Here is a 57,671-nt window from a genome sequence, read left to right as displayed (position 1 = left end):
GTACGGAAGTTCCTGTTCTTGACTATGGCGTCGACGCCTCCCTCTATGATGTGAGAGCGACCGTCGCGGAAGAGGTCCCCGGCATTACGAAGCTGATCGTAAGCTCCAAGCAAAGTCCGGAAATCAAAAGCTTGTATCAGTTTAACTACAAACTGATGCCGGCAAGCGGGGATGAGGAACGGTTAATCGAATTGCCTATTCAAGCGGTTTCGGCGAGCGACTCTCAAGAGGAGCTTGGCAACACGGAGGATAAGGCGATTGATGGGAATTATAATACTTACTGGGGTGCAGAAGGCGACCAGTGGATTATGCTCGATTTGGGTGAAATGAAGCAGATCAACAGCGTGGGAATCGCGTTTTTGCGCGGCAATGAGCGCAGCTTTAAATTCGAGATCGAAACGTCAAAGGACGGCCTCACTTGGTATAAAGCATTCGCCGGCCAAAGCAGCGGAGAAAGCTTGGAGTCCGAAAAAACATATCTAAGACAGCACGACGCGCGGTATGTCCGGATTACCGGCCACGGCAACAGCGTGAGTCAGTGGAACTCTTACACTGAGCTTTATGTCTACCGGCTTGAGCCGGATGAGTCTGGCCCGCCATCGAACGGAGGCGGTACGGATGGCGGCGCCTCTAGCGCTTCGGTCGAAGGGAAGCATGTCATTAAGGCCGCTGCCGGAGGCACCGTTAACGACAGCGGCGTGAAAATTGTTGTTCCGGCCGGAGCGGCGTCATCGGATATTGCGATTCGAATTAACCAAGTGTCCAATACGGCCGCCTTACTGACGGACGACGTCCAGCTTCTTAGCCAAGTATTTGAGATCAAGAAGGATAAGGAAGGCGATTTCCTTAAAGCAATCACCATTACGCTGCCTTTCGACAAATCGAAATGGGACGCTGCGAAGTCGAACATATCGATTTACTGGTATGATGAAGAGTCCAAAAAGTGGGTCGAGCTGGATCGGCCTGAGGTGGATATGGAGCAAGGAGTTGTCACCGGCACCATCAACCATTTCACGAAGTTTGCTGTTCTGGCGACTAACGAGCAGAAGCCTTCCGAGCCCTCAGCCGATTTCCCGGACATACAGGGGCATTGGGCGGAAGAAGACATTCGGGAGTTTGTGAAATCCGGGGTTATGAACGGCTATCCGGATGGCACGTTCGCTCCGGAGAAGAAGATGACCCGCGCCGAATTCGCGGCGATTCTGGTCAAGGCGTTCAAGCTACAAGAGAAGAGCGGAACGGGCTTCGCGGATATCGAGAACCATTGGGCGAAGGCTTTCATTGATACGGCGGCGGGCAATGGCCTTATTACGGGATATAGCGCCCATTCCTTCGGACCTGACGACCTTATCACCCGCGAGCAAATGGCGGTCATGATCGTAAGGGCAGCCAGCCTGCCGTCGTCCTCCGGAGAAGCGTCCTTTACAGATCAGGCGGACATTTCCGGCTGGGCTGAAGCGGCGGTTGCGACTGCGGCGGCGGGCGGACTCATCGCCGGCTATGAGAACGGCAGCTTCAAGCCGCAAGCGCATGCTTCTCGGGCTGAAGCCGTAACGATTCTTTTGAGAGCCATGAATAAATAATCCATAGACGACCGTATGTGCGAACCCACGGTCAATGCCGGGTCCACCGCTTCCGGTATTGATGCGGCGTGATGCCCATATGCGACTTAAACAGTTTGCAGAAATAAGAGCTGTTCGTAAGCCCGATCTCCTCGGCGATGAGAGAGACGGGCTTATTCGTCGTGGTCAGCAGCAGCACGGATTGATGGACTCTGCGCGTGGCCATGTATTCGGAGATGCTGAGTCCCGTCGCCTCTTTGAACAAATGGGTCAAATAGAAGGGAGACAGATGCAGCGAGCGCGCCATCTCGTCCAAGGAATACGGCTCCGAATAACGGGCCTCGATCCAATTCAGAATATTCTCCACTTGGTGATTTTTGCGGCGGGGACGATAGGCGGCGGCATGCTCGTTCAAGCGGTCCCACTCCTGCTTCAGCGAACGGTAGAGGGGAAGCAGGAACAGCGATATTTCCTCATGCTTGTCCGTCTCTCTCAGCGAGCTTAGCCGATTGCTCATGTTTTTGAATAAACCGTCCAGCAGCTCGGCGTCTTGGAGCTCGTATAAGCATGGGGAAGGCAGCTGTCCCAGATAAATAAATTGGTAAAAGGAGTGCAGGGCCGGCCACTTCTCAAAGTAGGTCTCGAACATGGTCGGTTCGAAAATGGCCATGGAGCGCTCGAAGCTTTGACCGTCCGAATAATCGAGCGTCAAATGATGGAGCTGATTCGGCTGGAACATGCAGAGCATCCCCGGCTTGATCTCGTAGCTGGTGTTATTGACGATCAGCGTTCCTCTTCCCTGGTGAATGTATAGAATCTCAACACCCAGATGGGAATGGAACGTCTCTCTGTGCTCGTTATTTACGCTTAAGCGTTTGTAGGCGAAATACAAGGGCGTCTCGTTGAAATGGCTCGTCGATATCGGCAAGAGCTTCACCTTCCCATGGCTCAAGAAATGTATGCGATTCCAACTCTATACTCAATATAGCAAGGCGATCATGGCGATTCAAGGCAACAGCCCGATAAAAAGCGCAATCTAGCGTTATTTTTCCCTCCGCGTTGCGTCACAATCGGTCAGCCGCCTCGGTTAAGATACTTGTATAGGCACCAATTCAAGAGGAGGATAGAGCCGTGATCAAAGTAGCTATTATCGGTGCCGGAGCGATATCGTCCGCGCATATCGAAGGGTATTTGCAGTTCCGGGAACGTTGCCAAATCGTCGCCTTGTGCGACCTGTATCCCGAGAAAGCGGAAGCGAAGCGGGAGCAATTCGGATTAGACGCGATAGTCGTGAAAGACTACAAAGAACTGCTCGAAGACGGAATCGACCTCGTGTCCGTGTGCATGCCTCCGTTCGTGCACGCGCCCGTCACGATCGATTTCCTGAACGCCGGCAGCCATGTCATCGTCGAGAAGCCGATGGCCGCTTCCCTGGAGGAATGCGACGCGATGATCGATGCGGCGGACAGGAACGGGAAGATATTATCCGTCATCGCCCAGAACCGGTTCCGAAATCCGATCATGAAGCTGAAGAGCGTGCTGGACAGCGGTTTGGCCGGAAACATTCTTCATGCCCAGGTCGACTCCTTCTGGTGGCGGGGCCACTGCTATTACGACTTATGGTGGCGCGGCACTTGGGAGAAGGAGGGGGGCGGTCCTACGCTGAACCACGCGGTGCATCATATGGACGCGTTGCTGTGGATGCTCGGCACGCCAAGCGAGATTCAAGCGTACATGAGCAATGTCGCCCACGATAACGCGGAGGTGGAGGATCTCTCCATCGCGATGCTCCGATACCCGAACGGATCGCTCGGACAGATTACGAGCTCCGTCGTGCATCACGGCGAGGAACAGCAGCTTATTTTCCAAGGACAGAACGCGCGGGTCTCGGCGCCTTGGAAGGTGAGGGCTTCGGTATCGAAGTCGAACGGCTTCCCCGAACGGAACGAGGAGCTGGAGCAGCAGATACAAGATTTATATAATAGCCTGCCGGATTTGCCTTACGAGGGCCATACCGCGCAGATCGACAACGTGCTCGGCGCGATCGAGACCGGAACGCCGGTGCTGATCGACGGAGTAAGCGGACGATGCACGCTCGAGCTGATCATGAGCGTCTATAAATCCGCAAGCACGGGCAAGAGCGTTCAGCTCCCCTTGCAGCCGGACGATCCGTTCTATACGCAGGAAGGCGTCAAGCAGAACGTGCCTTACTTCTATCAGAAGAGCGCCAGCGTCGAGAACTTCTCGAATCAGAACATTACGACGGGCAGCTTTGCCGCAAAAAAATAAAACGGGGGTATGGGAAGATGCAGAAGCACGACGGCATGAATTACGCGCCGAAAGGTAAACCGAATCCGGTCGTGGGGCCGGGACAATTCATCATCGCCGCTATTGGACTGGACCACGGCCATATCTACGGCATGGTCAACGGTTTGATGGAAGCGGGGGCCACGCTGAAGTCGGTGTATGACCCCGATCTTGCGAAGGCCGAGAAATTCGCGAGCATCTATCCTGGGGTGAAGATTGCGTCGTCGGAAGAGGAAATTTTGGCGGATCCGGAGGTTTCCCTCGTGGCGGGCGCCGCCGTTACGTCGGAGCGCTGCGCGCTTGGCCTTCGGGTGATGGACGCGGGCAAAGATTATTTTACGGATAAAGCTCCGTTCACGACGCTCGAGCAACTGGAGTCTGCCCGCGCGAAGGTGCGCGAGACGGGTCGGAAGTACGCGGTCTATTACAGCGAACGACTCCATGTCGAAAGCGCCGTCTATGCCGGTCAGCTCATCGAACAAGGCGCGATCGGCAAGGTCATCCAAGTGACGGGCTTCGGTCCGCACCGCCTGAACGCGCCATCCCGGCCGCAATGGTTCTTCGAGAAGGAGAAATACGGCGGCATCCTCTGCGACATCGGCAGCCACCAGGTCGAACAGTTCCTGTTCTACGCCGGCTGCAAGAAGGCGGAGGTGCTGCACAGCAAAATCGGCAACTACGACAATCCGGACTATCCGGAGCTTGAAGATTTCGGGGATGCGACTCTTCTTGGCGACAATGGCGCCACGCAATATTTCCGCGTCGATTGGTTCACGCCCGATGGGCTCAGAACGTGGGGAGACGGCCGTACCCTTATCTTGGGGACGGAAGGGTACATCGAGGTCCGGAAATATATCGATATCGCCCGCGAGCCATCCAGCAATCATGTTTTCTTGGCCAATAAGGAAGGCGAATTCTACTTCAATGTGAGCGGTCAGGTCGGCTACCCGTTCTTCGGGGAATTGATTCTGGACTGCCTGAACCGGACCGAAAACGCGATGACGCAGGAGCATGCCTTCATGGCGGCCGAGCTGTGTTTGAAGGCTCAAGCGCAGGCAATTCGCATTACGCCTCAGCTTTCGGGCATTGTGTAGGAAGCCGTTTGCGAAATAAATTCTATCTGATAGCAAAAACAAAACTGGCGCGGATTCGCGCCAGTTTTGTTCATTTTGGCAGCTCGCCGCCCCTCCGATACTGGCTCGGGCTCACGCCCATCCACTTGCGGAACACCTGCCGGAAGTGCGCCAGGTCGCGATAGCCCGTGCTTTTGGCGATGTGATCGATCTTGTCGTCCGTCTCCAGAAGAAGCCGGCAGGCCAGATCTATCCGCTTGCGCTGGAGATAATCGGAGAAGCCCATGCCGGTCCATTGCCGGAACTTCCGGATGAAATGCCGGAGACTCATGCCGGCTTTCTCCGCCAAACGCTCCAGCGTCAACGGCTCGGTCAGATGCTCGTCGATATGGCCGAGTATCGCGGACATTTCCGAGCGTCTCCGTCCGGCGCCCGGCCCCGCACCACTTCCGCCTTCGGCCTTCCGCTCCGTTTCCAGCTGCCGCGCGATCTGCACCGTCAGCTGCAACAGAACGGATAACATGCTGGCTTCGTACCCTGGCTTTCTCTCCTCGAACTCTTGGTGAAGCTGCTCGAACACTCGCCCAAGCCGCATCGAATGATCCACTAACCGGATATGACTGCCCGGCGCGCCTTCGAAAACCGACCAGAGCTTGCCCCCGGCTCCATAGTCCCCTAACCAGCTCCTCAACTCGCCGATAAACGCTGGACGGATACAGAGGTTGTAGACGACGAGCTTCGTTTTGCCCGAGGCGCCGCTAGGGCGAAAAATATGGGAGGTACCGACCGGTAATACGTACAAGCAGCCTTTGAACGTTCTCTCCATGCTATCGCCGACATAGTGATAGCCTTCTCCCGACATCACGTATACCAGCTCCACGAAATCGTGGTCATGCTGCCGCAGCTCGAAGCCTTCCTGAAAGCGATTCACGAACAACGGGAAGGAGCCGCGGAAGTGCTCCGAGGCCGAAGAATGATGGGCAGCCGCCTTCCTCGCCTTAGGCTGTATTTTCTTATTAAGAATGTCATCATTCCCCATCACTTTTGGCAGAATCCCCTTCCCTGAAACGGATACAAATAGTATACAATCATACCCATAATAAGCGAAAGGGGACTCCTAATTTGGTGCAGCAATCGAGTCAACCAGCCGCGCTCTGGATCTGGTATCCGGGCGATTTCGAAATTCGGCTTCACGAGAAAATAGCGGTTAAGCGCAAGTCGAGAGGTGTCATGTATCCGGCGTTCTGGAGGCTGGACCGCCATTATTCGAACGTGATCTTCCGCTATACGTACGACCTCCCGCAAGAAGAGAGGATCAAAATCACGTCGGAAGGAACGTTCTCGCTTATCCTGGACGGCAAGGACAATTACCGTTCGAAGGATTCGGAGTTTACGCTTCCGGCCGGCAAGCATCAGATCACGGTATGCGTATTCAGCGACGTGGAGGCTCCGGCATTGCTGATCGAGGGAGCTCATGTACGGACAGGCTCAGACTGGGAGGCGAGCTCCTATCAGAACGACTGGCTGCCGGCGGGGTGCTGGACGTTCGATACGCCGGATCATCGCCCGTCGCGCTTCCGTCTGGCCGTTACGCCGCAGGAGCCGGCGACGGTGGAGCTTCGGGACGGTCGTCCGCTGCTCGACTTCGGGCGGGAGACGTTCGGCTACTTGCGCTTCCACAACCTGAAGGGTGAAGGCGCAGTGAACGTCTATTACGGCGAGTCGATGGCGGAGGTGTTGTCGCCCGAGGAATGCTACAGTCTTGACCGCTTCGACGCGGCGGAGGCCGGCGCGGCCGCGGAAGACGGGACTTACACGCTGGACGACGCCAAGGCGTTCCGCTTTGTCTGGATTCATGCCGACCCCGGCGTGAGCTGGGACCATGCGTCGATGCTGTACGAGTACGTTCCGCTTACCTACCAAGGCTCGTTCGAATGCTCCGATCCGAAGCTGAACCAGATTTACGAAATGGGGCTATACACGCTGCATCTCAATACGCGGGAATTTTTCCTCGACGGCATTAAGCGCGACTTCTGGGTTTGGTCCGGGGACGCTTATCAATCGTTCCTGATGAACTATTACAGCTTCTTCGATCTGGACGTGACGCGCAGAACGCTTGTCGCGCTTCGGGGCAAGGACCCGCTCGCCCGGCATATGAATACGATTCTGGATTACTCCCAGTACTGGTTTATTTCGCTGTACGATTATTATCTCTACACCGGCGATTTCGCCTTCATCCGGCAATATTACGACCGTGCCGTCACGCTGATGGACTTCTGCCTTCAGCAGAGAAGCGGGGAAGGGTTCCTCGAGGGCAGGCCGCAGGATTGGGTGTTCGTGGATTGGGCCGACTTCAACAATACGGGAGCGGTCAGCACGATTCAATTGCTGCTCGCGCGCAGCCTGGAGGCGATGAGCGCGTTCGCCGGGCTGCAAGGCGACCAGACGGCGGCCGATTCTTATGGAGAGCTTGCCGAAGCCATCAAAGCGAAGACGTTCGAACGGTTCTGGGACGAGGAGAAAGGCGGACTGCTGCATCACCGGGTCGACGGCGTCACGCAGCCCACGATGACTAAGCACGCCAGCCTATTCGCGATGACCTTCGGCTATCTGACGCCGGAGCAGCGCGAGAGCGTCACGCAGAACGTCTTGCTCCATCCGGACGTGCCGCAAATCCGCACGCCGTATATGCGGTTCCACGAGATGGCGGTGCTATGCGAAGCGGGGCAGCATGATCGGGTTCGGCAGGAGGTTCTCTCCTATTGGGGCGGCATGATCGAGCTCGGAGCGACGACGTTCTGGGAGGAGTACGATCCGACGCTGGCGGACGATGCCCATTACGGCATGTACGGGGTACCCTTCGGCAAGAGCCTATGCCATGCTTGGGGAGCGGGACCGGTCTACCTGTTCGGCAAATATTTCCTTGGGGTCACGCCGTCTTCCCCGGGTTACGAGACGTACCTCGTTCAGCCGAATCTTGGCGGTCTCGAACGGATGAAGGGAACGGTGCCGACGGGGAAAGGGCTGGTAAGCGTAGAGGCGGACGCCACGAGCCTTCGCATCCACGGCACCTACGGAACGGGAGTGCTTGCGTTCACCAGCGCGGAAATGCCTGAGTGCCAAGAAGGCGAAGTTCGCCCGCTCGGAGGAAACCGCTACGAAATCGCGATTGAAGCCGGGAGGACCTACTCCGTTTCCTATAAAGCGGTCATTTAACCAGCTGCGCAACGATACCGCGGATTCCGGGACACGGGGACCGCGGCTTCTTTGTGTAGCGACGGATTGACGGTGCAAGGCGTGAAACGCTATAATCCAATCGATTATTGGTAAGGGGGAGCCGGGGATGGACGTGCAAGCATATTTGGATCGAATCGGTTTCGCCGGGCGTCCGGATAACAGCGTCGAGACGCTTGGCAGGCTGCAGGAGCTGCATTTAACGACCGTGCCTTACGAGAATTTGGACATTATTCGGGGCGTTCCGCTGTCGCTGCGGGTAGAGGACATTTATGACAAAATCGTCGGGCGGGGCCGAGGCGGCTATTGCTTCGAGCTGAACGCGCTCTTCGGCTGGCTTCTCCGCGAGCTCGGCTATGATGTGCGGAGTTATTTCGCCCGATTCTGGCGGGACGAAGCGGACACGCCTCCGAAGCGCCGGCATCATGTCCTTCGGGTCGAAGCGGAGGGCTCCGTCTTCCTGTGCGACGTCGGGGTCGGGGGCGTCGTGCCGCGCAGGCCGCTTATGCTGGAGGAAGGTACAGAGCAGCCGCAGGGCGACGAGCTCTACCGTCTGGACCGGGATGCCGAATTCGGCTGGAGGCTGATGGAGAGCAAGAAGGACGGCTGGTTCCCCGTTTTTTCGTTCACGGAGGAGCCTCAGCTGCCCAAGGACTTCCTAATGGCCTCCTTCTGGTGCGAGCATGCGCCGGATTCGATATTCAAGAACAACCGGATTGTCGCGATTATGACCGAGGACGGACGCAACACGGTATGGAACGAGGAGTTCCGGCTGTTCTGGCCGGGCGGCGTTCATGCGTTTACGCCGGCATCGGAGGCGGAGGACCGGGAGGCGCTTCGGACGTATTTCGGCATCGTATTATAGTGGAAACGCGAGAAGCTTACTGCAGCAACTAGCATTATGCCATATCGTTCAGGCTTCGCTCTATATAAATTCCGGCATTGCGGCATCATAATAAAGCGTAGCAAAACAATTCTAAACGATGCGGAGGAAATCGAAATATGCCTTACACGGCTAACGAAAAACGCTATAATGGAATGATCTATAATCGCTGCGGCAAGAGCGGCATCAAGCTTCCCGCCATATCGCTCGGTTTGTGGCATAATTACGGCGGACAAGACGTGTTCGAGAACGGACGGGCGATCGCTCGCGCGGCGTTCGACGCCGGCATTACCCACTTCGATCTCGCGAACAACTACGGTCCGCCTTACGGCTCGGCGGAGGAATCCTTCGGCGCCATATTGAAGAAGGACCTCGCGCCTTACCGGGACGAGCTGCTGATCTCGACCAAGGCCGGCTACGACATGTGGCCGGGGCCATACGGAGACTGGGGCTCCAAGAAGTATCTCGTCGCCAGCTTGGACCAAAGTCTCCGCCGGATGGGACTTGATTACGTGGATATCTTCTACCATCATCGTCCCGATCCGAACACGCCGCTCGAAGAGACGATGGCGGCACTCGATCTCATTGTCCGCCAAGGTAAAGCGCTGTACGTCGGAATCTCGAATTACAGAGAGCCGGAGGCGCGCGAAGCCGCGGCTATTCTGAAGCGTTTGGGCACGCCTTGTCTCATCCATCAAGCCAGCTACTCCATTCTGGACCGCTGGATCGAAGACGGCTTGCTGAACGCGATGAACGAGGAAGGCGTCGGCATCATCGGCTTCGTGCCGCTTGCGCAAGGCGTCTTGACGAACAGATATTTAGACGGGATTCCCGCCGACTCCCGCGCTGCCGGGCATAGCCGCTTCCTGAACAAGGACAGCATCTCGGAATCGAAGCTGGCGATCGTGCGCAAGCTGAACGAGCTGGCGGCGCAGCGCGGCCAAAGCCTGGCGCAGATGGCTCTCGCATGGGTTGTGCGCGAAGGCGGCATCGCGTCCGCGCTCATCGGCGCCAGCAAGGTGAGCCAGATCGAGGAGAACGTCCGCGCGCTGGACAATCTGACGTTTACGGACGAGGAGCTGCAGCTGATCGACCGGATCTCCAGAGGAGACGGCGCTTAAGCGAGGCTCCATTCGAACAAGACCGCCAATGGGAATTCCCGGCGGTCTTTCCTCGTCTATTGGCGTTTAGGATACAATGCACGTAGAAAGGAGCGGCCGCGATGTTCGAATTTTTGCCTCCCAACCTGCACCAGCTTGATCTTCACCTCATCCAGTTCGGCATGGAGCAATGCGAGCCGAATCATACGGTTGGACCCGGCGTGAGGGACTACTATAAAATCCATTGCATTCTGGAGGGAGAAGGAGACTTCGAGATCGCGGGTAACGCATACCGTCTGGGCCCGGGAGATGGCTTCTTGATTACCCCCGGCGAGGTGGCGCGTTACGCGGCAGACGGGACGCGTCCTTGGCGCTACTGCTGGATCGGCTTCGACGGCATCAAAGCCGCGACCTTGCTTGGACAGGCCGGGCTCTCGCACGAGAGTCCGGTGTTCAGCGCCGCCGACGCAGCGTACTATGAGGGCATGATCGAGAGGATGGAGCGGACCGGTTCGATGAAAGCCGGCAGGGTCATTCGGTTAACGGGCCTTCTGTACGAATGGCTGTCCGCCATCGTCGAAGCTCAGGCGGGCGAGCCCGCCTTCTCCGAGCCGCGCTCGCGAGACCGATATGTCGCGCAGGTGGTCCATTTGATCGAAACGAATTATGCCAGTCGTCTCGCGGTTGCCGATATCGCCCGGTTCGTCGGCTTGCAGAGGAGCTATTTGAACGCCTTGTTCCAGGAGGTGATGGGCTGCAGCATTCAACAGCATCTCATCGCTTACCGAATGAGGCGAGCAGGCGACCTGCTCGTCACCACGCAGCTCTCCGTCGGAGACATCGCGCGTTCCGTCGGCTACGACGATCCCCTTCTCTTCTCCAAGATGTTCCGCAAGACGATGGGAGCTTCGCCGACGGACTACAGAGCGAGATCCTCGCACGGCGGTTGATGTAGCGGAACGGAAAGCCCTTATTTCGGATATTTCCGCTATTTTTCTGTGTTAGCGGAACTGAGCGACGCTATTGCCCTGCTTTTAGGTCGAATTTGTTCCAATCAAGAGTAATAAAGGCGCACAGTTCCGCTAGCCCCCCAAAAGCCTCATTTCTCGTAAAATAACGCCTCTCATTTCCGTTACTCCTCCAGTAGCCCCGCATTTCGGATAGCCCTAATACCGTTCGTCAGGGAATTGTCACGGCCTTCGCTTCCGTCAACGATTGCTCTATGGCGAGAGCGAGCCTGACATCGGCCAATGCTTCGACCAAGGAGTAGAAGGGAACGCCGTCGCGAATGAAGCGATCCATCTTCAGCAGCGCTTCGGCGATGCCGAGCTCTTCGTCGGACAGAGGATGCGGCGTGAACGGATTCCGGTACAGCGTCTCTGCTCCGGCCCGGATCTCGAGGAGAGACAGAGGCGCTAAGCTGCCTTCTTGTCCGCTCTGGACGCGTTCGAACCGGACGTTCTCGAATCGGCCGGCCCCTAGCTTGCGTACCGCGTCATTGTCCCGGATTTCGCCATGCGTGCCGCGGATCAGAATCCGATTGCTCCGAATCGGGGAGAAATATTGCGACCGCGAGAAATCCAGCAGCGCGCTCTTGCCCGAGCCGAACTGAAGTATCGCGATCTCCTGCTGCTCGATGCCTTCGCGGTCATCCGAGACGTCTTGGTCGCGGTAAGGCACATCCGCGATCGGCATGGTTAATTTCCTGCCGATGATTTCGCAGGATTCCGCCGGGTCGATGGACAACCATTTCCGGATGAGGCTGATGCCGTGATAGCCATGTCCCGCGGATGCTTGCACATGATGAACGCCGCCGATCTTGCCAGCTTGCGCATAAGCCGTACGGGCTTGATGATGGGGCAGCAGCGGATATTGTTCGGCGACCTGGATAGAGGGCTTGGACGCGGCGATGGCGGTCAACCGTTCATATTCGGCGAGGCTGACGGCGGGCGGCGTTTCCGCCAGCACGGGAATGCCCGCCTCGGCGAGCTCCGCGATCCGGGAGGCCGCGGCGGTTTTGGATACCGCGAGCACCAGGAAGTCGCATTCTTTGGCAAGCGCATCGGCCGACGAATAGACGGGGACGTTCCACTTCGCGAGCAGCTCGCTATACTTCTCGGGGCTGCGCAGCAGGATGCCGCTCACGCGGAATTGATGGGGCAGCATGGCCGCAATGCGGAGATAGAAGGCCGCCCGCCAGCCTCCTCCGATTAAGCCGAATCGTATTTGCCGTTGCATGAAGATTCCTCGCATTCTTGGTTGTTTTCTTTTATTGAAGCAGGACGCAGGGTGAAATTCAACTTAATGATTTTTTTATATTGAAAACACTGACATACAGATGTCAAAGTTAACCGACTATCCTGAGATTATCAAATAAACGATAAATCGCAGGAGGATGTTGAACATGGCAAAAGTATTAATGGTGAAAGCGAATGACCGATCGGCTGAACAATCCGTAAGCGTTAAGATGTACGAAGCGTTTTTGCAGACCTACCGGGAGGCTAATCCGGAAGATCAAATCGAAGAGCTTCATCTATATGAAGCGGAGCTTCCGTACTATGGCGACAAGGCCATTAGCGGACTTTACAAGCAGGCGCAGGGAATGGAGCTGTCCCCGGATGAAGAAAAGGCGGCAAGCCTGGCGAACCGGTATATGGATCAATTTCTCGATAGCGATAAAATCGTGTTCGCTTTTCCGTTATGGAACTGCACGATTCCGGCTCCATTGATTACCTATTTGTCTTATTTGACTCAGGCGGGCAAGACCTTCCGTTTCACATCGCAAGGACCGGTTGGATTAGTCGGCGACAAAAAGGTGGTGCTGCTCAACGCGCGCGGCGGCAATTATTCGAACGAGTTTATGGCGCCGTTTGAGATGGCAGTGACGTACATGCGGAATATGCTAGGAATGTGGGGGATCCACAACCCGGAGACCGTCATCATCGAAGGGCATAACCAACATGACGATAATCCCGCCGACATCATTGAAGCCGGGATTAGGAATACCGTAGCGTTAGCATCTGGCTTCTAAGGGATTCTGAAAAATAGTCGAACATACAAAGCAGCCGGTCATCGACGATCGGCTGCCATTTCAATGAGCTATCAGGAGGTGCAACCAACCGCAGGTTGGGGACGTTGAAGTTATGCTGCGGTTTCGGGAGCGGCCATAACGTTGGAAAGCAGGTGCGGCATGTTAGAAAGGATCCATTCGGAATCGTGAGCTGCAAGAATAGTCGAGCTCTGCTCATAGTTATTAGTCCGGCTAATCAAGATAATCGAAAAACCTTATGCCTATTTTTGCCAATCCTATGTTATGCTCGAATAAATCCCAGTTTTCATACCTGATAAGGATGTGATTGGATGCTTCTATCCGAGCGGCTGCCGTTGGCAGCAAGTTTATATGCGGAAGCGCCTGCGCTAGTAAGACATGGTCAATCGATTCAATATGGCGAACTTCACTACCTCGCGAATCAGCTTGGAAGCGTCCTCTTTCAAGAGGGTCTCCGGGCAGGTGATCGAATCGCGTTTATCGGCGATCCTGATCCTCAGATGGTTGTTGCGCTTTATGCTGCCGTTGGGATCGGTGCTATACCAACTGTGGTGTCGCCTTTGCTGACGGCTCCGGAAATGGCGGCTATTCTAGATGACGCCGAACCCAAAATCGTAGTCCATGATAAACGCCGCGCTGAAGCGGTTTACACCGCAACAAACCGAATAGCCAGCACACCCTTGCTGTTTGCCACGGAAGACGGTTCGAATTCATGTTCGCTCCGTTCCTTGCTGCAAAAAGATCTTCCACCCCCTCCTGGAGAGGCGTGTGATCGTCAAATGGATGACATTGCCGCCATTATCTATACGGGAGGCACGACGGGCAGACCTAAGGGAGTTATGCATTCCCATCGAGGAATGGCCGCCTGGAATCAATTCACGCCTTCCGCAGGCTTCGGCTACGATAGGGGGCGGAAAGTGCTGGTGTTAAACCTATCGCACTTAGTCGGACAATTCCAACTGTGGGCCACCATGGCCGCCGGCGGATGTCTGGTTTTTCTGGACGAATATCCGGCTAACGCTTATAGCATCATGGAGGCGGTTGAACGCGAGCGGATAACACATTTAAGCACTGTTGGGCCTTTGCTGCACGACCTGACGATCGAGGCTTCCGCTGCCGGCAGAGAGCTTCGAAGCCTCAAGGTTATAGGGTGCGGCGGTTCCGTCATCTCGCCGCATACCATGGAGAAGGCGATCGCGCAGTTCCCAGGGGCGCTGCTCGTCAACAATTATTCGCAGGCGGAATGCGGAATGGCGATCAGCCGGCTCCTGCCCATACATCATCTGGAAGATCCGACTCGGCTTCGGTCGGTAGGGCGTCCTGAAGATCTTGCTTCCTTTGGGGAACAAGCTTTTCAGGTGCGAATTATGAATAGCGAAGGGCATGAGGCAGCGGTGAATGAACCGGGAGAAATCGTTGTTCGGGGCGCTCAGATGATGATGGGGTATTGGAGGCAACCGGAAGCGACTGACGAAACGATCGACGATGGATGGATTCGAACAGGCGACGCGGGCTGTATAGATGCCGAAGGTTATTTATACCTATTGGACCGTCTGAAGGATATGGTTATCGTTGGAGGATCTAACGTGTTCTGTCCGGAAGTGGAGCAAGTGATTGCGGAGTTGGAACAAGTAGCCGAAGCGGCTGTGATCGGTCTCCCTCTTCCCGGCGAAGGCGAGGAGATCGCTGCCTGCGTCGTATTACGAGACGGAACAACCTTGGAATTAGAGCAGCTGCGGGAATTATGCGAACCTAGCCTGGCACGGCACAAATGGCCGGCCAAGCTGTTTATTCTCGATAAGCTGCCACGGACGGCCGTAGACAAGGTTGACAAAAGGAGGATCCGGGAGCAATTGCAAAGTATCGTTTAAAAGGTTTATTCCCTCCTTCAACCGATTGAACGATGCTATAATGACCCTAACGAGCCAGCTTAAAAACTTTGGACCGGAGGGGGACCATGACGGATGACTTGAAACCGGATGTGGCCATAAGCGACATCGAGAACGTACTTAGTAAACATCTCGGACCCGGAGCGGCCGAAATTGCGCCGCTTGCCGGAGGCAACTTGAGCAACGTGTTTTCATTCACCCACGCAGGCAAAAGCTATGTCGTTAAATTCAGCGATCTCGATGGCGCGTACGAGACGGAGCGTTATGTGTCGCAATTACTTACGGACAGGGGCATTCCTTTCCCCGGAATTATAGCGCTGGGCCGGATTGGACGATTGGCTTATGTCATCATGGATCGGATGGAAGGACATCTTTTATCCGATTGCACGCTGGATGAACAAACCCGTCATTTGCCGGAATTGATCGGCATCCTGAAGAAGCTTGCTGACGCGGATATCCGGAAGACGAACGGGTACGGGTGGATTGGTCCTGACGGAAACGCGCCCTACGCGTCTTGGAGAGACTTCGTCGTTGCAGCTAACGCGGAAGATCAGACGGGAACGTTCTGGGAGAATTGGCATGAGCTCTATCGCACGTCCTGCTTGGAGAGAGATGTTTTCGAAGAAATCTATAGTCGACTGATGACATTCGTGCCGTATAACGAGCCGCATAGGGCCTTTATCCACGGCGATTTTCATCAATGGAATATATTAACGGACGGTAATCGAATAACCGGCATCATTGACGGCAACTGCCTGTACGGCGACTTCCTCGTGGACCTTGCCGTTCTCGATCGGCATATGCCGCGCTGCGGAGTCATTCAAGCGTATCAAGACTACCAGGAGAAAGCGGGCATCGCGATTCCCAACTTCAAAGAGCGGTTGATGGGGGCCTATTATTTCAAAGGACTCGACGGTCTGCGATTTTACGCGAAGATGGGATGGGAAGACGCCTATATCGAAACAAGGAACTTCCTTCTTCGTTTGGAATGCGGGAATTGATCCATCCATACAACTAAGCATTCGGTTCTTCCTAGTAGAAGGACCGTTTTTTTATTTTCCGGCATCAAGTTACCAAAAAAGGTCATCGCTCTACCCTACCTATAGGCGGCACCAGCTTTTACAATGGGGGAGAAGACAAAGATACGTTGATGGAGGGATATGCAGGATGGAGCTTTCGCTTAGCATGTGGAGCGTTCACCGCACGGTGCGGGAGAAGGGATGGACGGTGCTCGATTTTCTCTCCTTCTGCAAGGACGAGGGGATCCGGCAGGTCGAGCTGCTGGATGTATTCTGGAAGGACGCAGAGCGCGAGCTTCCGCAGGCAGTCGCATTCGCGGCCGAGCATGGCATCAAGGTGTCGAGCTATGCGGTCGGCAACGATTTGGTGAAGGCGTCCGAGGAGGAGCGGGCGAGAGAGCTGCAGGTCATCACGAATGCTTTTCCCATTGCGAAGGCGCTTGGCACCTCGACCATCCGCGTGTTCTCCGGCAACCTGAGCGCCATCGCGACCTTCGATGAGGCGCTGGATTGGATCGTCGACGGCCTGGGTTCGGCCGCAAGGAAGGCGGAAGCCGAAGGCTTGGTGCTCTGTCTCGAAAATCACGGGCAGTTGGCGGGAAGCGGCAAGCAGGTGCAGACGATCATCGACAGGGTGAATTCCCCGTCGCTCCGCTCCACGTTCGATACGGGCAATTTCCTGCTGGTGGACGAGAATCCATCGGCCGCGCTTGATATTCTGCTGCCTTATATCGCTCATGTTCATTTGAAGGATTTCGCGCAGCGGGACGACGGCCGCTACAAGTCGCTCGGAGGGAAGGCGTTCGAAGGCGCCAATCTGGGCTTTGGAGACGTAGAAGTGAAAGCCATTCTGGACAGGCTGGCTAACAACGGCTACCAGGGCGCGATCGTCCTGGAATACGAAGGAGTAGGAAGCGAAGCGGAGGGCATCCGTCGCAGCTACGAATACTTCAATCAAACTATTGCTTGAACCAAAGTCAAAACCAAACGCGAGGAGATTAGCCATGCAACGAATAGCAGAAGCCGACATCGTCATTATCGGAGGAGGCACCGGCGGCGTTGCCGCCGCGCTGACGGCGGCGAAGTCGGGCAAAACCGTCATTCTGACGGAAGAGACGGATTGGATCGGCGGCCAGTTGACCAGCCAGGCCGTGCCGCCCGACGAGCATCCCTGGATCGAATCTTTCGGCTGTACGAGAAGCTACCGCCAGTTCCGCGACGGCATCCGCGCGTACTACCGCGATTACTTCCCGCTGACGGCGGAGGCGCGTTCTAATCCGCGGCTTAATCCAGGCGGTGGATCGGTCAGCCGTCTGTGCCACGAGCCCCGGGCGGCGCTTGCCGTGCTGGAGAGCCAGCTGGCTCCTTATGTTCACAGCGGCCGGCTGACATTATGGAAGCGTCATATTCCGGTCAGCGCCGAAACGGCCGGCGACGAGATCGTCTCCGTGACGGTACGCAGTCTCGATACCGGACAAACCGCCGTACTGAAAGCTCCCTTCTTCCTGGACGCGACCGAATGCGGCGATCTGCTGCCGCTGGCCGGAGTCGAATACGTGACGGGAGCCGAGTCGCGGCAGGAGACCGGAGAGCCGCACGCCGTCGACGGAGACGCGCTTCCGCAGGATATGCAAGGCTTCACGCATTGCTTCGCCATCGACTATCTGGAAGGCGAAGACCATACGATAGAGAAGCCGGAGCGCTATGAGTTCTGGCGAGAGTACAAGGCCGAATTTTGGCCGGACCGCCTGCTGAGCTGGACCGGCGTCAAGCCCGCGACGAACGAGCCCGTCACTTACGAGCTGTTCCCCGGCACGGGCAGATTCTCGCTGTTCCAATACCGGCAGATCGCGAATCGCGATCATTTCGAGCCCGGCGTCTACCGCAGCTCGATCTCGTTGGTGAACTGGCCGCAGAACGACTACTGGCTCGGCTCCGTCATCGACGTTACCCCGGAGGAGCGCCAGCGCCATCTCGAGGACGCGAAGCAGCTCAGCCTCTCGTTGCTGTATTGGCTGCAGACCGAAGCGCCGCGCCCCGACGGCGGGAAGGGCTACCCGGGCATCAGGCTGCGTCCCGACGTCGTCGGCACGGAGGACGGACTCGCGAAGTACCCGTACATTCGGGAATCCCGGCGAATCAAGGCGGCGTTTACGGTGCTCGAGCAGCATGTCGCGACGGACTGCCGTCCGGACGGTAAGGCCGAACGGTTCGATGATTCCGTCGGCATCGGCTGCTACCGGATCGACCTGCATCCGAGCACGGCGGGCCGTCCGTACATCGACATCTCGTCGCTGCCGTTCCAAATTCCGCTGGGCAGCTTGATTCCGGTCCGGGTGAACAACCTGCTGGCGGCGTGCAAAAACATCGGCGTAACCCATATTACGAACGGCTGCTACCGGCTGCATCCCGTGGAATGGAACATCGGCGAGGCAGCGGGCTATTGCGCAAGCTATTGTCTGGACCGCGGTCTGATGCCGCGGGATGTTCGCGATACGGCGAGCGAGCTGGACGGCTTCCAGAAGCTGCTGACGGCGGAAGGCATCGAGCTGTCGTGGCCCGAGCTTCGCCCGGTTTAACCATCCCACCAAATCGAATAACGAGGTGACTATTCCATGAGCCAATCGATCAGAATCGGCGTCATCGGCGCGGGCTCCATTTCGGAGATGCATTTCGGTTCCTATAACAAGAACGACGATGCGGTCATCGTCGCCGTCTGCGATCTTAACGAGGAGCGGGCGAAGGCCAAAGCGGAGAAATATAACATTCCCCACGTCTACACGGATTACCGCGAGCTGCTGGAGAATCCGGACATCGACGCGGTCAGCGTCTGTACGTGGAACAATTCCCACGCGGAGATCAGCGCCGCGGCGCTGCGGGCCGGCAAGCACGTGCTGTGCGAGAAGCCGCTGAGCAAGACGGTCGAGGAGGCGCTCGCGGTGGAGCAGGCCGTGTTGGAATCGGGCAAGACGCTCCAGGTCGGCTTCGTCCGCCGCTATGCGTCCAATACGAGAATCGTCAAAGCCTTTATGGACAATAACGAGCTTGGGCCTATCTATTACGCCAAGGCGTCCTGCATCCGCAAGCTCGGCAATCCCGGCGGCTGGTTCTCGGACAAGGAGCGCTCCGGGGGCGGTCCGTTGATCGACATCGGCGTTCACGTGATCGATCTGTGCTGGTACCTTATGGGCAGACCAAAGGTGAAATCCATAAGCGGCAACACGTACAATCGTCTCGGCAATCGCTCCAATGTAAAAAATCTGAAGTTCTACAAGGCCGCGGACTACAACGCCGAGCTGAATTCCGTCGAGGATATGGCCAACGCGCTGATCCGCTTCGAGAACGGCGCTTCGCTGCTGGTGGACGTCAGCTTCACGCTACATGCCAAAGAGGATGAGCTGACCGTCAAGCTGTACGGCGAGAAGGGCGGCGTCGAGCTCGAGCCGGAGCTGACGCTGATCATGGAGAAATACGATACGATTCTGAACGCGACGCCGCAGATCGACAATCTGTCGTTCGAATTCGTGCAAGGCTTCCAAGACGAAATTAACTATTTCATCGAGGTATGCCAAGGCAACAAGGAAACGTTAAGCCCGGTGCAGGACGGCGTGGAAATGATGAAAATCTTGTGCGGCGTATACGAATCCGCCTCGCAGGGCAAGGAAATTCGGGTCGACTAGGCAGCTGCCGCGGACCCCCTAGAAGCAAGCCAACCATCCCGTAAGGAAGCAGAGTACCTGTTTCTTTACGGGCTATTGCCGTTCAAGCGGATTTCCCTGCATGAAAGTTATTGCTACATTATGTATCTGTTAATAAAATATAAATACAGTCGATGAAGGAGGACATCGAACATGGACGATCAATCGGTAACCCGGCTGGACAAGTACGACGAGCATATGAGGAGGAGCTCAGTCGCTGAGGGACAAGAGGGAGCATCGGATCTTATCTGGCATGACCCCGGCAGCGAGCCGTTTCGGCTATCGGGTTTTCCATGGTTTCGGCAGGATCGCCGCTATCGACGGCTGCCGCTGCAGCCGAGCGAGCCGATCCCGGAGGCCGTCGATTGGCTGGCTAATTGCACGGCCGGCGGGCAGATTCGTTTTATGACGGACTCGGACGTGGTGTATATCCGCGCGACGCTTAAGGGAAGCGCCGACATGTACCATATGGCGCCGGCCGGGCAATGCGGGTTCGATGCCTATACGGGCGGCTTCGGAGAGCAGCTATTCGCGGGGACGGCGGTATTCGCTCCGCGCGATACGGAGTACTCGGCCTTGCTGCACCGGGATGATCGCCGCCGGCTCCGCTTGGTGACCATCCATTTCCCGCTGTACCAAGCCGTAGAGGAGGCTGCCGTCGGCCTAAGGTCCGGCGCGGTGCTGCAAGAGCCTCCGCCGTATGCGCATGACGGAAAAGTGATCGTATACGGAACGTCCATCACCCAGGGAGCTTGCGCCTCGCGGCCGGGGATGGCCTATCCCAACCAGCTTAGCCGATGCGTGAATCTGGAGTTTGTCAACTTGGGCTTCTCGGGCAGCGGGAAGGGAGAGCCGGAGATGGCCCGCATCATTGCGCAGATTGACAGTCCCGCTTGCCTGGTGCTGGATTACGAAGCCAATTGCGGGGGACTGAGCAGTCTGCAGGAGACGCTGCCGGTCTTTATCCGAACGTATCGTCAGACGCATCCGAAGGTGCCGATTCTGCTCCTGACCCGAATCTTGCCGCCGGGCATCGACGGGGACGAGGAGCTGAAGCGGAGCCTGGAGGAGAGGCGGTCGTACCAGCGAACGCTGGCGGAGGAGCTGAAGCGGCAGGGCGACGATCGGCTTTATTTTGCGGATGGCAGCACCTTTCTCGGCTCCCGGTACGGCGACAGCACGGTCGACGGCATTCATCCCACCGACTACGGCTTCGTCCTGATGGCGGACGCGATTCTGCCGGAGCTTCGCAGATGTCTGGGGGACGGGGAGGGCGGCACTTAAGCCGACTGCATCATCCGGGCCTATAACTTAATAGAGGTTGTTCAAAAAGTCCACTTTTGATCACGAGGCATATCAGGAAGCGGATTCGACATCGAATATTGAATTCAGTCGGAACTTCCGGTGCTCACGTAGCTTTCACTACGCTCCGCTCCTCATTTCCTAGCTTCATTCAATCTTCTCGGTGCTGAAAACCGGACTTGTTGAACTCGAACTAATAGTTGGAGGGAGCTTATGAAGCGTAACAAAATGATTTTTGTGCATGCTTTGATCATGACGACTTCCCTGGTTGCCGCCGGCTGCGAGCCGCTGGAGAAGGAGGCGTCGGCCGAGCAGAGCCGCGTCTCGGTCTCCATGGTCATTAACGACCTCGGCATGATATTCCCCGAAGGCCTGGATGAGAACGACAATCCCTATATTCATTACATAGAAGAAGAAACCGGACTGGATCTGCGGGTGAGCATCCCGCCCCAGGAGGTGTACGAGGAGAAGCTGAACGTCATCATGGCGTCCCGCAATCTCCCGGATCTGATTCACAGCTACAATCCCGTATGGTACGACGAATACGTCAAGAAAGGCGCGATTGTCCCGCTGGACGACTATATCGATCAATATGGACCGGATCTGAAGAAATACATTCCCGAAGAAGCCTGGGAGCGAATGCGCTACAACGGCAAAATATACGCGATTCCCAGCCTGACGGAGGTGCCGGGCATCGAGCTGATGTACGTGCGCAAGGACTGGCTGGACCGGCTGGGGCTGAAGCCTCCGACAACGCTGGACGACTATTACGAGGTGATCAAAGCGTTCGCCAAGAACGACCCCGACCGCAACGGACTGCATGATACAATGGGCCTTATTTTGACGGAAAACATGGGGCGCACCGCTCCGTTCTTCGGCGCGTTCGGCGTGCAGCTGAATTCGTGGCTCGAGCGGGACGGCAAGCTGGTGAACGGAAGCACGCTGGAAGGGACGAAGGAGGCGCTCGGCTTTCTTGCGAAGCTGTATCGCGAGGGGCTGGTAGACCCGGAATTTCCGCTCAATCGCAACAGCGTCTTTATCGAAAAAATCGAAAACGGCCGGGTCGGAATGTTCTCCGCCGCCTGGTACGATACGCGCGGTCCCATCGCGCTGAACAAGAAAAAGGATCCGAACGCGGAATGGATCGCCCTCGAATATCCGGTCGGCCCCGAAGGGCACAGCGGGGTGTACGACAGCGACCTCATTCGCGGCTTCAATGTCGTTCCCGCCGGGACAAGCCATCCCGAGGAAGTGATCAAGCTGCTGAATTTCATCGCGGGCGAAGGACGGAAAACGCTGAAGCTCGGGTTCGAAAACGAGATTTGGTCGATGCAGGACGGCAAGATGGTGACCAATTTCGCGGAGCACGACAAGCATCTGTACCGCGGCATTTACCAAGCGCTCGTGGACGTCGTCGACCCCGAGATCGCCAAGGCGCGGCTTGATTCGCTCGGCGATTTCCATTTATACGAGAACCTGCAGATGATTGAACAAAACGTGATTCGCAATCAGTTCTACGGCACGCCGACGCCAGCCATGAGCAAGCATGCCGGACATTTGGAGGAGCTCCAAAACGTTTTTACGGAGATCGTGATGGGCATCGTTCCGTTGGACGAATTCGACGCGTTCGTGGAGCGGTGGTACCGGGAAGGAGGGGCGGAGATTACCGAGGAAGTGAACAAGTGGTATGAAGGGCGCCTGCAGGAAGGGGGGATCGCGGCCCCATGAGAAATCCCGTGCGGTCCTTCCGCGACCTGTTCTCGCGCCGAATCCAGTTTCGGCTTACCTGTTATTTTCTGCTGATCCTGCTCCCGCTCGTGCTTGTCAGCCTGTTCGCCGTGGACCGCTCGCGGAGCATCCTGCACGATCAAGCGGTGGAACGGTCGGAGACGGTGCTCGGCTCGGCCATGGATTATATTGATCTGACGCTGCAGAACGTGGAGGAGATTTCGACGCTGATCGCTACGGATCCGGCGTTTATCGAGCTTCTCGCGGGGAGCGGAGAGGAGCTGTCTCCGAGGTCCATCGTCGAGTTCTCGCGGCTGCTCGAGCAGCTGTCCAACGTCAATTCCATCAATCATATCGTGTCGCAAATATCGCTGTACCACCAGCCCTCCCATATGATGATTTCCACGCATTACGGAGGACGCAGGCTGACCTCGGCGGAGCAGCAGCAATGGCTGGAAAATACGGCGATTACAAGCGGAACGGAAATTACGTACGTGCTTGCCGAGGATCCGATCGCGGGCGAGGGGACGTTCGGCAGTATGGTCCACACCGACAGCGTATCGCTCATGCGCACGATGGATCTGTACAACAACAACCGCAGGGCCGATGTCGTCATCATTACGCTGGACAAGAGCAAGCTGACGAAAATGATGAAGTCGCTGCTTCCCTCCCCGTCGGCCGCCATCTACCTGCACAGCGACTATGGCAAGCCGATAGCAGGCACGGGCAATCAGAGCGGCGCGGATCATGCCCTGGCTTACGGGGAGAGCGAGCCGGGCTTGCCGGTTACCAGGGACGGGATGCTGACGGTAGCGCTCGACTCGCCTTATTCCAAGTGGCGTCTGACGCTCGTTCAGCCCGTGAAGGAGCTGTATGCCCAGACCGATCAGCTGCAGCTGTACACGGTAGGCATTATCGCCATCAGCGTACTGCTCGCCGTTGGTATCTCGTGGATCGTCTATATCGGGATCGCTTCCCCGGTCGATAAGCTGTACAAAGGGATGAAGAGGATCAGCATCGGCAATATGAACGTGCAGCTGGAGAACAAGCGGGAGGACGAGCTCGGTTATTTGACGGAAGCGTTCAACCGGATGGTGGTGGACCAGCGCCGCCTGATCGAGGAGCATTACGAGCAGCAGCTGAGGCTGGCCAAGACGGAGCTGAAGTTTCTGCAGACGCAGATCAACCCCCATTTCCTATACAATACGCTGGATTCGATCAACTGGACGGCCAAAAATTACGAAGCGGACGAGATCAGCGAAATGGTGCTGAATTTGTCCCGTTTCTTCCGGCTCAGCCTCAACAAAGGCAAGGAAGTGTTCACGGTCGACGAAAGCTTGTCCCATCTTCACTACTACATTCGCATTCAGCAAATCCGCTTTCTGGACAGCTTCACGGTGAGATACGACATCCAGGAGGAGAGCCGGCCGGTGCCGATCATGAAGCTGCTGCTACAGCCGCTGGTGGAGAACGCGATTCTGCACGGCATGGAGGGCAAAACCGAAGGCGGCTTGCTGGTCATCTCCAGCTGGATCGAGGACGGGGAGACGCTCCATATCGGAGTGAGGGACAACGGTCCCGGCATGAGCGAGGAGCGCGCGTCGTACGTGAGGCAGGAGCTGGAGCGTCTGAGCAGGCGCGACGACGACCTGTTCTCGCCGGAGGAGGAGTACAAGGATCTGTTCGGGCTCCGCAACGTGCTGTCGCGACTCAAGCTGTATTACGGGAAAGGCGCTGCGCTGACCATCGATACGGTCCCCGGCGAAGGGACCTCGGTCGTCATTACGCTGCCGCTGGCAGGATGCAAGGAAAGCCTCGGTTCGCCGGTTCACCATACTTGGGATAAAGGGGAGAGGTCCGCATGAATTTGATGATCGTGGAGGATGAGCTGCGTCTGCGCCAAGGACTGGCGAACAACATTCCATGGGAGGAGCACGGCATCGAGGTAGTGGGATTGGCCGCGAACGGCGTGGAGGCGCTGCGTCTCGCGGAGCGGAAGAGGCCGGATATTATGCTGATCGACGTGCAGATGCCGGAGATGGACGGGCTGACGCTGGTACGCAAGCTGCGGGAGCGGCCGGATGGCGGCGCCATGATGAAGCTGATCATTCTGAGCGGCCATGACGATTTCGCTTACGCGCAGGAAGCCATGTCCTACGGCGTATCGCAATATTTGCTCAAGCCGGCGGCGGAGGACGAGATTCTGGAGGCCGTGCTGGAAGCGGCCGGACAGCTTCGGGCCGAGCTGGAGCGATGGAGGGAGCAGTCGGAGCTGAAGGTCAAGTGGCAGGAGCATCTGCCGCATCTGCAGAGCGGCTTCTTCCAGCAATGGACGGCGGGCGTCTATGACGATGGCGAAGTGCTGCGCAAATGCAAGGAATATCAGATCGCGCTTTCGGAGAGCGACCGGATCGCCGTCGCGGTGGTCGATGTCGACCCCATCCCGCAGGGAGACGGGCGTATCAAGGCAGAGGATTCGCCGATGTGGCATTTCTCGCTTCAATGCCTAGCTAAGGAGCTGCTGCCCGCCCCCTCCTGCTGGGTTTGTCCCGATCGGCAAGGGTATACGCTGCTCGTCTTTGCGCTGCCGCCGGATGATCAGCCCGAGGATTCCAACCTAAGAGTGCAAGCCTCAGTCGTGCAGCTGCTTGCGCGAGCGAGGGAGACGCTTGGCTTAACCGCGAGCGCCGGCATATGCGCGGGCGCCGGAAGCATCGGCGAGATGAGCGAGCTGTACGCCCAGGCCTGCCGCGCTCTGCAGGAGAGAATCGTGTACGGGCATGATATCGCCATTCCTTACCGCGAGCAGGAGCGGAAGCAGCAGGGCGTTCAGGCACAGCCGGGGCTGGAGAAGGCGCTTGAGATCGCGCTGGAACTAGGCGACGAGGACAAAGCGCTGGAAGCGCTGCGGGGGTTGTGGGACAAGAGTCTCGAGCCCGTCGAATCCGCCGACGAGATGCACGAGGCCGTGCTGTATTTGAGCAGCTTGTTCATCCGCATTATTCAGAAGCAGGGTTGGATGATCCGCGACGTGGCGGGCGACGACATGGCGTACTTCCAGAACGTCAGGCTGCTGACCAGCAAGGAGCAGACGCGCGCCTGGCTGGCGCGGAACGTGGGCCATATCTGCGCTTACTTGCAGCGGCAGCGGCGCAGGACCAGCAACGGACTGGTCCGCTCTATCCTGGCCATCGTCGATCAGGAGCTGGACCGCGACATTACGCTGCACACGGTGGCCGACCGGCTGTTCGTCAATTCCTCCTATGTGAGCCGCTTGTTCAAGCAGGAGACGGGCGTTTCGTTCTCCGCTTACGTGCTGGAGCGGAAGATGGAGCAGGCCAAGACCGTCCTTCAGGACGGGGGCAAGGTGTACGACGCGGCGCGGCTCGTCGGCTACCGGGACGTCAGCTACTTTACGAAGGTGTTCCGGAAGTATTGGGGAGTTACCCCGGGCGGGGTGAAGGCTTGATGTTAAGCGCAGCGGCGGAACGTGGTGCAGTAGCGATACGTGAGGTCATTATCGCTATGTTAGAGTAACTAGTTTGCTCAATAGCGACCGGAGGTGTCGTTACTGGTGGCGAGATTGGCGGTGCGTGGTAGAGTAGCGATACGTGGGATCGTTATCGCTATGTTAGAGTAACTAGTTTGCTCGATAACGATCGGAGGTGTCGTTACTGGCGCGAACACGGCGGTGCGTGGCGGAGTAGCGATACGTGGGATCGTTATCGCTATGTTAGAGTAACTAGTTTGCCCAATAGCGACCGGAGGTGTCGTTACTGGCGCGAGAACGGCGGTGCGTGGCGCAGCAACGATACGTGGGATCGTTACCGCCCTGCCGGAGTAGCTAGTTTGCTGGATAGCGATCGCCGGTGTCGTTACAGGTGCGAGAACGGCGGTGCGTGGCACAGCAGCGACACGGGAGATCGTTATCGCCTTGCCAGAGTAACTAATTTGCTCAAGAGCGATCGAAGGTGTCGTTATTCGTGCGAGATCGGCGGTGCGTGGCGCAGCGCGATACGTGAGGTCGTTATCGCCTCGCAGGAATAACTAGTTTGCTTGATAGCGACTAGAGGTATCGTTACTTGTGCGAGAACGGTGGTGCGTGGCGGCGTAGCGATCCGTGATATCGTTATTGTTCGATGAGAATAAAGTATTAGACTGGAGTTGTTGATCTTGCGGGGTTTATGAATTGAAGGGTCGTCAGCTTTTGAAAAATAAGTTTTAGACTGAACCATTTATATAAAGCAGCGGCAGTTCAGACCTGATAAATAAAGTCCTGCCGCTGTTGTCATTCAACTAACGTTCTCCGATAGCGAGAAGGGCATGATTTAATATCCCATTGTTCTTTGAAGTAAACTGTCCCTTCGCTTAACGACAACAGGAGCAGTTGCCACGGCGGCAAACTGCTCCTGGATGGCTGAACTAACGTTCCCTGTTGGCTGAGTTGTAATTTTTTTTACTTAAGAACATGAAAGCAATAGCAACAAAGTGAAGTATTATTAGAAAAGGACCAATGGTAAAATACAAACAAGCAGGAATGAGCCAAATAAATGCAATTGTATTTATAAATGGTTTGTTAAACATTGATCCGATCAGTGCAAGTAAAGATGGTAATAGAAAGAGGTACAACATAAAATCCGTAATTCCGTTTTCAAAAAAGCGACTTCCATATACCGCTAACGAAAAACAAATTATTGAAAATAAGACCCCAATAATTTGACCAATTTTTTTACTCAAGACTATCCTCACCTCTATATGCGAGTTACGTAGACTTTCAATTGACTATTATAGTGTTTCCATCCTGTCCGTCAATTGCAATTCCTTGGCGAACAGCCCTGTGGTCGTTGCTCAAAAATTAAACTATCAGTTCAGGTACCCAGTAAAAGTCATCCAGTTACACTGATCGTTGTGACCAGCTGCTGAAGGGATTCATTCAGCTAACGTCTCCAGTTAGATCAATCGGTTAGGGAATATCTGCTGAATATCGCCTTTCCAATCAACTAACTCTAGGAGGTCCTTACGAAGTAAACACCATTCAATTATGATTATAACGAATCCAGGCGTAATAACATTATCATCCCAATACGGAGTCAGAACTCTTACCCAACCTTGTCGATAATAATTTTCTAACCCTCCAAATTCGATACCCTTTACCACAATAAAAGGTGGGCTATCATTATTTGATTGTCCTACATGGTAAGATAGAATAAACTTCTTATCTTCAGAAACGATACTAAGGTTGGTTAGTCCGTAATCCTCTGGATCTTGTTGGACATTCCAATAATATGTTCTACCTCTATGCACTAACTTTCTTTTCCCTTTTGAATTAACCCCCATAACTCGATTCCTCTCATTCCATGCGTCTTCTCTTTTCTTCAATTCTAGGGGCTAATTTTTTCCTGCCCTGTAGCAAAAGAAATGACAGCCGCTGGCCGACTGCCGTCATGTAGCATTGAGCTATTGTCTCCCGTTAGTTCAAAGAATTTTATGTAATATAAATCAAGATTTTCTATGAACATAGGTTCTTATTTTCAGTGTATTTCTGTCTTTAGCCGGCAACCAATTTTCAAAGTAGATTTGACTACACCAATATTCAACCGATGCATGGTATCTGAGATCATTCTCGTCTACAAAATCAACTTTAGACCAAAAAGCATTTATCCGTCCAATTGCCTCTTCAATAGTAATATTGAATTGTTCATGCATTTCTTTAGCGATCAACGAGCACAGGATCTCTGATTCATCATTAGTTTTAAAATTAAACACTAAATCCCCCTAATGCTTTGTAATAAAGCATGTATTAATCTCCTCTTGTACCGAGCTCAAATACCAAGGTAAATCATTTTATATTCACCCGACTCCACCATGATTGAAAATTCAATCATCCTACTTAGAGTATCAAGAACTTCTTTTCTACTAAATGACAGTTTGTCATATGCCCCAGTTGTTCGTGGGTCCTCATCTTCAACCCACATATACCATCCCGTTAAAATTATTTCTTCAGGAGCTTCTGAAAACATAAGATACCAGGCTTTCATGAGCTTCGTTAATTTTACTGCTCCCGTTTTTTCAATTATTGACCTTCCATAGTAATTAAATCCCAAAGCACTTTCGTTTTTGTCAGGATTTATGGTTTCTATCCATTTCAATGAATCTTGCATGTAACCAAACATGTCATCATGTAATTGAACAACATTTTCTTGATTACTGTCCTTGTAATTAAAGATCCCACTTAAAGAAATCTCTTCAAACTTTCGGCTTGAAATAAGTATGAAGTCATGAACTAAAGCTATAATGATGTCCTCCTTTTGCAAAATAAATCCTTATGTCTGTATTACCATGAATTGGAACTATCTTGCCCTTTAGTTCAACGATACACTGCGGCCGATCGAGTGGCCGACCGCCGCTGAGTCAAGATTAAGCAATCGCTTCCTGTTAATTCAACCGATTGTATTGGGGTCACACTTATACTTATGAGGTATTAACTCTAGTCCACTTTCAGACAGATAATTATGAGTAATTAAAAATTTTGATATATTTCTCATGTAATCATCACACAATGAAAAGTACTCTACATGACTCAAGTTTTTCTGATTTAATATAGAAATCTCGTCATCTGCTCGTTTAAAGAATAGTGCAACATCATCATACGATTCACTAATAAACAAACTTATCGAATTTTTAATATACGAAATAAGTGGGTAGTGAACCGAATTTCGTTTGAGACCAGAATCGGGAAGAGATCCTCTTTTCTTTAACTGTTTTATTTTTGCCATCATTAAATCGTTTTTCACTCACATTCACCTCAACCTATTATACAATAGGTACCACATATTGGAACTATCCTGCTAAATAGCTTAACAAGGCTGCCGATTTTTCGGCAGCCTCGTCGTGGTTGTTTATGGAACAAAAGTTTCTCATTAGGAACCGAGCTTTACCTACCAATCAAGAATAGTTTCTCCCCAAGATACAACTGGTAATGTTCAAAGGTGGATGAATCGGCGAATAAATCTAAAAAGTGATTTTCCTCAAATTGGATAATTAAGTCGCCTGTCTCAAAGTAGTGTATGTTGGTAATCGATTTGGAAATTAAACGATCTTTCAAGATAGATGAAAAGTCTGTTTCCTTTTTTTCATTAATACCAATCAGAATAACGGTAGCTAAGCGCAATCTCCAAGAACACTCAACGTTAATAATTCCATTCTCCAATTTCAGGTCAAGTAATTCGAGTCCTACTGAGAATATTTCTAATACTTTCTGTCCGAGAAATCCAGTAAAATCAATTTCTTTCGAGCTGTTCGAATAGTTCATTAAACTCACCTCAATTACAAGATTCCACTGTAAATTAAGAAACTCCTTTATTGCGCTATCCTGCCTGCTTAAGGGGGCGTCGCCAGTCTTTTCTTTAAACAGTTATCGCCATGTAAGAGTAACAAGTTTGCTCGATAACGATCGGAGGTGTCGCTATTGGTGTGAGAACGGCGCTGCATGGCGCAGCAGCGATACGTGAGATCGTTATCGCCTCGCCGGAGTAACTAGTTTGCTCGATAACGATCAGAGGTGTCGCAAATGGTGCGAGAACGGCGGTGCGTGGCACAGCAGCGACACGGGAGATCGTTATTGCTCACCCCGCATGAAATGACCAGAATATTAACTTTCAAACAGGCTGCTAATCGCAGTCTGTTTTTTTATGTCCGACCGTTCCCCTAATGAGCTCCCCCTCCGGCAACGCTGCTAACAAGTCATTCGCCAATCCCGACATCAAAGTACCAAAAAGAGTAATGGCTGTACCCTATAATCCCTACCGAATCCGAACTAAAATTTTGGTATAGAGGTTGTTCAAAAAGTCCACTTTTGATCACGAAGCTATATCAGGAAGTTAACTCGACGTCGAATATCTTCTGTTACCCACGAAAGTGAAGTGAAGCTTCGAAGCTTATTCCGATTACTTTCGCGGGGCCCGGTTCCAGCCGAAACAGCTTATGCTTTCGATGTGTGTTTCCTCCGGAAACACTGCAGGTGCTCACGTAGCTTTCACTACGCTCCGCTCCTCAGTTTCTAGCTTCATCGGATCTACGCGTTTTTGGAAAAAACGCAGCAGCGGAAGCATAGGCCAAGGTGCTGAAAACTGGACTTTTTGAACACGCACTTAAAGTTAGCAACGAATACGAGGGGGGATGCGGATGAAAAGCGAGACGGCGTCACCGCCCGGAACGACTCCGGCGACTCCGATCAAACGCGGCTTTTTCGCCAAGCTGGCGGCCGATATTAGACGGGACTGGGATTTGTACGCGCTGCTAATCCCCGGATTATCGCTACTTCTGTTGTTCAAGTACGCCCCGATGTACGGGATCACGATCGCGTTCAAGGACTTCAACATCTTCGACGGCTACGCCGCGAGTCCATGGGTCGGATGGAAGCACTTCGCCAAACTGTTCAGCGCTCCCGACTTCCTGCACGTGTTCGAGAACACGGTGATCATCAGCTTCCTCAAGATCGGCATTCTGTTCCCGCTGCCGATCATCATCGCCCTCATGCTGAACGAGCTGAGGCTCATGCTGTTCAAGCGCGTCGTGCAGACGGTCATCTACCTGCCGCACTTCTTGTCCTGGGTTATCGTCAGCGGCTTGTTCATCGATCTGCTGTCGAGCAACGGCGGTCTCGTAAACAAAGCTCTCTCTTCGCTCGGCATGGAGCCGATCTCGTTCTTCCTCGACAACAGCGTCTTCCGCGGCGTGCTGATCACCTCGGCGGGATGGAAGGAGACGGGCTGGAGCACGATCGTCTACCTGGCGGCTTTCGCCACCATCGATCCCGGTTTGTACGAAGCGGCGAAGATCGACGGAGCGGGCCGAATGAGACAGCTCTGGCATATTACGCTTCCCGGCATCGCCCCCATCATTCTGCTAATGTTCATCCTGCGGCTCGGCAACATCCTGGAGGCCGGCACGGAGCAAATTCTCGTCATGTACAACCCGACCGTGTACAAAGTAGCCGATGTCATCGGAACGTACGTGTACCGGATGGGGATCGGCAACCAAGACTACAGCTTCACGACCGCCGTCGGCGTGTTCGAATCGATTATCGCGTTTACGCTCGTGATAGCAGGCAATGCGCTCAGCCGCAAATATTTGCAGCGGGGCATCTGGTGAGGGAGGGGGAGCGACCGTGAAACAAACGGTTTCGGAAAAGCTGTTCAACGTCTTCAACTGTACGTTCTTCGTCCTGCTCGGGCTGACGACGCTGCTGCCCTTCATTAACCTCATCGCCAAGTCGTTCAGCAGCGAATCGGCCGTCATCTCCGGCAAGGTGAACCTGCTGCCCATCGGCTTCCAGACCGGAACGTACCTGTACGTACTCCAAAACGACATGTTCCTGAACGCGCTCAAGACGTCCGTCATCCTCGCCATCGTCGGAACCGCGGTCGGCTTGTTCGTCACCACCCTTACGGCTTATCCGCTGTCGCGCATTCAACTCCGGGGGAGAAAATGGATTCTGCTGCTATTCATCTTCACGATGCTGTTCAGCGGCGGCCTCATCCCCACTTACCTGCTGATGCAGGCGCTGGGCCTCATCAACGAGCTGCCCGTGCTATTCCTGCCCGCGGCCATCAACGTGTTCAACATGCTCATTATCAAAAATTATTTCGAGGAGCTCCCGGACGGCCTCGAGGAGTCCGCGAAGCTGGACGGCGCCAGCAACGTCCGCATCCTGTTCTCCATCGTGCTGCCGCTCTCCTTGCCAGTGCTTGCGACGATTGCCCTCTTCTTCGCCGTCGCCTTCTGGAACGACTATTTCACGGCGATGATCTACATTACCGATCAGGAGCTGAAGCCGCTGCAGCTGTTCCTGAAGGAGCTGCTGGTCGCGTCGAGCGGCGAGTTTCTGAAGGACAACGTGGATGCGGCGCTCAACACGACGCCGCAGTCGATTCAAGCCGCTTCGATCCTGCTCGCGACGCTTCCGATCCTGTTCGTGTATCCGTTCTTGCAGAAGTATTTTGTGAAAGGCGTGCTCGTCGGTTCGGTGAAAGGCTGAATGAAAGCTCATGAAGGGCGGTGATGCTACCCGAGGTAATTCCGGCCTAGGCGGTTATTGCCGGATGAAGCAGTTGGCTTCTCCATTTTAGAAAAACGGGAGGTTCTTCTATGAGAAAAAGGTCCGTATTCGCCATGATCGCCGCTTCTACTCTAACCCTTGCCGCATGCAGCGGCAATAACGCGCCGCCGCCGTCGTCTTCGCCATCGGCAAGCGCGAGCTCGGAAGCAACCGCAACGCCAAGCAGCGATACCGGAGGCGGCGAGAAGCCGGAGATGACGATGCTGATGCAGTACGGCTTGTTCGATCCGAACGCGGATCCGGTGAGCAAAGCGATCGAAGAGGCGACCGGCTATAAAACGAAATACGAGATGCTGCCGGCCGAGAACGCCGACGAGAAGCTGAACCTGATGGTCGCGAACAAACAAAACTTCGACATCATGAAGCTCGGCTCCGCCCAGTTCTACAAGCTGGCGACCGCCGGCGCGCTGGAGCCGCTTGACGAGCTGATCGAGCAGCACGGCCCGAACATCAAGGCTGCCCTCAAGGAAGATTCCTGGAAGAGCGCCACGATCGACGGCAAAATATACGCCATTCCGGAGACCGGCTCCGGCATCAGCGTCGGCGAAGAGCTGGTCGTCCGTCAGGACTGGATGGATGAGCTCGGGCTTCAGCATCCGACGAATCCCGACGAGCTGTACGAGGTGCTGAAAGCGATTAAGGAAGCGAAAGGCATCGTTCCGCTCACGGGAACGAAGGACTCGATCTACGGCGATATCGCGACGGCCTTCGGCGTCATCAACGAATGGACGGATATCGACGGCACGCTGGTTCATAAGGCGGAGCTGCCGCAGATGAAGGATTTCCTGACCTACATGAACAAGCTGTACAGCGAAGGACTGCTTGATTCGGAGATGCCGATCAACACGAGCGCGAAGGCGATCGAGAAATTCGCGAGCGGCAACGCGGCGATGTATAAGCTGGCTTGGTGGAGCGCGTCGAGCGCGGAAGCCGCCCTCGTCAAGAACTTCCCGGAAGCGAAAATCGGCATCATTCCTTATCTGAAAAACAAGGACGGCCAAGCGTCGGTAGGCGTTAACTTGGCTACAACCTGGTTCATCGCGGTGCCGAAGGTTTCCAAGCTGAAGGAAGACGCGATCAAGCTAATCGACGCCAAGCTCGAGAAGGAGACGTTCAAGAAGCTGGCAATCGGCGAGGAAGGCGTTCACCACGAGTTCAAGGAAGAGAAGTATTATCCGATCCTGCCGAAATTCAACGACGACCTGACGAACGCAAGCGTGTACATGACAGGCGTCGACGAGCACAACTACCCGACGTACTGGCAAGCGCGCGTCCGCAAGGATCCGGTGCTGCAATCGTATTATGAAGCGTTCCAAGCGAATGCGGCCAACACGAATATCGTCGTGGATCCGATGTCCGTCGCGCCGCCGATCGACGCGGTGTCCAAGAATAAGCAGAAGCTGACGAAGCTGCTCGACGATCAGGTGCTGATGTACATCGCCGGCTCGGAGAACATCGCGGATTACGATACGTTCCTCGCCAGATGGATGTCGGAGGGCGGAGCGGACGCGATCAAGGAAGCGAACGAGTGGTATAAATCGACGAAATAAACGTGCAAGTCATCCTAGAGCAATTCGGCGAACAAGCGGCCGCGCGACGCGGACTGCTTGTTTGCCAATCGACCGATCCCAATTCATTAAAGGATGGTGGATGATTTGAGCAAGCGATTTTTCAGAAGATGCAGCCAGTGGCTGGTCGCCGCTTTGTTGGTCACCTCGTTGCCGCAGTTTGCCATGGCGACGAGCGGAGACGTCCAGCCGGCCGGGGGCGAACCTGTGACATTGGCAGCTAGCGGAGCCGTCACACTCGTGTCGGAAGACGGTGCTACGCAGCTCGCCGTGCAGCATGTGAATATTAACGTGGACGCGCCGCCGCAGAAGAGCAATTATATTTCTTTATTTACGAGCGGCGCGGGCGTGAGCAACACCGACAACGTGAACGAAATATTCGTGAAGCAAGGCAATCTGGCGCTGGAGGTGAACGGTGACGGGCAAATCGCAAAGGTGCACGGACCGAGCCCGGAGCTGGGCGGCAACGGTAAGCCAGTTAGCTTTGAAGCCAGCCATCGGGTGACGATTCCGGAAGGCGGATACGTCGTGCTCGCCAGCGATGCCGACTGGACGACGTCGCAATACCGGAAGCCGGTTTACGAGCATTTCAAGACGGGGGATGTTATGACGCTGATGAGAGACGGAGCGGAGGTAACGGCCGAAGATTTCCTGAACGTGCAGCCGGGACTTGCCTTGACGTCTCCAGCCGCCGATGCGGAGACTGTGACGGTTCCCGTATACGAGCTGAAGGGCACGGTCCTGCATTACAAGGCAAACGATGGTCTCAGGGTCACGGTGAACGATGCCGACGTTCCGCTTAGCGGCACGGGCGCATTCGCGCTTACGTTATCTTTGGTCCAAGGAGCCAATGAGGCGGCGGTGAAGCTGTGGAGGGAGCAGACGGAGCTGGCGGCGAAGACGGTTGTTATTACGTACGACAACTCCGGCCAAGTCGGGGATTACATCGAGGTCGAAGCGGCTCCGATCGATATTACGATCTCTCTGGAAGGTCCGCGCAAGCAATTGACCGTTATGGACGTGCCACCGGCGGAAGCGGGCGTGACGGACTTCGTCGGCTTATACACGCGCAATTATGGAACGTCGCTGACCGTGCCGATGACAAGCGTAGCGGTGCAGGTCGGACCGGACGGCAAAGTGACGCGCGTCGTCAACCCGTCCATCGGCGGCAACCCGCCGGTCTGGACCGGGCCGACGGAGCTGGATATTCCGGCTGGCGGCTATGTGCTGTACGCGCAGGATTCCTCGTACGCGAACAATATGATCAAACGCTATCTCGCCACCTATTTCGAGGTGGGCGACGCCATCAAGCTGCGCAAAAACGGGAATGTGGTCTCTTTGACCGAGCTGATGGGCGACAACGGCTTGTTGGTGAGGCTGAGCCTGGACAATTACGACATGTATACCGTAACGGACGATTCGACTGCCATTACCGGCAAGCTTAGCAACCTCGAACAAGGCGCCGAGACGGTCTTAACCGTGAACGAGGCGGAAGTGCCTTACGCGGCCGACGGCTCTTTCTCCTATGAGCTCGCGCTGGAGGAGGGCATCAATTATGCCAAGGTCACGGTCACCAAAAACGGCATTTTGCAAAAAGAAGAAAATCTGGTCATCTACGCGCGTCCCGGCTTTGCGGGCGAGAAGCAGGTCATTCTGTGGGTCGACCAGGCGTCCAACGCGAAGAAGTTCCAGACCAGCGACAACGTGTATCAGTTCCTGAAGAAAGCCAAGGACAGCGGCATTACGGATATCGCCTTCGACGTTAAGGGCGTAGAGGGATTTGTTTCCTACAAAAAAGCGACGTTGACCGATAGGCCGTATGTCAGCGAAATTACGGCTCCGGGCAAAGCGGGCGCGAGCCCGAATCTCGATCTGCTGCAAGAGTTCGTCGAGCACGGACATGCGCTGGGACTGAAGGTACATGCGGCGATCAACGATTTTGCGGAGGGCTCCATTGCTAGCGGGGAGTACGCGGTGCTGGATGATCATCTGGACTGGGAGGAGCGGGTATACAAGCACCAGGACGGCGGCGTCATCAAGAGGCTGCGCGAAAGCTCGGCCCAAGGGCTGGTGGCGTTCGTCAATCCCGCGAACGATGACGTGAGAGCGTTCCAGATGGACACGTACCGGGAAGTCATCGAGAATTACGACGTGGACGGCGTTATTCACGACCGCGGCCGATACGACAACGAAACGGCGGATTTCTCCGACGTGACGCGCGCGAAGTTCGAGGCATATTTGGCCGACAGGGGCAAAACGCTGACGCAGTGGCCGCAGGATGTGTTCCGCTACGAAGGCACGACGCGCGTGGACGGTCCGCTGATCAACGAATGGTGGGCGTTCCGCGCAAGCGTCATCACAAGCTATTTTGATGAAGTGAAGGACATGGTCGACGCGTTCGAGACGGAGTCGGGGAGAACGATCGAAGTATCCTCTTACGTCGGCTCCTGGTTCGAAACCTACTACCTGAACGGCGTCCATTGGGGAAGCCCGAACTTCCGCTATGACGAGCGTCTGGGTCTGGGCAATCCGCAAGTGTATACCGACGATTATTACGAGAATGGCTACATCGAGCATATCGACTTCCTCATGATCGGCGCCTATCAGGAGACGGGACCGGAAGTGGAGAAATACATTACGCTCGGCAACATCGTGACGAACGGCGAAATTCCGCTGTACGCGGGCATCGCGATGAACAACGTGCAGCAGCCGGAGAAGCAGAGGGAGATCTTCCAGTCCGGTTTGCGGAATTCGAACGGTCTCATGCTGTTCGACGCGTCGCAGGTGAACTGGCCGGTCGTCGCCGCTTCGCTGCAGGATAAAGTGTATGTCAAGGACTACCAGCTGGGCCTCAGCCTGCCGGGACAGCCGGAGCAATTCCTGGAAGCCGACTATTTGGATATTAACCTGGTCGAGGGAGACATCAACGTCTATTCCGAGAGCTATGGAGCCACAACCGGCGGCGGCAGATACAACGTCGAGGTCGTCGTGGACGCGGACGGCGTCGTAACGAAGATGCCGAACCGGACGCAAGCGGTCAATTGGAGCTGGGGAACGACCGACGATACGAACAGCGCCATTCCCGCGGGCGGTTTCGTCATCTCGACGCTGGATCCTTCCGGAACGCGGACGAATCGCCAGCTTGTCGCGAATGCCTACCAGATCGGCGATATCGCGAAGGCGGCGGTGCTGAGGGGCTATATGCAATACGAAGGCATGCAGACGACAAGCGCCCAAGTTGAACTGCGCGGGCAAGCGGAAGTCATCGGCAACGGCGAGGCGGAGGTTATCGTGAACGGCGTGAAGCTGGCGGCGTTGTCGGACGAAGGTCTTTTCTCGACAACCGTTCCTCTTGCGCTTGGCGCGAATACGGTGACGATCGAAGTTTTCGTGGATGGCTACAAGACGAACGAGAAGTCGGTTGTCATGACGAGGAATGCGGGCGGCGGCGGTTCGACAGGCGGAAGCTACACTCCTCCGCAGCCTGAACGCGTGAAGCTCGAGTGGGAGACCGGAGCGGACGGAGAGCGCACGGCTGTTCTTCAGGTGAATAAGGAGAGCATGCTGAAGGAGCTGTCGCAGCTGAAGGGTAAGCCGGCATCCGATCAGGTGCTTGGCTATATGGTCAGCGCGGATGACTTCGAAGAGGCTTCGGGTGTCAAAGCCGTGCTTCCGGTAGAGGGAATGCTTCAGGCGCTGAACGACATTCCGAGTGGCATGATCGAGCTGGTTACGCCTGTTGGAACCTTCCGCCTGTCGGTGAGAGGATGGGCGGAGGCGCTTGAAGACGCGGAAGCGGGCAGCGAATTGGTTATTGGTCTTGGCGCGGCGGAGCTGTCGTCCGATGCTTCGGAGCTGCTCGCCGAGCAGGGCGGCCGCTTGTCGGGGGAACATGTGCTCGAGCTGCAGCTGGAGCTGGTGTCCGCCGATGGCCAAACAACGGAAGCTGTAGAGGGCTTTATCGCTCAGCTCATCCTCCATGCCGGCCAGGAACGTTCGGTTAGCGTGGCAAGCTCGGGAGGAAGCTCGGCGCGGTTAACCGCGATCTTGCTGGATGCGGAGACGGGTGAGCCAGGCTTTGTTCCGGCTCGATTCGTTAAGGATGAAGACGACGTTTTGGCCGAATTGCGCATCTCTGGTAACGGCGCGTACGGTCTTGCCGTCATCGAGAAGAGCTTTGCGGATCTGCAGGGCCATTGGGCGGAGGAAGACGTGACGCTGCTCGCGAGCAAGCTGCTAGTGGAGGGCTCGCCGGAAGGTCTGTACCATCCTGAAGCGGAAGTATCGCGCGCCGAGTTCGCGGCCTTGCTGACGCGGGCGCTGGGACTGCGCTCCGTGGACGTGGATGATGCGCCGTCGTTCAGCGACGTGTCGCCTGGCGACTGGTTCGCCGACGAGGTTGCGGCAGCCGCCGAAGCCGGCCTGATCCTCGGCTTCGAGAACGGCGAGTTCCGTCCGGACGCCGCCATTACCCGCGAGGAAATGAGCGTTATGCTTCTGCGGGCCTTGCAAGCGGCTGGCAAGGACACGGTATCGATGATTGAAGAAGCCGCCGGTCTGAACGAAGCATTGGGTATCGCCGACTGGGCTTACGTCTCGGATTGGGCAATCGACGCAGTTGCCGTCTCTATGGATTCGAAGCTGATGAACGGCCGCACGGACGGACGCTTCGACCCGCAGGCCTTGGCTAGCCGCGCCGAAGCCGCCGTCGTGCTGAAGCGACTGCTGCAATACGTGGAGTATATCGATTAGTCGCCGACGTCGGGCCGGTTTTGAAGTTATCATGAGGAATTTGAATGAGCTTGAAAGGATTGGAAAGTCGCCAGAGTCGCCAGAGTCGCCCTTATGGGGCGGCTCTTTTTTGTCCTCCGCTAGGAGAAGCGTAATAAGTGGGCGAGACCGACTTAAAGGAGCGGAAAAGGACCGGCCAAGTGAAATAAGCCGATGAGACGACTTTGACCTGCAGAAAATGCATTGACAAAATTAATAGTAGTAATTACTATTAATAATCGAAAAGATTACGGATAAGCGAGTCGTAAATTTCATTATAGCGGGAAAAGGAGATTATCGTTCATGTTGAAGAAAAAGGTAGCGAGTCAAGTTGTTTTGATCATGATGATGCTTATGCTGGCGGCTTGCGGCGGCAATACGGGTAACGCCGATAACGCTACAGAGGAGCCCTCAGCGGGGCAGTCGGCGTCCCCGGCGGCGGAGGAGACGGCGTCGCCATCGCCGGAGGCGGGCGCAGAGCCTTCCTTCGAACCCGTGACGGCAACCGACGTGACGGGCGTATCCGTTACGGTTGACAAACCCGTCCAGAAGGTGGCGTGCGTCGTCTCCCTGTGCGTAGACGTGCTGGCTGAGCTCGGCATGAAGCCGGCCGCGATCGCGGAGAGCGGCGTTCGCACCATCGCCAGCGCGCCGGAATTTTACGGAAGCGAAGGCGAGTCGTTCCCATCAATCGGCGGCAGCTTCTTCGAGCCGAGTCTGGAGGATCTCGTGACCGCGGCGCCGGATCTCGTCATCGGCCTGTCCGGCGTGCACGACTCGCTCCGGGAAGGCTTGAACGGAGTTGCGCCGCTCTTCCTGGGCAATCCGAAGAGCTATGAGGAGGCGATCGCGTTCCTCGAGACGATCGGCGAGCTGACAGGCAGAACGGAGGAGGCGGCTGCGGCTAAGAAGCGATTCCTCGACAAGCTGGAAGCGGCTCGTGAGCAGGCTCCGAAGGACAAGAAGGCTTTAATTATTTACGGCTCCGACGTCAACTTCTCGGTCATTACGGACAGCGGACTTGGCGGCACCGTCATGAAGGAAATTTCCGACTATCCTTGGAAGGTCGAGAATCCAGAGGACGATCCTTATGGGGAAGGCAGCGTGCCTTATTCCCTGGAGAAGCTGCTGGTCGAGAATCCCGATGTCATCTTCGTGGAGAGCTACTCTTACAGCCCGGGGACGAAGCTGATTTCGGAGCAACTGGCCGAATCGCCGCTGTGGAGCAAGCTGAAGGCGGTAGAGAACGGTCAGGTGCACGAGGTGCGATCGCCGATTTGGGGGGATGGCCGGGGAACTCGCTCGTTGTCGATTATGATGGACGAGGCGCTGGCAATTCTGTACCCGGACCTGTATTAGGAGGCTGGCCGTACACATGTCGAATCGGAACCCCATCATGAAGACCGGAAGAACCCTTATTCTTCCGGTCTTTGCTTTAGCAGCCGTCCTTGCGGCGACCTTCGCGGCGGGAATGAAATACGGCACTCCCGTAATCGACTGGAATGTCGTCTGGTCTGCCGTGCTCGCCCCGGGAGGGGAGGAGCTGGAGCATATTCTTGTAAGCGAAATCCGACTGCCTCGCTACATTATCGGACTAATGACCGGCGCTCTTCTGGGCGCTTCCGGCACGCTGATGCAAGGCGCGCTGAATAATCGGTTGGCAGGTCCCGAGCTGCTCGGCATATCCGCGGGCGCTTCGCTCGTCATAGCGGCCGTGACGGTGCTGCGGCTGCCGGTGCCGTTCCAACTGCAGCCCCTGCTAGCGCTTGCCGGGGGACTGGCGGGCGGAGCGATCGTCGTGCTTGCGTCCAGGGGCAGCCGGGGCGTCGCGGGCATGCTGCTAGTCGGCATGTCCGTGTCCGCCATGCTGAACGGTCTATTGGTCGTGCTCATCGCCCTTGGGACCAGCAACGATGTCAATCTGCTGTATATCTATTTGCTAGGCTCACTGGCCAACCGCAGCTGGGAGCATGTCGATCGCCTCATCCCTTGGTTCGCCGTGATGCTTCCTGTCGCCATGCTGCTCGCTCGTTCCGTCAATCTGCTGCAGCTCGGCGACGATGCGGCAACGGGACTCGGCATGAAGGTCGGACGTACCCGGATGCTGCTCCTTGTGACCTGCGCCTTGCTTGTCGCGGTTACCGTGGCGCAATGCGGACCCATCGGCTATATCTCGCTGCTGGCGCCTCATCTGACCCGGGCTATGCTTCGCACGACGGATGCCAGGCTTGTCCTGCCCGTCTCCGCGATTTGCGGAGCGGCGCTTCTGTCGGCGGCCGATGGATTCGCCAGGCTAATGTTCGCTCCTATGGAAATCCCGGTCGGCGTATGGACGACGCTGCTCGGCGGAAGCGTCTTCCTGCTGTACGTGCTGATTCGGAGAGGAGGCGGACCCGTTGGCTAAAGGAATGTTCGGCAGAGAACGCGGTTCGTTCCGCGCTTCCTATATTCTCGTACTGGCTGTGCTGGCCGCGCTGCTTGCGGCGATGCTCGTGCTCCATATCGCGTTCGGTCGCACCTCCTTCTCCATAGCGGAGGTAGCGAAGGCGCTGCTTGGCGTATCGAAGGATGCCGGCACTCGGCATATTGTATGGAACTTGCGACTACCCCGTGTTCTGGTGGCGATGGCGGCGGGCGCCATGCTGGGCCTGGCCGGAGCGATTCTTCAGGTCGTGATGCGCAATCCGCTGGTGGAGCCGGGGCTTATCGGCGTATCCGCGGGCGCCGTGCTGTCCGTTGTGCTTGCCATGCAATGGTGGCCGGGCGCGGCTCCGACAAGCGGCGGGCTGTCGTGGGCGGCGCTGGCAGGCGGCATGGCGGCGGTCGTCCTCATTTATTTGCTGAACGGCAGAAGGGGCAACAGCGGCGCCAGGCTGGCTCTTACGGGAATAGTGGCTACCTCGGTCATTCAGTCGGCGACATCGCTACTGCTTCTGCGCAATCAGGAGGGACTGTCCTCCGTCCTGCTGTGGAATTTCGGATCGCTGAACGGCAGAGTATGGATGCATTGGAGCCATATATGGCCATGGGGACTGGCGCTGTTCGGGCTTGCTATGCTGCTCGCTCGGCATGCGTCGCTCCTTCGGCTCGGCGACGAAACGGCCGCAGGACTAGGTCTTGCCGTGAACCGGATGAAGCTGCTGCTGCTTCTCGCCGCGGCCGCCTTGACGGCCGCGGCGGTATCGGCGGTAGGAGCGATCGGCTTCATCGGGCTGATCGGACCCCATATCGCCCGCCGGCTCGTCGGCTCTCAGCCGCTCCGGCTGTTCCCGGCGAGCGCACTGCTGTCCGCCGTGCTGCTGACGGCAGCCGACTGGGCGGGCCAGAGCATCACGCTTACGTTCGTCCTGCCGGGGATGCAGCATCATGTGTCAAGCCTGCCGGTCGGGGCGGTTACGACGCTGCTAGGGGCGCCTTTCTTCCTCTACCTGCTGCGCAGACCGGGGGCGAGGAGGTGAGCCGGCGCGCGGAATCGGCCGCAAACCAAGCTTCGTTGTGGGCAAGCAAAGGCTTCACACGATACTTCGCCTTCAATCTGCTCAGCTACTTTGGTTCGGGCCTTTCGGTTGTAGCGCTGCCGTTCTATATTTACTAGCAGACCTCCTCGCCGATCTTCACGTCCTTAGTCGCGGCAAGCGGAAGTCTGCCGTATTTGTTGTTTGGCCTGCTTGCGGGAGCTCTCGCCGACCGCGGCAGCCGAAAGCGGATCATGATCGGCTGCGATTTGCTCAGCGCAGCCGCGCTCGCTTCGGTGCCTCTCTCGGCTTTGCTTGCCGGCCAGGCTTCGCCCTGGCATCTCATCACGGTATCGTTTCTGGCTGCCGTCGCATTTGTCGGCTTCGACTCCGCCAGTCACGGCGCGCTGCTGCAGCTAGTGGGCCGGCGCAATCTGGTGGCCGCGAACAGCCTGCTGATCGCATCGGATACCGTCGTTCGAATGGCGGCTCCGCTCCTAGCCGGAGTGATCATTGCGGCGTGGGGCGCGGAATGGGCCGTTGCCGTAACGGCGCTCTGCTATTTCCTGTCCGCGCTTATAATCGGATCGATTCGTCAGTCGTTCCAGCCGGAACGGCCCCTCTTGGAAGCAATTCCCGAGGGGCGGCTGCGGAAGCTCGGGACGGATATACGCGAGGGTCTGCGATTCATATGGGCGGAGCCGCTTATCCGCAGTTTGACGCTGCTGGGCTTCGGCAACAGCTTCGTCGGGGGAGCCGCGGCCGGCTTGCTTGTCGTGTTCGCCGCAAGCGAGCTGGGCATTGCGGACGAAGCGCCGCAGTTCGGGCTGCTGCTGACGGTCGGCTCTGCCGGCGCTTTGCTGGCAAGCTTGAGCTTGCCTCGTCTCCGAATCAGGCTCAGACCGGGGCTCATTACGATCGCGGGCTTGGCCCTCAGCGGCGCCTCGCTGTTCGGCTTCGCCATGAGCGGCGCTCTTCCTTCGGCGGCGGCCTTCTATTTGCTATGGAGCGGAGCAAGCACGTTGATCATTATGAACGGCATCACGCTACGCCAGCAGCTGACGCCCGATCATCTACAGGGGAGAGTACATGCCGGCGGGCGCATGATCGCTTATGGCGGGTCGCCTTTCGGCGCGCTGCTCGGCGGATTGTCCGCCGCGAGCGTCGGCGTTCAGCCGACCTTCGCGCTGCTCTCCGCGCTGATGCTCCTCTTGTTCGTCATTGCGCTTCGTACGCCGCTGCGCGACGCTGCAGATTGAGCTGTCCGGTGTATTCTCTATGCCGGGCCATCGAACCGAAAAGCCGATTTTGGGCAAGGGGTTGCATTTTCGAAAATGTTGTTTATAATTAATCGTAATTATTACTATTAGTGAGGTGCCCTTATTGGCCAAAAAATCAAAAGTCGTCAAAGAAATGAAAAGACGCGCTACCGTAGCCCGTTACGCGGAAATTCGGAAACAGCTGAAGGAAAACAAGGATTACGAGGGGCTGAAGAAGCTGCCGAGGGACGCGTCGCCGACTCGCCTGCACAACCGCTGCGAAGTGACCGGCAGGCCGCATGGGTACTTAAGCAAATTCAAAGTATCGCGTATCGTGTTCAGGGAGCTGGCGTACAAAGGCCAAATTCCGGGCATTAAGAAGTCCAGCTGGTAACGGCTCAGCGCTCGGGGTGAAGATAAGATGGATTCATTCACGGTCAGAAGACTCGAGAAAATATTGGACGGCTACATCGAAACGAAGGTGCCCCATGGCGTGCGGTCCTCCGTCCGGTTGGCCTATGAGTGGGATGGCAACGTCCTGACCTTGTGCGAGAAAAGGCCCGCCTATCCGGAGCGGGAGTGGAGCCGCGCCGACATCGCGCAATTCCGGCTGGAAGCGGGAAGCTGGCGCGTGTATGCGAAGCGTGAGGACGGGGCTTTCGTCCCCGTTCCCGCCATACGGCCGGATTCCGACTTCGAGCGCCAGCTGGAGCAGGTGGAGTTGGACACAGAAGGCTTGTTCTGGATATCGTGAGCCGCAGAGCGGCGGGGCGGGATGTCCGGTCCTGCATAGACGCAATTCAAGGCAAGGGAGAAAATCAAGATGGGTAAAACGTCATCGAACACGCGACTGCCGCGCGCCAAAGGAATCGATATGGCCGCTTATTACGCGGCAAAGGAATGCGCAAGGAAAGTGAAGCGGATCGTCTTGCCGCCCCGGAACCGACAAATCGTCGAAGAATTTATTACGATTCTTGGGATGAAGGAGAAATTCGAGCAGCATGAGGTGCCGATCCCGAATAAGGTCGTCATGTTCGGCCCTCCCGGCACGGGCAAGACGCTGACCGCTTTCTATATGGCGTCCCGGCTCGAGCTGCCTCTCATTCTGGTGCGCTTGGATGCGATTATTCACAGCCATCTGGGAGAAACGGCGAGCAACGTGCGCAAAATATTCGAATACGCGAAGGCGACGCCATGCGTCTTGTTCCTGGACGAATTCGACGCAATCGCAAGAACGCGGGAAAACAACGATGAAGTAAAAGAAATGGCCAGAGTCGTCAATACGCTTCTCCAATGTCTGGACGAATTCGAGGGCGACAGCATCTTTATGGCGGCTACGAATTTGGAGACGGAGCTGGACAATGCGATTTGGCGCCGCTTCGATACGAAGATGGCGTACAGCCTGCCGGATGAAGCGGGAAGAGAGCAATATATTTCGCTCTTGATCGGCGAATTCGGGCAAGAGGAGGATGTTCGGGCGATCGCCTCGGAGCGGCTGGCCGGCTGCAGCTACGCCGACATGGAGCAAATCGTGCTGAAGGCCAAGAGGAAGGCGATCATCGAGGACAGCCCTCTTCGAACGGCTCATATTGACGAGGCTTTGGCCGAATACCAGCCCAAGACGTGTTGAACCGCTGCGTTCGGCACATTTTATTGATCCAAAATCGTAATTGTTACGGTTTGAGGCAGCCAGGCGGGAGTATCGCGGCACCTGGCACCGGCAGGGTTGTGGGTGGCCTCGCTGTCCGAAGAAGAGAGGATTTCTTACTTCGGGGAGAATTACCCGAAATCCCCTGACTGGGACGAGGAATGGGGCGATCGGGTTACCAAGCTCGTCTTGATCGGAATTGATCTCGACAAGGAAACCATTGCCCGGTCGTTGGATGGCGCGCTTCTGACGGCCGCGGAGATGAGCGGGAATTGGCGCAAGCTTCCGGATCCCTTGCCGACTTTCTAATACAGAGGAGAGTGGCGAAATGGCTTATATCAGTCACAGCGACGAATCGGAGGTTATCCTCAGCTCCCATAACGAGCGGCGCTGGAAGCGAAGAGATGAGGAGCTGTCCGGATGGGCTGCTGCCCCGAAGCGGAGGGTGCGCGCCAAGCAGACCTTGTGCTTCGGCGGGGCCGACGTCGATGCGGAGCTGCTGCCCGCTCTGACGATGTTCAAACGTCTCGGCATCGAGACGGAATTTTCCTGCGCGGGTGTAAGTCTGCTCGACGAGCCGGAGGAGCACTCGTTATACGCCTATATTACGTTTCCCGCATCGGCACGGATGGAAGCATTCGTCAGCCTCGCCATGAAGCGAATGAAGCATCGCCTTCTTGTGACGTATGAGCCCGGCAGGCGCCGCTATGATTTGTCTTCCTTCTATATAAGACATAACCGCTCGTTCTGCCTGTTGGTGGAGAGCTGCGCCAGGGCCATGTTGGAGAATGCGGCGGAGGCCGGTCACCCATGAAGTTGACACAAATACCGGAGCAGGCGATCGGCCTGCCATTAGACAAATGACCAGAGGTGCGAAACGATGAACGAAAACAAAAAACTGCCCGTGACGGTGCTCAGCGGCTACCTAGGCGCGGGCAAAACCACGATATTGAATCACGTGTTGAACAATCGAGAAGGGCTCAAGGTGGCGGTGATCGTGAACGATCTGAGCGAAGTGAACATCGATGCCGACCTGATCCAGGGAGGAGGAGACCTGTCGCGGACGGACGAGAAGCTGGTGGAGATGTCGAACGGCTGCATCTGCTGCACGCTGCGGGAGGACTTGCTCCGCGAGGTGGAGCGGCTTGCCAAGGAGGGCCGCTTCGATTATATCTTGATCGAATCCACGGGCGTAGGCGAGCCGGTACCAGTCGCCCAGACCTTCTCCTATATCGACGAGGAACAGGGCATCGATTTGACGCAATTCTGCAGGCTGGATTGCATGGTCACCGTCGTGGATGCCTACCGCTTCTGGGCGGATTTCGCCTCCGGCGAATCGTTGATGGACCGCAAGCAGGCCGTGGCGGAGGACGACGCCCGCGATGTTGTGGACCTGCTCATCGACCAAATCGAGTTCTGCGACGTGCTCGTCCTGAACAAATGCGATCTGGTCGGCGAGCGAGAGCTGGCTGAGCTGGAGAAGGTGCTCCGGACGCTACAGCCGCGAGCGCGGTTCATCCGCGCCGAACGAGGGCAGGTCAGTCCCTCCGACATTCTGTATACGGGGTTGTTCGACTTCGAGGAGGCCAGCCGCTCGGCCGGCTGGATGCAGGAAATGGAGAAGGAGCACCATACGCCGGAAACCGAGGAATACGGCATCGCGTCGTTCGTCTACGAGCGGGTAAGGCCCTTCCATCCGGAGCGCCTGATGCAGTGGATGAGCGAATGGCCGGAGGAGATTGTCCGGGCGAAAGGGATCGTATGGCTCGCGACCCGCGGCGAGATGGCGCAAAGCTTCAGCCAAGCAGGTCCTTCCATCCAATTCGGTCCGGCCGGCAAGTGGGCGGCGACACTTCCGGAGGAGGAGCGGCGGGAGCTGCTTCGCGAGGATCCGTCCATCGCGGAGAGCTGGGATGAGCGGTATGGCGATCGGGTCAACAAAATCGTGTTTATCGGTATGGACCTGGATCGTATGGCGATATCGGGAGAGCTGGACAAGTGCCTGCTGACGGATGAAGAGATGGGCATGAACTGGAGCGCGTTCCAGGACGACTTCCCGGACCATACGGGGATTCAGTTGGAGGAGCAATTCCGTTAGGAGAGGAGGAGTAGACGATGCGAGTGATTATTACGCTGGCCTGCACGGAGTGCGGCGATCGCAACTATACGACGACCAAAAACAAACGCACGACGCCCGAGCGGCTGGAGATCAGGAAGTATTCGCCACGGCTCAAGAAGTACACGATTCATAGGGAAACCCGCTAAGACGGGAGCAAGCATGGCCGCGAGCCGATCGCGGCCATGCTTTTTTTCAAGCCTTGCAGTTGCTTCTTCGGCAGCCCGTCACTCCCCGGTCCCCCCGGCAGCTCCTCGCTGCCGCTTCCGGTACTGGAGCGGCGAGCAGCCGTTCGCCGATTTGAACAGCTTGTAGAAGTTTGCCACGGGTTCGATGCCGATGAGCGAGGCGATCTCGATCATTTTCAGATCCGTTTCCCGAAGCAGCCTCTGCGCTTCCCGCACTCGCACCAGTTGGACGTATTCCGAGAAGCCGAAGCCGGTGCACTGCTTGAACTTGCGGCTCAGGTAATACGGGCTGACGAAGAAGCGCTTCGCCACGTCGTTCAGCCGCAGTGGCTCCTTATAGTTGTCGCCGATGTAGGAAGCGACCTCCGAGATCACGCGGTGCGCCGATGAAGGCTGAGCCTCCGGCTCCGGCTGTTCGGCCTGCGCTCGGAACAGAAGCATAAGAAGCTGCCTGAGCAGCGACTCCAGCATGACATCCCTGCCGGCCGCGTTCCCCCTGGCCTCCTCGATCAGCTCCGCGATCAGCGCTTCGCCCTTGTATTGCTCTTGCGGCGGCAGCGTAATAACGCCGTTGCTCCCATGCAGAGGAAACCCCGCAAGCAGCGCATGCGAGAAGTTGAGCACGACTCTCTCGTGATTCGGCACCCCCGTATCGATCGTCCGGTGCAGCTCCTCCCGCTCGATGAACACGAAGCTGCCCTTCTCCACCCGGTACGTCCTGTCCCGTATGAAATAATCCCGCTGCCCGGACATCAGATAGTAGAGCTCGTATTCGTCATGCGAATGCTGGACGGTCATCGTGAAGTTGCCCGTGCGAATCGTATGGTCGAGCAGGATCGTTCCCGCGTCGTTATGGTAGATGCCTACGATATCCATGTTCGCCTCCACTATGAGTGCAAGATTTGCGACTTTTTCATAAAAAAGAGCAAGTATTATAGTCGATTATAAGCGATACTTGCGTTACAGTAAAAGAAAACGTTATCAGTAAGTTTAAAAGGAGACTTGGCATATGAAGAAAAAGTACGCATTAATCGGCACCGGCGGACGCGCCCAGTTTTTCTACGGATCCCTTGCAAGAGATTATCGCGATACCTCCGAGCTTGTGGCGTTCTGCGACACGAACCAGACGAGAATGGACTACGCGAACAAAATGTTGGAGGAGCGTTACAAGCATCACGCCGTCCCGACCTACAAGGCTCATCAATTCGAAGAGATGATCCGCGCCGAAAAGCCGGACACGATCATCGTGACGACCGTAGACCGCACGCATCACACGTACATCGTGAAGGCGCTGGAGCTGGGCTGCGATGTTATTACCGAAAAGCCGATGACGGTCGACGAGGAGAAATGCCAGGAGATTCTGGATGCGGTCAAGCGCACCGGCAAAAACGTCCGCGTCACGTTCAACTACCGCTACGCGCCGCATAACACGAAAATTCGTGAGCTCATCATGAGCGGCGCGATCGGCGACGTACATTCCGTTCATTTCGAATGGCTGCTGAACACGCAGCACGGCGCGGATTACTTCCGCCGCTGGCACCGGGACAAGCGCAACGGCGGCGGCATGCTCGTGCATAAGTCGACGCATCACTTCGACCTCGTCAACTTCTGGCTCGGCACCCAGCCGCAGACGGTGTACGCGCAAGGCTCGCTGCTGTTCTACGGCAAGGAGAACGCGGAGAAGCGCGGCGTGACGGAATTTTATAGCCGGGCCCGCGGCAGCGAAATCGCCCAAAACGATCCGTTCGCCCTCGATCTCGAGAAAAGCGCCGATCTGAAGGGCATGTACGCGGACGCCGAACATGAGGACGGCTACTACCGCGACCAAAGCGTGTTCGGCGACGGCATCTCCATCGAGGATACGATGGGCGTGCTTGTCCGTTATAAGAACAAAGCGATCATGACCTATTCCTTGAACTGCTACATGCCGTGGGAAGGCTTCCAGGTCAACATCAACGGCTCGAAGGGCCGCATCGAGATGAAGATCGTCGAGCAATCGTACGTGAATTCCGGCGGCAAGAAGGAAGACGAAGGCGCTCTGAAGGCGAAGAGCATCACGGTCATTCCGATGTTCGGCGAGGCTTACGAAGCGGAGATCGAAGAGGGCGTAGGCGGCCATGGCGGCGGCGACCCGATCCTGCTGAACGATATTTTCGGCGTGCCTGCCGAAGATCCGTTCAAACGCGCGGCTTCCCATGTCGACGGCGCCATGTCGATTCTGACGGGCATCGCGGGCAACATCTCCATGCGCACCGGAATGCCGGTGAACGTGGACGGACTCGTGAAGTTCTAATTAGAGGGAGGGGAACGCTCGCTATGACATTCCGTTTCGATTTCGGCACGGCAGGCGCTGCCGGGGAAAACTATCGCAAGGTGACGCCTGCGGACGGGTACGATACAAAGCAAGGCTACGGCTTCGTGAACGGCGCGCAAGTATCGGCCGCTAGACGAAGCGGCGAGGCGCTGACCGGCGATTTCTGCATCCCGTTCGACGCGTCGTTCGTCGTCGACGTGCCGGACGGCAATTATATCGTGAACCTCGCCATAGGCGATGAGCTCGCTCCGACCTGCACCTCGCTCAAGACGAACGGGGAGCGACTTATTCTGAAGGACCGCCGCACGGTAGAAGGGCAGATCGCGTGGGAGAAGTTCTCCGTTAACGTGCGAGGAGGCAAGCTGAAGCTTCGCTTCGGCGGCTTGGCTCCCCGCGTGAACGCGCTCGAGATCGTACCGTCGCCGGAGCTCATCACGTTGTTCCTTGCCGGGGACTCGACGGTGACGGATCCGCGCGACGGCATCTTCCCGCAGTCCGGCTGGGGACAGATGCTGCCGTATTATTTCAGGCATGACGTGGCAGTTGCCAATCATGCGGTCGGCGGCCGCAGCTCCAAGAGCTTCATCGGCGAGGGGCGGCTGGACGTGATCAAGGAAGAGATTAAGGAAGGCGACTTCTTGTTCATCCAGTTCGGGCATAACGATCAGAAGCCGGACGAGCCGAGGTTCACCGACCCGGCGACGACGTACAAGCCATATTTGATGCAGTATGTGGAAGTCGCTCGCTCCGCTAACGCGACCCCCGTGCTGATCACGTCCGTTCAGCGTCGCCACTTCGACGAAGCCGGCAAGCTGAAGGATACGCACGGCGCCTATCTCGATGCCGTAAGAGAGCTGGCTCGCGAGGAAGGCGTGGCGCTGATCGATTTGGCCGAGAAGAGCAAGCGGCTGTACGAAGAGCTGGGCCCGGAGGAAACGAAAAAGCTTCTCCTGTGGGGAGCGCCTGGCGAGTGGCTTAACTACTCTAGCGGCGTCCAGGATAACACGCATTTCCAGGAGTACGGCAGCCTTCGCATTGCGGAGCTGGTCGTGCAGGGCATTCGGGAGCTTAACCTGATGCCGCTGACCATGTATTTGAGATAAGAAGCGGGGTATCGAACGCAGGACGCTGAGGTCATCGAGAAAAAGGATAGATGCTAACGGAAATGAGAGACGTTATTCATCGGAAAATGATGCGTTTTTGGCGGCTAACGGAACTCTGCGCTTTTATTACACTTGATTTGAATAAATTCGCCATTAAAACAGGTCAATAGCGTCGCTCAGTTCCATTAGCTCAGAAAAACGGCGAATATATCCGAAAATAAGGCTTCTCAGTTCCGATACAATCACGGCTTGATTACGTGCTGCTCAGCTTACTGGCGCTTCAAGCCTCCCGTATACCTAAGAGGTACAGTCTCCTCATCAATCTGGGGGCTGTACCTCTTTGTAGATCATTCGAGCTTTTTCAGCGGCATCCATCGAACGATGCATCCTTTTCCGATCAGGAGAGTGATTAAATGAGTATCAAAACATTGAAAGAACGGGGATTCGCGGTCGATCCCCGTACCAGAGCCTATATCGAACCAACCCGCATTGTATGGACGACGGCATCCGGCGACACATCCGAGATAACGAATCCGGAGGGGCTCCTCGGCTCGAACGGTTGCCAAGTAACCAAGGAAGCGCCGAATGCTTGCATTCTGGTCAACAAGGGCGAGGCGCCCGGCATCCTGCTGGATTTCGGAACGGAGCTTCACGGCGGCGTCCGAATCGCAGTCGTGGAGGGGAAATTCCCGGCTACCCGAACGGCTCGCGTCCGTATCCGACTAGGCGAATCGGCTATGGAAGCGATGAGCGAGCTGGGCGGCGAGAGCAACGCAACGAATCATCATGCCGCGAGGGACAGCGTCGTCGATGTCGCGCTTCTCGGCTATACCGAGTTCGGCACGTCGGGCTTCCGGTTCGCCCGGATCGATCTGCTGGACGAAGGCATGCTCCAGCTGCAGAGCGTGCAGGCCGTATTCGTCTACCGGGACATCGAATACAAGGGCAGCTTCCGGTGCAGCGACCCGCTGCTGAACCGCATTTGGGAGACAGGCGCCTATACGGTCCATCTGAACATGCAGGACTACTTGTGGGACGGAATCAAGCGGGACCGCATGGTATGGACGGGCGACATGCATCCCGAAGTCGCCACGATCAGCGCCGTGTTCGGCGAGCATGCAATTGTGACGAAGAGCATGGATTTCAAGAAGGATCGTTCGCCGTTGCCGATGTTCATGGACATGCCGACCTATTCGATCTGGTGGCTGCTCGTCCAGCATGATTGGTACATGCAGCACGGGAATGAGTCCTACCTGCATCAGCAGCGGGAGTATATAACGGGACTGCTGCGCGAGCTGGCGGGCAAGGTCGATTCGAACGGCCAAATCGACGTGTTCCGCCCGTTCCTCGACTGGCCGGCATCGTCCAATCCGGCCGGCGTAACGGCCGGCGTTCATGCGCTGTTCGTCCTTGCGATGCAAGCGGGAGCAAGACTCTCCCGGTTGTTCGGCGACGAAGAAAGCGTCAGCCTATGCGAGTCGCTCGAACGGCGGCTGCGAGAGAACGTGCCGCATCACGCGAACAGCAAGCAAGCCGCCGCGCTGCAAGCGCTGGCCGGCCTGATGGACGCGGCCGAAGCGAATCGCGAGGTGATCGCGCCGGACGCGCCGAAGGGGTATTCGACCTTCTACGGCTACTACATGCTGCGCGCGCGGGCGGAAGCCGGCGATATCGGCGGCTGTCTGGACAGCATTCGAGCCTATTGGGGCGGCATGCTGGAGCTCGGAGCGACAACGTTCTGGGAGGACTTCGACATCGATTGGATGGAGAATGCCGCCCGCATCGACGAATTGACGCCTCCCGGCAAAGTTGACGTGCACGGCACCTACGGAGGCTATTGTTACAAAGGCTACCGTCACAGCTTATGCCATGGCTGGGCTTCCGGCCCGACCGCTTGGCTGTCGGAATACGTGCTCGGCATTACGCCGGCGGAGCCGGGCTTCCGCAAGGCCCGTATCCGGCCGAATCTGCATGACCTCGACTGGGTGGAAGGAACGTACCCGACGCCGCATGGACTGATTCGCATCCGGCATGAACGGGCGGAAGACGGCAGCGTCCGAACAACATACGAGGCGCCTCCGGGCGTTGAAATCATGGAGGAGTGATCCGATGATCCACCGCTTATGGACGCACGACGCGCCGCTTGCCCAGGGCTCGAACGAAGAAGACATTCCGAAGCTGGAGCTGTTCCTGCTGAAGGACGCCGATCCGAAGGGACTGGTTATCATTTGCCCGGGAGGCGCGTATCATAGACGCGCTCCGCATGAAGCGTATCCGGTCGCGGAATGGCTGAATGCAATCGGAGTCTCCGCCGCCGTCCTGCATTACCGCGTTTATCCATACGCCTATCCTAGCGCATGGCTCGACGGGAAACGGGCCATTCGGTATGCCAGAGAGCACGCGCGGGAATGGAATATCGATCCCGAGCACATCGGTATGCTTGGCTTCTCGGCCGGCGGGCATCTCGCGTCGATGGTCGGCACCCAGTTCGACGCCGGCGACCCGTCGGCCGAGGATCCGGTCGAGCGGCACAGCAGCCGTCCGGATGCGCTGATCCTCTGCTACCCGGTGATCTCCTTCAGGGAGCCATATACGCATGCGGGCTCCAGAGAGGTACAGCTTGGCCCGGAACCGGAAGATCATCTGATCCAGCTGCTGTCGAACGAGCAGCAGGTGAACGAGAACACGCCGCCGGCGTTCCTATGGCACACCGCCGAGGACGTCGCGGTGCCTCCGGAGAACAGCATGCTGTTCGCGATGGAGCTGGCCCGCCATCGCATTCCGTACGAGCTGCACGTGTTCGAGGAAGGAAGGCACGGCATTGGGCTTGCGGACGAAGTGCCGGACACGGCCCGTTGGATGGAGCTGTGCGAGCGCTGGCTGGCGCGAAGGGGTTTCTTACCCTAGAAATAAACGAAAGCTGGAGCCGCACTGCCGGGCTCCAGCTTTTTCGCATTATTTCGCAGACGCCAAATTCATCTCCGCGCACATGAGAATGAAAGCGCCGGCTCCGTGCAGGTCGTTTTCGCTTGTCGGGCGGGCAATGTAGTGGGCGTAGTCGCCGATGCCCGTACCGATGCAGATCTTGCCGATGACGACGCGGCCGTTCTCGTCGAACATCAGCGTGTCGATGACGCCCTGATAGCCTTTCCATGCGTACTCCAGGAACTTGGCGTCCAGATAGCCGAACCGGACGGCCTTGGCAATTGCATGCGCGTACAGCGCGGTGCACGAGTTTTCCAGCCAGTTGTCCGGACGGTCTCCCTTGTCCACGACCTGATACCACAGCCCGGTGGCAGGATCCTGATACTTCGTCAGAGCGATGAGCAGGTCCTGGAGGATGGCGATAAGCTTCGGTTTATCCGGATGATTCTCCGGCATGTATTCGAACATCTCGAGCAGCGCGACGGGATACCAGCCGATGGCGCGGCCCCAGAACTCCGGCGCGAGTCCCGTATCGGGATCGGCCCAAGCGGCCTCCTTCGTTTCATCCCAGCCGTGGTACAGCAAGCCGGTTTCGGGGTCCTTCGTATGCTTCTCCATGAGGATCGCCTGGAAGGCCATCATGTCGAAATAGTCGCTTTCGCCGAAGGTTTGGCCGAACTGCGCGGCGATCGGACCCGCCATATATAACCCGTCGAGCCACATTTGATTCGGATAGCGCCCCTTATGCCAGAAGCCGCCCGACGGATTGGTAGGCCACGACTTTAGCAGCGGCACAAGCGTGTGCAATGCTTTTTTGTACCGCTCGTCACCGGTTTGTTCGTATAGAGTGAACAGAAGCACGCCGGGCTGAATGTCGTCGAGCTCGTCAGGGTTGAATTTTTTAATGCTGCCGTCCTCGAGTATCTGGCTGTCCACCCAACGTTTCATGTAATCGTACAGCTTCTGTTCGCCGGTCTGCCGCCACGTTTTCTCCATGCCGGACAGGAACACGCCTTGATGGTAGTGGAACCGGTCCGGAGGCAGCTTCTCCGGCTCGAACTTGGCCATAAGCGCCTCGCAGGCCTTCTGCGCCCATTCGATCGGGGTCAATACGGATGTGGATGATGTCATTGCTATCGTTCCTCCTTAATGCTCGTTATTAGTTCAATTCTAGCACCGGTACATGTACATGTTTTGCAGAAAATCGCTTTTTCTTCTCATATCTTGCGATATAATGAGAGGGATGCGAAAGGAAGTCGGAGCTTCGTGGGAGATCTCTATTACAAAAATAAAGCGGAAACCTTCGTGGTATCCCACCGGAAGGCGCTCAGTCACCATATGCCGGTCAGTCATTTTCACAGCACGTACGAAATCTACTTTCTGATGTCCGGGAAGCGGGAGTTTTTCATTCAGGACCGGACGCTCGTCATTAACGAGGGCGACGTCGTCATCATCGCCCCCAACGTCCTGCACCGTACGACCAACGCGGAGAAGCCGATGCATGAGAGGTTCATCGTCAATATTCATGAGCAGCATTTTTCGGCGGATGGCGTTCACCGGGAAGTGTTTCAGCCGCTGTTCGAGCAGGATTACCTGATCGTGGGCAGCTCCTTGCGCGACCGCTTGTCGATCGAGTCCCTTGCGCAGGGGATGATTGGGGAGATGCAGGAGAAGAAGCAGGGCTTCGAGCTGTTCGCCCAGTCGCTTGCCGTGCAATTGCTGATTACTTGCTGTCGGCATAGGAAGCAGAACGCAGTGGAACCGATCTCGTCACCCAGCCCCATGCACGAAAGAATATCGGAAATTGTCCGTTATATTAACGGGCACTACATGGACGAGCTGTCCCTTCATTTGCTGGCGGAAAGGTTTTATATCAGCCCCTATTATTTGAGCCGTTTCTTCAAAGAAGCGACGGGCTTCGCGTTCGTCGAATACGTGAACAGCGTCCGGATCAAGGAAGCGAAGAAGCTGCTGGAGAGCTCCTCATTGAAGGCGAATCAGATCGCAAGAAAGGTAGGCTTCGGCAGCGTGACGCATTTCGGCCGGGTTTTCAAGGCGGTTACCGGACATGCGCCGTTATATTATAGAAGACAAGATTAAGATCGCCCGGTCACAAGCATCATGGTTAGGACGGTTGAGGGTCTATGCGTATGCGCATAGGCCTTTTTTGTGACTTTTTTGAAGGAAAAGGGCTGCTCCTCCGACGTGAAATTAATGAATGTATTAATTAATATTGCATTCATATGCCATCATATTAATAAATGTATTTATTTATTTTGAAGGTGGATTCAAGCGATTTTGCTAATGAAGATTGCATGAAATATTAGTTAAAGTTAACGAAAGAAACCAGAGAAATATTATAGAATACTATTAAATATGCGATAAATAACTACATCAAAAAAAGGAAAAAAGAATGAATAAACGACTGATGTCGAGGAAGGGAGCGTATGCCAACATGAAATTATATCCGGGGGAATTGCAATGGAATTATTTTTCTAAAACAAGCTTGACATTGAAAGCGCTTTGAATTTTAATTTAATTAACAAAAAGGTTCTTATTAATAAAAGTGCTAACGATTGAACTAAACCTCGTTGTCTTACACTTATTGGGAGGCGTGATTGGAGATGAAAGGATGTACACGATTTCATTGGTATTCGTTTTGATTGAGGAAACCTCTAAGCCGTCACGTAATGTAAGCGCGTTCTTCTGTATTGACAAAAACATCTTCGTTTAATATTATATTAATATAAAACGTTTTAGATTTTTATAAAATAAAAGGTTTTAGGGGGAGAACGAATGAAACAGAAGCTGACGAGTATGGTGACACTGTTGCTGGCGATCGTGCTGATAATCTCGGCGTGCAGCGGGAACAACGGAGGAAACAACGGCGGCAGTGGCGGCGAAGCGGCCAATGCCGGAAGCAACGCCGAGAGTAATGCGGGCGGTAAGACGAAGCTGGAGTTCTGGACATTCCAACAGCTCCATGCGGACTTCTACGTCGAGATGGCGAAGCGCTGGAACGAGGTGAACCCGGACAAGCAGATTGAACTGGTCGCGAATGTAAGCCCTTTCGACGACGTGCACAACAAGCTGCTGGTGTCGCTGCAATCGGGCAGCGGCGCACCGGACCTCGCGGACATCGAGCTCGGAAAGTTCCCGAACTTCTTGAAAGGCGAGCCGCAGCTGGTGCCGCTTAATGACATCGTCGAGCCGGAGCTCAGCAATCTCGTCAAGGCGCGCTTTGACATCTACGCGAAGGACGGCAACTACTACGGTGTGGATTATCACGTTGGCGCGTCGGTTATCTATTACAACAAGGAATTGTTGGACAAAGCGGGCGTGAACCCGGCCGACATCAAGA

47 protein-coding genes and 1 pseudogene (1 of these 48 running past the window's edge) are annotated in these 57,671 nt (G+C 56.1%); 39 read left to right on the top strand and 9 right to left on the bottom strand.

Going from position 1 to position 57,671, the window contains the following annotated elements:
• A protein-coding gene (locus NQZ67_RS26990; protein WP_257452103.1) for an S-layer homology domain-containing protein crosses the window boundary here: on the top strand, positions 1 to 1,583 show its 3' portion. The gene continues 3,313 nt to the left of window position 1, outside the view; 1,583 of the gene's 4,896 nt are visible here — the last part of the coding sequence; its start codon lies off the left edge, out of view; it ends in the stop codon at positions 1,581 to 1,583.
• Between the two features lie 31 nt (positions 1,584 to 1,614).
• On the opposite strand, the gene NQZ67_RS26985 is transcribed toward NQZ67_RS26990, so the two are convergent.
• The gene (locus NQZ67_RS26985; RefSeq protein ID WP_257452100.1) at positions 1,615 to 2,490 is read right to left on the bottom strand and encodes an AraC family transcriptional regulator; all 876 of its coding nucleotides are present in this window, start codon (positions 2,488 to 2,490) and stop codon (positions 1,615 to 1,617) included.
• A gap of 203 nt (positions 2,491 to 2,693) precedes the next feature.
• Between NQZ67_RS26985 and NQZ67_RS26980 the strand changes: the two genes are divergently transcribed.
• Complete coding sequence (locus tag NQZ67_RS26980) at positions 2,694 to 3,851, top strand: Gfo/Idh/MocA family protein (protein ID WP_257452096.1); 1,158 nt, start codon at positions 2,694 to 2,696, stop codon at positions 3,849 to 3,851.
• A gap of 17 nt (positions 3,852 to 3,868) precedes the next feature.
• Positions 3,869 to 4,963 (top strand): Gfo/Idh/MocA family protein, encoded by a 1,095-nt coding sequence (locus NQZ67_RS26975; RefSeq protein ID WP_257452093.1) that lies wholly within the window; start codon positions 3,869 to 3,871, stop codon positions 4,961 to 4,963.
• 70 nt (positions 4,964 to 5,033) lie between these two features.
• Here NQZ67_RS26975 and NQZ67_RS26970 read toward each other — a convergent pair whose 3' ends face one another.
• Positions 5,034 to 5,981: an AraC family transcriptional regulator gene (locus NQZ67_RS26970; protein ID WP_257452122.1), complete on the bottom strand. Its 948-nt coding sequence runs from the start codon at positions 5,979 to 5,981 to the stop codon at positions 5,034 to 5,036.
• 86 nt (positions 5,982 to 6,067) lie between these two features.
• On the opposite strand from NQZ67_RS26970, the gene NQZ67_RS26965 reads away from it, so the two are divergent.
• The 4 genes from NQZ67_RS26965 (at position 6,068) to NQZ67_RS26950 (ending at position 11,109) form a co-directional block, all read left to right on the top strand.
• Entirely contained in the window at positions 6,068 to 8,158 is a 2,091-nt protein-coding gene (locus NQZ67_RS26965) for an alpha-L-rhamnosidase-related protein (RefSeq protein WP_257452121.1), read from the top strand.
• Between the two features lie 127 nt (positions 8,159 to 8,285).
• The gene (locus NQZ67_RS26960) at positions 8,286 to 9,041 is read left to right on the top strand and encodes an arylamine N-acetyltransferase family protein (RefSeq protein ID WP_257452091.1); all 756 of its coding nucleotides are present in this window, start codon (positions 8,286 to 8,288) and stop codon (positions 9,039 to 9,041) included.
• 137 nt (positions 9,042 to 9,178) lie between these two features.
• Positions 9,179 to 10,180 (top strand): L-glyceraldehyde 3-phosphate reductase, encoded by a 1,002-nt coding sequence (gene mgrA, locus NQZ67_RS26955; protein WP_257452088.1) that lies wholly within the window; start codon positions 9,179 to 9,181, stop codon positions 10,178 to 10,180.
• A gap of 101 nt (positions 10,181 to 10,281) precedes the next feature.
• Positions 10,282 to 11,109 (top strand): AraC family ligand binding domain-containing protein, encoded by an 828-nt coding sequence (locus NQZ67_RS26950; protein WP_257452085.1) that lies wholly within the window; start codon positions 10,282 to 10,284, stop codon positions 11,107 to 11,109.
• A gap of 229 nt (positions 11,110 to 11,338) precedes the next feature.
• Here the strand turns inward: NQZ67_RS26950 and NQZ67_RS26945 are convergent, their stop codons facing one another.
• The gene (locus NQZ67_RS26945) at positions 11,339 to 12,397 is read right to left on the bottom strand and encodes a Gfo/Idh/MocA family protein (protein WP_257452082.1); all 1,059 of its coding nucleotides are present in this window, start codon (positions 12,395 to 12,397) and stop codon (positions 11,339 to 11,341) included.
• 166 nt (positions 12,398 to 12,563) lie between these two features.
• On the opposite strand from NQZ67_RS26945, the gene NQZ67_RS26940 reads away from it, so the two are divergent.
• From NQZ67_RS26940 to NQZ67_RS26895, 10 genes are all read left to right on the top strand, one after another.
• Positions 12,564 to 13,190 (top strand): FMN-dependent NADH-azoreductase, encoded by a 627-nt coding sequence (locus tag NQZ67_RS26940; protein ID WP_257452079.1) that lies wholly within the window; start codon positions 12,564 to 12,566, stop codon positions 13,188 to 13,190.
• A 329-nt stretch (positions 13,191 to 13,519) separates the two neighbouring features.
• Complete coding sequence (locus NQZ67_RS26935) at positions 13,520 to 15,079, top strand: class I adenylate-forming enzyme family protein (RefSeq protein WP_257452076.1); 1,560 nt, start codon at positions 13,520 to 13,522, stop codon at positions 15,077 to 15,079.
• Between the two features lie 86 nt (positions 15,080 to 15,165).
• A complete protein-coding gene (locus NQZ67_RS26930; RefSeq protein ID WP_257452073.1) occupies positions 15,166 to 16,098 on the top strand; it encodes an aminoglycoside phosphotransferase family protein in 933 nt (310 codons plus the stop codon).
• Positions 16,099 to 16,264: 166 nt separating this feature from the next.
• Entirely contained in the window at positions 16,265 to 17,086 is an 822-nt protein-coding gene (locus NQZ67_RS26925; RefSeq protein ID WP_257452072.1) for a sugar phosphate isomerase/epimerase family protein, read from the top strand.
• 34 nt (positions 17,087 to 17,120) lie between these two features.
• Positions 17,121 to 18,695, top strand: coding sequence for an FAD-dependent oxidoreductase (locus tag NQZ67_RS26920; protein ID WP_257452069.1), 1,575 nt, complete (start codon positions 17,121 to 17,123; stop codon positions 18,693 to 18,695).
• Between the two features lie 36 nt (positions 18,696 to 18,731).
• The gene (locus tag NQZ67_RS26915; protein ID WP_257452066.1) at positions 18,732 to 19,796 is read left to right on the top strand and encodes a Gfo/Idh/MocA family protein; all 1,065 of its coding nucleotides are present in this window, start codon (positions 18,732 to 18,734) and stop codon (positions 19,794 to 19,796) included.
• A gap of 171 nt (positions 19,797 to 19,967) precedes the next feature.
• Positions 19,968 to 21,098, top strand: a complete 1,131-nt coding sequence (locus tag NQZ67_RS26910) for an SGNH/GDSL hydrolase family protein (RefSeq protein ID WP_257452063.1) — start codon at positions 19,968 to 19,970, stop codon at positions 21,096 to 21,098.
• Between the two features lie 231 nt (positions 21,099 to 21,329).
• A complete protein-coding gene (locus NQZ67_RS26905) occupies positions 21,330 to 22,844 on the top strand; it encodes an extracellular solute-binding protein (RefSeq protein WP_306813088.1) in 1,515 nt (504 codons plus the stop codon).
• Positions 22,841 to 24,709: a sensor histidine kinase gene (locus NQZ67_RS26900; RefSeq protein ID WP_257452061.1), complete on the top strand. Its 1,869-nt coding sequence runs from the start codon at positions 22,841 to 22,843 to the stop codon at positions 24,707 to 24,709. The genes NQZ67_RS26905 and NQZ67_RS26900 overlap by 4 nt, the downstream gene beginning before the upstream one ends.
• Positions 24,706 to 26,313: a response regulator gene (locus NQZ67_RS26895; RefSeq protein ID WP_257452059.1), complete on the top strand. Its 1,608-nt coding sequence runs from the start codon at positions 24,706 to 24,708 to the stop codon at positions 26,311 to 26,313. The genes NQZ67_RS26900 and NQZ67_RS26895 overlap by 4 nt, the downstream gene beginning before the upstream one ends.
• 953 nt (positions 26,314 to 27,266) lie before the next feature.
• Here the strand turns inward: NQZ67_RS26895 and NQZ67_RS26890 are convergent.
• The 4 genes from NQZ67_RS26890 to NQZ67_RS26875 form a co-directional block, all read right to left on the bottom strand.
• A complete protein-coding gene (locus NQZ67_RS26890) occupies positions 27,267 to 27,581 on the bottom strand; it encodes a hypothetical protein (RefSeq protein WP_257452057.1) in 315 nt (104 codons plus the stop codon).
• Between the two features lie 213 nt (positions 27,582 to 27,794).
• Positions 27,795 to 28,181, bottom strand: coding sequence for a hypothetical protein (locus tag NQZ67_RS26885; protein ID WP_257452055.1), 387 nt, complete (start codon positions 28,179 to 28,181; stop codon positions 27,795 to 27,797).
• Positions 28,182 to 28,666: 485 nt separating this feature from the next.
• The gene (locus NQZ67_RS26880) at positions 28,667 to 29,158 is read right to left on the bottom strand and encodes a hypothetical protein (protein WP_257452053.1); all 492 of its coding nucleotides are present in this window, start codon (positions 29,156 to 29,158) and stop codon (positions 28,667 to 28,669) included.
• 620 nt (positions 29,159 to 29,778) lie between these two features.
• Complete coding sequence (locus NQZ67_RS26875) at positions 29,779 to 30,156, bottom strand: hypothetical protein (RefSeq protein WP_257452051.1); 378 nt, start codon at positions 30,154 to 30,156, stop codon at positions 29,779 to 29,781.
• A gap of 872 nt (positions 30,157 to 31,028) precedes the next feature.
• Between NQZ67_RS26875 and NQZ67_RS26870 the strand changes: the two genes are divergently transcribed.
• The 16 genes and pseudogenes from NQZ67_RS26870 to rpmG all read left to right on the top strand — a co-directional run bounded on the left by NQZ67_RS26870 (position 31,029) and on the right by rpmG (position 47,929).
• Positions 31,029 to 31,997, top strand: coding sequence for an ABC transporter permease (locus NQZ67_RS26870; RefSeq protein ID WP_371825365.1), 969 nt, complete (start codon positions 31,029 to 31,031; stop codon positions 31,995 to 31,997).
• Complete coding sequence (locus NQZ67_RS26865; protein ID WP_257452047.1) at positions 31,957 to 32,883, top strand: carbohydrate ABC transporter permease; 927 nt, start codon at positions 31,957 to 31,959, stop codon at positions 32,881 to 32,883. The genes NQZ67_RS26870 and NQZ67_RS26865 overlap by 41 nt, the downstream gene beginning before the upstream one ends.
• A 110-nt stretch (positions 32,884 to 32,993) precedes the next feature.
• A complete protein-coding gene (locus NQZ67_RS26860; protein WP_257452046.1) occupies positions 32,994 to 34,514 on the top strand; it encodes an extracellular solute-binding protein in 1,521 nt (506 codons plus the stop codon).
• A gap of 96 nt (positions 34,515 to 34,610) precedes the next feature.
• Positions 34,611 to 39,284: an S-layer homology domain-containing protein gene (locus tag NQZ67_RS26855; protein WP_257452045.1), complete on the top strand. Its 4,674-nt coding sequence runs from the start codon at positions 34,611 to 34,613 to the stop codon at positions 39,282 to 39,284.
• A gap of 321 nt (positions 39,285 to 39,605) precedes the next feature.
• Positions 39,606 to 40,661 carry an ABC transporter substrate-binding protein gene (locus tag NQZ67_RS26850; RefSeq protein ID WP_257452044.1) on the top strand — a complete coding sequence of 352 codons (1,056 nt, stop codon included), beginning with the start codon at positions 39,606 to 39,608 and terminating at the stop codon, positions 40,659 to 40,661.
• A 16-nt stretch (positions 40,662 to 40,677) separates the two neighbouring features.
• Positions 40,678 to 41,706: a FecCD family ABC transporter permease gene (locus NQZ67_RS26845; protein ID WP_257452043.1), complete on the top strand. Its 1,029-nt coding sequence runs from the start codon at positions 40,678 to 40,680 to the stop codon at positions 41,704 to 41,706.
• Positions 41,699 to 42,760, top strand: a complete 1,062-nt coding sequence (locus tag NQZ67_RS26840; RefSeq protein ID WP_257452042.1) for a FecCD family ABC transporter permease — start codon at positions 41,699 to 41,701, stop codon at positions 42,758 to 42,760. Before NQZ67_RS26845 ends, NQZ67_RS26840 begins: the two co-directional genes overlap by 8 nt.
• Positions 42,757 to 42,897: a hypothetical protein gene (locus tag NQZ67_RS26835; RefSeq protein ID WP_257452041.1), complete on the top strand. Its 141-nt coding sequence runs from the start codon at positions 42,757 to 42,759 to the stop codon at positions 42,895 to 42,897. Before NQZ67_RS26840 ends, NQZ67_RS26835 begins: the two co-directional genes overlap by 4 nt.
• Before the next feature lie 15 nt (positions 42,898 to 42,912).
• On the top strand, positions 42,913 to 44,016 hold the full coding sequence (locus tag NQZ67_RS26830; protein WP_257452119.1) for an MFS transporter: 1,104 nt from the start codon (positions 42,913 to 42,915) through the stop codon (positions 44,014 to 44,016).
• Positions 44,017 to 44,140: 124 nt separating this feature from the next.
• On the top strand, positions 44,141 to 44,410 hold the full coding sequence (rpsN, locus tag NQZ67_RS26825) for a 30S ribosomal protein S14 (protein ID WP_306813086.1): 270 nt from the start codon (positions 44,141 to 44,143) through the stop codon (positions 44,408 to 44,410).
• A gap of 27 nt (positions 44,411 to 44,437) precedes the next feature.
• Positions 44,438 to 44,770 (top strand): DUF3024 domain-containing protein, encoded by a 333-nt coding sequence (locus tag NQZ67_RS26820; RefSeq protein WP_257452039.1) that lies wholly within the window; start codon positions 44,438 to 44,440, stop codon positions 44,768 to 44,770.
• 69 nt (positions 44,771 to 44,839) lie between these two features.
• On the top strand, positions 44,840 to 45,646 hold the full coding sequence (locus tag NQZ67_RS26815) for an AAA family ATPase (protein WP_257452038.1): 807 nt from the start codon (positions 44,840 to 44,842) through the stop codon (positions 45,644 to 45,646).
• A 57-nt stretch (positions 45,647 to 45,703) separates the two neighbouring features.
• A pseudogene (locus tag NQZ67_RS26810) lies at positions 45,704 to 45,973 on the top strand (GTP-binding protein); the annotation flags it as partial.
• Between the two features lie 19 nt (positions 45,974 to 45,992).
• On the top strand, positions 45,993 to 46,478 hold the full coding sequence (locus NQZ67_RS26805; RefSeq protein ID WP_257452037.1) for a hypothetical protein: 486 nt from the start codon (positions 45,993 to 45,995) through the stop codon (positions 46,476 to 46,478).
• A gap of 66 nt (positions 46,479 to 46,544) precedes the next feature.
• Positions 46,545 to 47,762, top strand: a complete 1,218-nt coding sequence (locus NQZ67_RS26800; RefSeq protein ID WP_257452036.1) for a GTP-binding protein — start codon at positions 46,545 to 46,547, stop codon at positions 47,760 to 47,762.
• Positions 47,763 to 47,779: 17 nt separating this feature from the next.
• Positions 47,780 to 47,929, top strand: a complete 150-nt coding sequence (rpmG, locus tag NQZ67_RS26795; RefSeq protein WP_257452035.1) for a 50S ribosomal protein L33 — start codon at positions 47,780 to 47,782, stop codon at positions 47,927 to 47,929.
• Between the two features lie 78 nt (positions 47,930 to 48,007).
• On the opposite strand, the gene NQZ67_RS26790 is transcribed toward rpmG, so the two are convergent.
• Positions 48,008 to 48,844, bottom strand: coding sequence for a helix-turn-helix transcriptional regulator (locus NQZ67_RS26790; RefSeq protein ID WP_257452034.1), 837 nt, complete (start codon positions 48,842 to 48,844; stop codon positions 48,008 to 48,010).
• A 133-nt stretch (positions 48,845 to 48,977) separates the two neighbouring features.
• Between NQZ67_RS26790 and NQZ67_RS26785 the strand changes: the two genes are divergently transcribed.
• From NQZ67_RS26785 to NQZ67_RS26770, 4 genes are all read left to right on the top strand, one after another.
• Positions 48,978 to 50,261, top strand: coding sequence for a Gfo/Idh/MocA family protein (locus NQZ67_RS26785; RefSeq protein WP_257452033.1), 1,284 nt, complete (start codon positions 48,978 to 48,980; stop codon positions 50,259 to 50,261).
• A 23-nt stretch (positions 50,262 to 50,284) separates the two neighbouring features.
• Positions 50,285 to 51,385: a rhamnogalacturonan acetylesterase gene (locus NQZ67_RS26780; RefSeq protein WP_257452032.1), complete on the top strand. Its 1,101-nt coding sequence runs from the start codon at positions 50,285 to 50,287 to the stop codon at positions 51,383 to 51,385.
• 413 nt (positions 51,386 to 51,798) lie between these two features.
• Positions 51,799 to 53,490, top strand: a complete 1,692-nt coding sequence (locus tag NQZ67_RS26775; protein WP_257452031.1) for an alpha-L-rhamnosidase-related protein — start codon at positions 51,799 to 51,801, stop codon at positions 53,488 to 53,490.
• Between the two features lie 4 nt (positions 53,491 to 53,494).
• Entirely contained in the window at positions 53,495 to 54,292 is a 798-nt protein-coding gene (locus NQZ67_RS26770) for an alpha/beta hydrolase (RefSeq protein WP_257452030.1), read from the top strand.
• 48 nt (positions 54,293 to 54,340) lie between these two features.
• On the opposite strand, the gene NQZ67_RS26765 is transcribed toward NQZ67_RS26770, so the two are convergent.
• Positions 54,341 to 55,441, bottom strand: a complete 1,101-nt coding sequence (locus NQZ67_RS26765) for a glycoside hydrolase family 88/105 protein (protein ID WP_257452029.1) — start codon at positions 55,439 to 55,441, stop codon at positions 54,341 to 54,343.
• 135 nt (positions 55,442 to 55,576) lie between these two features.
• On the opposite strand from NQZ67_RS26765, the gene NQZ67_RS26760 reads away from it, so the two are divergent.
• Positions 55,577 to 56,410, top strand: a complete 834-nt coding sequence (locus tag NQZ67_RS26760) for a helix-turn-helix domain-containing protein (protein ID WP_257452028.1) — start codon at positions 55,577 to 55,579, stop codon at positions 56,408 to 56,410.
• Positions 56,411 to 57,106: 696 nt separating this feature from the next.
• Positions 57,107 to 57,671, top strand: a 565-nt coding sequence (locus NQZ67_RS26755) for an ABC transporter substrate-binding protein (protein ID WP_257452027.1), incomplete at its 3' end; no start/stop codon positions are given.

This window comes from Paenibacillus soyae (assembly GCF_024623455.1).
GTDB classification, from domain to species: Bacteria; Bacillota; Bacilli; order Paenibacillales; family Paenibacillaceae; genus Pristimantibacillus; species Pristimantibacillus soyae.
The sequence above is the reverse complement of the archived record's forward strand: the minus strand, read 5'-3'. Positions and strand labels throughout refer to the sequence as shown.

Excerpts from the sequence above, each read along its gene's own strand:
- NQZ67_RS26780 (WP_257452032.1), top strand. The coding sequence starts at position 50,285 with ATGACATTCCGTTTCGATTTCGGCACGGCAGGCGCTGCCGGGGAAAAC.
- NQZ67_RS26785 (WP_257452033.1), top strand. The coding sequence starts at position 48,978 with ATGAAGAAAAAGTACGCATTAATCGGCACCGGCGGACGCGCCCAGTTT.
- NQZ67_RS26895 (WP_257452059.1), top strand. The coding sequence starts at position 24,706 with ATGAATTTGATGATCGTGGAGGATGAGCTGCGTCTGCGCCAAGGACTG.
- NQZ67_RS26935 (WP_257452076.1), top strand. The coding sequence starts at position 13,520 with ATGCTTCTATCCGAGCGGCTGCCGTTGGCAGCAAGTTTATATGCGGAA.
- NQZ67_RS26970 (WP_257452122.1), bottom strand. The coding sequence starts at position 5,981 with ATGGGGAATGATGACATTCTTAATAAGAAAATACAGCCTAAGGCGAGG.
- rpmG (WP_257452035.1), top strand. The coding sequence starts at position 47,780 with ATGCGAGTGATTATTACGCTGGCCTGCACGGAGTGCGGCGATCGCAAC.
- NQZ67_RS26940 (WP_257452079.1), top strand. The coding sequence starts at position 12,564 with ATGGCAAAAGTATTAATGGTGAAAGCGAATGACCGATCGGCTGAACAA.
- NQZ67_RS26930 (WP_257452073.1), top strand. The coding sequence starts at position 15,166 with ATGACGGATGACTTGAAACCGGATGTGGCCATAAGCGACATCGAGAAC.
- NQZ67_RS26910 (WP_257452063.1), top strand. The coding sequence starts at position 19,968 with ATGGACGATCAATCGGTAACCCGGCTGGACAAGTACGACGAGCATATG.
- NQZ67_RS26950 (WP_257452085.1), top strand. The coding sequence starts at position 10,282 with ATGTTCGAATTTTTGCCTCCCAACCTGCACCAGCTTGATCTTCACCTC.
- NQZ67_RS26765 (WP_257452029.1), bottom strand. The coding sequence starts at position 55,441 with ATGACATCATCCACATCCGTATTGACCCCGATCGAATGGGCGCAGAAG.
- NQZ67_RS26905 (WP_306813088.1), top strand. The coding sequence starts at position 21,330 with ATGAAGCGTAACAAAATGATTTTTGTGCATGCTTTGATCATGACGACT.
- NQZ67_RS26770 (WP_257452030.1), top strand. The coding sequence starts at position 53,495 with ATGATCCACCGCTTATGGACGCACGACGCGCCGCTTGCCCAGGGCTCG.
- mgrA (WP_257452088.1), top strand. The coding sequence starts at position 9,179 with ATGCCTTACACGGCTAACGAAAAACGCTATAATGGAATGATCTATAAT.
- NQZ67_RS26805 (WP_257452037.1), top strand. The coding sequence starts at position 45,993 with ATGGCTTATATCAGTCACAGCGACGAATCGGAGGTTATCCTCAGCTCC.
- NQZ67_RS26865 (WP_257452047.1), top strand. The coding sequence starts at position 31,957 with ATGCGCTCAGCCGCAAATATTTGCAGCGGGGCATCTGGTGAGGGAGGG.
- NQZ67_RS26960 (WP_257452091.1), top strand. The coding sequence starts at position 8,286 with ATGGACGTGCAAGCATATTTGGATCGAATCGGTTTCGCCGGGCGTCCG.
- NQZ67_RS26790 (WP_257452034.1), bottom strand. The coding sequence starts at position 48,844 with ATGGATATCGTAGGCATCTACCATAACGACGCGGGAACGATCCTGCTC.
- NQZ67_RS26815 (WP_257452038.1), top strand. The coding sequence starts at position 44,840 with ATGGGTAAAACGTCATCGAACACGCGACTGCCGCGCGCCAAAGGAATC.
- NQZ67_RS26850 (WP_257452044.1), top strand. The coding sequence starts at position 39,606 with ATGTTGAAGAAAAAGGTAGCGAGTCAAGTTGTTTTGATCATGATGATG.
- NQZ67_RS26975 (WP_257452093.1), top strand. The coding sequence starts at position 3,869 with ATGCAGAAGCACGACGGCATGAATTACGCGCCGAAAGGTAAACCGAAT.
- NQZ67_RS26870 (WP_371825365.1), top strand. The coding sequence starts at position 31,029 with ATGAAAAGCGAGACGGCGTCACCGCCCGGAACGACTCCGGCGACTCCG.
- NQZ67_RS26920 (WP_257452069.1), top strand. The coding sequence starts at position 17,121 with ATGCAACGAATAGCAGAAGCCGACATCGTCATTATCGGAGGAGGCACC.
- NQZ67_RS26945 (WP_257452082.1), bottom strand. The coding sequence starts at position 12,397 with ATGCAACGGCAAATACGATTCGGCTTAATCGGAGGAGGCTGGCGGGCG.
- NQZ67_RS26875 (WP_257452051.1), bottom strand. The coding sequence starts at position 30,156 with ATGAACTATTCGAACAGCTCGAAAGAAATTGATTTTACTGGATTTCTC.
- NQZ67_RS26915 (WP_257452066.1), top strand. The coding sequence starts at position 18,732 with ATGAGCCAATCGATCAGAATCGGCGTCATCGGCGCGGGCTCCATTTCG.
- NQZ67_RS26860 (WP_257452046.1), top strand. The coding sequence starts at position 32,994 with ATGAGAAAAAGGTCCGTATTCGCCATGATCGCCGCTTCTACTCTAACC.
- NQZ67_RS26845 (WP_257452043.1), top strand. The coding sequence starts at position 40,678 with ATGTCGAATCGGAACCCCATCATGAAGACCGGAAGAACCCTTATTCTT.
- NQZ67_RS26925 (WP_257452072.1), top strand. The coding sequence starts at position 16,265 with ATGGAGCTTTCGCTTAGCATGTGGAGCGTTCACCGCACGGTGCGGGAG.
- NQZ67_RS26775 (WP_257452031.1), top strand. The coding sequence starts at position 51,799 with ATGAGTATCAAAACATTGAAAGAACGGGGATTCGCGGTCGATCCCCGT.
- NQZ67_RS26800 (WP_257452036.1), top strand. The coding sequence starts at position 46,545 with ATGAACGAAAACAAAAAACTGCCCGTGACGGTGCTCAGCGGCTACCTA.
- NQZ67_RS26900 (WP_257452061.1), top strand. The coding sequence starts at position 22,841 with ATGAGAAATCCCGTGCGGTCCTTCCGCGACCTGTTCTCGCGCCGAATC.
- NQZ67_RS26820 (WP_257452039.1), top strand. The coding sequence starts at position 44,438 with ATGGATTCATTCACGGTCAGAAGACTCGAGAAAATATTGGACGGCTAC.
- NQZ67_RS26885 (WP_257452055.1), bottom strand. The coding sequence starts at position 28,181 with ATGGGGGTTAATTCAAAAGGGAAAAGAAAGTTAGTGCATAGAGGTAGA.